A 56,139-nucleotide genomic window follows, 5' to 3' on the forward strand; every position below is an offset into this window, starting at 1 on the left:
GCCAGTCGTCCATGATCTGGAATGCGGTACCGATCCGGCGGCCGTATTCGGCGGCGGCGGCCTCGGTCGGCGCATCGGCGCCCGCGAGCACCGCGCCCAGGCGGGCCGACGCCTCGAACAGCTTGGCCGTCTTGTAGCGGATCACCTGCATGTAGCGCGTTTCGTCGACGTCCGCGTCGTGCATGTTGAGGAGCTGCAGCACCTCGCCTTCCGAGATGATCGTCGTGGCTTCGGACAGGATCTCCATCACGCGCATCTTGCCGACGCCGACCATCATCTCGAACGAGCGCGAATAGAGGTAGTCGCCTACCAGCACGCTCGCGGCGTTGCCGAACAGCGCATTGGCGGTCTGGCGGCCGCGGCGCAGCTCGGATTCGTCGACGACGTCGTCATGCAGCAGCGTGGCCGTGTGGATGAATTCGACGACGGCGGCCAGCACGTGCCGCTGGTGCGACGTCTCGCCGAGCGCACCGGCGACGAGCAGCAGCAACGCCGGACGCAGCCGCTTGCCGCCCGCGCCGATGATGTACTCGGCGATCTGGTTGATCAGCAACACGTCGGACGCGAGGCTTTGCCGGATAACGCGATTCACCTGCTCCATGTCACTGGTGATCGGAGCGAGCAGGTGGGCGGCGCTGAGGGTGGGGGAGGCGGTGGACGACGACATGATGATGGAATTGGGTGATGCGGCGGATTATAAGGCGAATCCGAGATATCCCGGTCTGTGACACGTGCCGCAGCCGCGAATTTGGCCATTCGGCCGAGGCCGGCGCACGGCAATCGTCAATGGGTTTTGACTTCGGTGCTAAGCCCATGTATAATCACGTGTTTTCCGCGCGTGGTGTGCGGAAAATTTGGATCCAGAGTGAGGTTCTCAATGTACGCGGTCATAAAAACCGGCGGCAAGCAGTACAAGGTTGCCGTTGGCGAAAAACTCAAAGTAGAACAGATACCGGCTGACATTGACGCTGAAATCACGCTCGACCAGGTTCTCGCAGTGGGCGAAGGCGAATCGATTAAGTTCGGTACGCCGCTGGTCAGTGGGGCTTCCGTCAAGGCCACCGTTGTGTCGCACGGTCGTCATGCCAAGGTCACCATCTTCAAGATGCGTCGCCGGAAGCACTACCAAAAGCACGGCGGCCACCGCCAGAACTACACTGAGCTGCGCATCGACGCGATCAACGCGTAAGCGCCTCGGTAAAGGAGCAATCAGATGGCACACAAAAAGGCAGGCGGCTCTTCCCGGAACGGCCGCGACTCCGAGTCGAAACGTCTCGGCGTGAAAGTGTACGGCGGCCAGGCAATCAATGCCGGCGGCATCATCGTGCGTCAGCGCGGTACGCGCATGCACGCAGGCGAGAACGTCGGCATGGGCAAGGATCACACCCTGTTCGCGCTGGTCGACGGTCACGTCAAGTTCGCGACGAAGGGCGCGGACAAGAAGCATCTGGTCATCGTTGTCCCGGCGGCTGCCTAAGTTCAGGCACCCAAGGGCTTCGTAGCCGAAAGGCCCCGCAGTCTTCGCGGGGCCTTTTTTTATTTGGCCGCCGGGCGCGTGTGCGTTCGGGCGGCCATTGCGCAACCGGCGTACGATCGGCCGAACGGCAGATTGTTCAAGCGTGCCGGCGCGCGGCACAATAGCGGAAATACTGGGCGGAGTGACGAATGAAGTTCATTGACGAAGCACGAATCGAAGTCATCGCCGGAGACGGAGGCGATGGCAGCGCGTCGATGCGCCGCGAGAAATTCGTCCCGTTCGGCGGGCCGGACGGCGGCGACGGCGGCCGGGGCGGTAGCGTGTACGCGATTGCCGACCGCAACATCAACACGCTGATCGACTACCGTTACGCGAAGAAGCATCTGGCGCGCAACGGCGAAAACGGGCGCGGCTCGGATTGCTACGGCAAGGGTGGCGACGACGTCACGCTGCGCATGCCGGTCGGCACGATCATCAGTGACATGGATACCGGCGAGCTGATCGCCGACCTGACCGAGCACGACCAGCAGGTGATGCTGGCGCAGGGCGGGTCCGGCGGGCTCGGCAACCTGCATTTCAAGTCGAGCACGAACCGCGCGCCGCGCCAGAAGACGGACGGCAAGCCCGGCGAGCGTCGCATGCTGAAGCTCGAGCTGAAGGTGCTCGCCGATGTCGGTCTGCTTGGCATGCCGAATGCGGGCAAGTCGACGTTCATCTCGTCGGTGTCGAACGCAAGGCCGAAGATTGCCGACTACCCGTTCACGACGCTTGCGCCGAATCTCGGCGTGGTGCGTGTCGGCCCGAGCAAGAGCTTCGTGATCGCCGACATCCCGGGGCTGATCGAGGGTGCCGCCGAAGGCGCGGGCCTCGGCCATCAGTTCCTGCGCCACCTGCAGCGCACCGGCGTGCTGCTGCATCTCGTCGATCTCGCGCCGTTCGACGAAAGCGTCGATCCGGTTGCGGAAGCGACGGCGATCGTCGGCGAGCTGCGCAAGTACGACGAAGCGCTCTACGAGAAGCCGCGCTGGCTCGTGCTGAACAAGCTCGACATGGTGCCGGAAGACGAGCGCAAGGCGCGCGTCGCGGATTTCCTCGAGCGCTTCGAGTGGGACGGCCCCGTGTTCGAGATCTCGGCACTGACGGGCCAGGGCTGTGAAGCGCTGTGCTACGCGATCTACGACTACCTCTCCGAACATTCGGACGCGCATCGCGCGGCGGAGGCGGAAGATCTCGCGGCGGACGTGCGCTTCCGCGACGCGCCGCCTGCCAAGGGCGATGTAACGCCGGGCGACGACGCCTGAGTTGTTCCGGAACGCGCCGGGCGTGCCGCCCGGCGTCGGCGTTCAATCGCGTCCGGCCGGGCAGGCATCAGATACAGGAGACAGTGCAGGATGCGTTCGATCATCGCGGATTCGAAGCGATTGGTGGTGAAGGTGGGTTCCAGCCTCGTGACCAACGACGGCAAGGGGCTCGATCATGCAGCAATCGGCCGCTGGGCGGCTCAGATCGCCGCGCTGCGCGCGCAGGGCAAGGAAGTCGTGCTCGTCAGTTCGGGCGCGATTGCCGAAGGGATGCAGCGGCTCGGCTGGAGCAAGCGGCCGCGGGAAATCGACGAGTTGCAGGCTGCCGCCGCAGTCGGCCAGATGGGGCTCGCGCAGGTCTATGAGAGCCGCTTCACCGAGCACGACATCCGCACCGCGCAGATCCTGCTCACGCATGCCGACCTGGCAGACCGCGAGCGTTACCTGAATGCGCGTTCGACGCTGCTGACGCTGTTGCGGCTGGGCGTCGTGCCGATCATCAACGAGAACGACACGGTCGTTACCGACGAAATCAAGTTCGGCGACAACGACACGCTCGGCGCGCTCGTTGCAAACCTGATCGAAGGCGATGCACTGATCATCCTGACCGACCAGTCGGGGCTGTTCACGGCCGATCCGCGCAAGGATCCGAAGGCGACGCTCGTTGCGGAAGCCAGCGCGGGCGCGCCGGAACTCGAGGCGATGGCGGGCGGTGCAGGCTCGAGCCTTGGCCGCGGCGGGATGCTGACGAAGATCCTCGCGGCGAAACGTGCGGCGCACAGCGGCGCGAATACCGTGATCGCGAGCGGCCGGGAGACTGACGTGCTCGTGCGTCTGGCGGCCGGCGAGGCGATCGGCACGCAACTGATCGCACGTACCGCGCGGATGGCGGCGCGCAAGCAGTGGATGGCCGACCATCTTCAGGTGCGCGGCCATGTCGTGATCGACGCGGGCGCGGTCGAGAAGCTGACGGCCGGTGGCAAGAGCCTGCTGCCGATCGGCGTGGTCGGCGTGCAGGGCGCGTTCGCGCGTGGTGAAGTCATCGCGTGTGTCGATCCTGCCGGGCGCGAAGTGGCGCGTGGGCTCACGAACTACAGCAGTGCGGAGACGAAGCTGATTCACCGCAAGCCGAGCGGCGAGATCGAATCCGTGCTCGGCTACATGCTGGAGCCCGAATTGATCCATCGCGACAACCTGGTGCTGGTGTGACCATTCGCGTCTTCGGTTCCGGCCTTCAAATGAAAAAGCCCGCGTGATGCGGGCTTTTTTCATGTGGCGGACAGGCGGCACGGCGGGCGCCGCGCGCCGTCAGCGCAACTGGCTCATCGCGGTGCGGTGAAACCGGATGTTCTCCAGGATCTGCTGGGTCGTGCCCTGCGGCATCTTGTTCGAGCAGAAGTAGTCCTGATAGAGCGCCGAGTGGTAGGCATTCAGCTCGCCGTTCTCGATGCGCCGCCAGTCGTTCTCGACGGTGCGATCCCAGCCGTCGTGTTCCGAATTCAGGCCGGCATACTGGCGCCATTCGTAGGTGTCGCAGCGGATACCTTCGTAGTTCACGTTGCGCGCACCGGCCGGGCTCGTGATGACGACTGCGAAGCGCACGACGCCATCAGTGCCGACCGCGAGCGACTTCGCATCGACGAAGAACTTGAGCGGCGTGTTCTGCGATACGTTGAACGGCAGCAGGTCACCCGCCTGCGGCAGCGGCGGCAGCGAATCGACCGCGTTTTCCTTCCAGGTTCCCTGGCGGTCCAGCAGATACACGAACTCGCTGTCGTCCTTGTTGGTCGGCGTCTTCGAATTCGCGCAACCTGCCAGCGTGGCCGCCGCGGCAATCGATGCGAGCGCGAGAGCAATCGCTTTCAATATGCATTCCTCGTAAAAAAAGGGCGCGACACCAAGGTCGCGCCCGGTCATGCAGTTCGATTCGTCATTTGCCGACGATCACGTGGGGCGGCATCTCGTCGAGCGTGCTCGCTTCCACTTCGATCTCCGAACAGACTACCGATGTGTCGACAATCGTCAGCGTCTGCTGGGCCTGCACGCCAATGACGCGCGGATAGCGCGACAGACGCGGCCCGCGCGGCTTCTCGGCTCGCTGCGCCGGGCGGCGCAGGAAGCGCGACAGTTCCGTCAGCGCCAACTGATAGACATCCCGCTTGAACTCGATCACCGCATCGAGCGGCACCCAGTACTCGTTCCAGCGCCACGCATCGAACTCCGGGTGGTCGGTCGCGCGCAAGCAAATGTCGCAATCGCGTCCAACCATCCGTAGCAGGAACCAGATCTGCTTCTGGCCGCGGTAATGACCGCGTACTTCGCGTTTAATGAACTTGTCAGGCACCTCATAACGCAACCAGTCGCGGGTGCGGCCGATTATCTTGACGTGTTCCGGATGCAGGCCCGTTTCCTCGTGCAGTTCCCGGTACATCGCCTGCATGGGGGTCTCGCCGTACTTGATCCCACCTTGAGGAAACTGCCAGGAATGCTCGCGGAGCCGCTTGCCCCAAAACACCTCGTTGCGCGCGTTCAAGAGGATGATGCCGACGTTCGGGCGAAAGCCTTCACGATCCAGCATACAACCACCTTCGAATCCTTTAAAATTGCTTTGATTATAAACAGATAACGGGCGCTGCGCACCGTGACGGAGCGAATCCGCACGGGGCGTGCCGGTTGAATTGTCCCTGATTAGTCTGCTACGTCGTCTGCGCCATCGTCGTCCATCGTTGTTCGCCGCGCGCAGCTCTTTCACCTTGAAACTTTTTCGGGCGCCCCGCCTGGGGGCGCCGTTTTTGGAACCGTCCGCATGAAAGCTTCCCGTTTCTTTATCGGCACCCTGAAAGAAGCACCCGCCGACGCAGAGATCGTCAGCCACAAGCTGATGGTGCGCGCCGGCATGATCCGTCGTGTCGCCGGCGGCATCTATAACTACCTGCCGGTCGGCCTGCGTTCGATTCGCAAGGTCGAGGCGATCGTGCGTGAGGAAATGAACCGGGCGGGCGCCATCGAGCTGCTGATGCCGGCCGTGCAACCAGCCGAACTGTGGCAGGAATCGGGCCGCTGGGAACAGTACGGCCCCGAGCTGCTGCGCTTCAAGGACCGCAAGGACAATGACTTCGTGATCGGGCCGACGCACGAGGAAGTCATCACCGACATCGCGCGCAACCAGATCAAGAGCTACCGGCAGATGCCGGTGAACTTCTACCAGATCCAGACGAAGTTCCGCGACGAGATCCGCCCGCGCTTCGGCGTGATGCGCGGCCGCGAATTCATCATGAAGGACGCGTACTCGTTCGACAAGGATGCGGCCGGCCTGAACGAGTCGTATCGCAAGATGTACGACGCGTACGTGCGCATCTTCACGCGCCTCGGCCTCGAGTTCCGTGCGGTCGCGGCCGACAGCGGCTCGATCGGCGGCAACTTCTCGCACGAATTCCACGTGATCGCCGACACCGGTGAAGACGCGATCGCCTACTGCCCGACGTCCGAATTCGCGGCGAACATCGAGGCGGCCGAAGCACTGCCGCTGATTGCCGAACGCGCGGCGCCGGCCGAAGCGATGGAGAAGGTCGCGACGCCCGGCAAGGCGAAGTGCGAAGCCGTCGCCGAACTGCTGGCCATCCCGCTCGAGCGCACGATCAAGTCGATCGTGCTCGCGACCGACAACGAAGGCGCCGAGCCGACCATCTGGCTCGTGATGCTGCGTGGCGATCACGATCTGAACGAGATCAAGGTGTCGAAGCTGCCGGGCCTGAAGAACCACCGCTTCGCGACCGAACAGGAAATCGTCGAGTGGTTCGGCACGCCGCCGGGTTATCTCGGCCCGGTCGGCACGAAGAAGCCGGTGAAGGTGATTGCCGATCGCACGGTCGCGAACATGAGCGACTTCGTCGTCGGCGCGAACGAGGTCGACTATCACATCGCGGGCGTGAACTGGGGCCGCGACCTGCCGGAGCCGGACGTCGCCGACGTGCGCAACGTGAAGAAGGGCGATCCGTCACCGGACGGCAAGGGCGTGATCGACATCTGCCGCGGCATCGAGGTCGGCCACGTGTTCCAGCTCGGCACCAAGTATTCGGAAGCGATGGGTGCGACGTTCCTCGACGAATCGGGCAAGCCGCAGCCGATGCTGATGGGCTGCTACGGCGTCGGCGTCACGCGTATTCTCGGCGCGGCGATCGAGCAGAACTTCGACGACAAGGGCATCATCTGGCCGGAATCGATCGCGCCGTTCGAAGTCGTGCTGTGCCCGATGGGCTATGACCGCAGCGACATGGTGCGCGAGACCGCCGACAAGCTGTACGCGGAACTCGTCGCAGCCGGCATCGACGTGATCCTCGACGACCGCGGCGAGCGCCCGGGCGTGATGTTCGCCGACTGGGAGCTGATCGGCGTGCCGCATCGCCTCGTGATCGGCGAGCGCGGGCTGAAGGAAGGCAAGATCGAGTATCAGGGCCGCCGCGACGCCGAAGCGACGCTGCTGCCGGCGGAATCGGCCGCGGCCACGGCCGTGGAGAAGATCCGCGCCGCGCTCGCGCGCTAAGCGCACCGACCGGGGAACGCGGTGGAATACACCTTCATGTCGGCCACCGTGCTCCTGGTGCTGATCACCGATCCGCTCGGTAACATCCCGCTGTTCATTTCGGCCATGCGGGATGTGCCGCGCGAGCGGCGCGTGAAGCTGATCCTGCGTGAAGTGGGGATCGCGTTCGTGATCCTGCTGTTCTTCATGCTGGTCGGCGACCGCTTCCTGCGGATGATGAGTCTCACCGACCTGTCGCTGCGGCTCGGCGGCGGGATCGTACTGTTCCTGATCGCGCTGCGGATGATCTTCCCGCATCCGGACGGTGCGCTCGGCAGCGATCCGCGTGCGGGCGGCGAGCCGTTCATCGTCCCGCTCGCGATTCCGGCACTCGCTGGGCCGTCCGCGCTCGCGACGGTGATGCTGCTGACGTCGCAGGGGCCCGGCAAGATGCTCGAGTGGGTCGGCGCGCTGACGGTCACGATGATCGTCTGCGCGGTGACGCTGGTGCTGGCCGAGCGGATCCAGCAATGGATCGGCGAGCGCACCGTCGCGGCGTTCGAGCGGCTGATGGGCCTCGTGCTCGTCGCGATTTCGGTCGAGATGATGCTGGGCGGTATCCGCGCGTTCGTGCACCAGTTGTAGGGCGAGGCGGCGCGCACCCAAGACGCCCACAAAAAAGCGGCGCTCCGGGAAACCGGAGCGCCGCTTTCTATTGATAGCGCGCGGAGCGGGGCGCTCAGACGTTCGTGGTCAGCGCACGGATCGTCGGCAGGTTGCGCCAGTAGCCCTTTGCATCCATCCCGCAGCCGAACACGTAGCGGTCCGGCACCGCGAAACCGCAGAAGTCGGGGTGCAGCGGCTTGGCCTTCGCGAGCGTCTTCTCGCACAGCACGGCCGACATGAAGCGCTTGGCGCCCATGTCGAGGATGCGGTCGCGGATCGCGGCCATCGTCTCGCCTTCGTCGAGGATGTCGTCGAGCACGAGCACGATCCGGTCCTTCACCGATTCGCGCGGCGCGACGCGCCAGTGCATTTCCGGGCTGCCCTGCGTCGTATTGCGGTAGCGGGTCAGGTGGATGTAGTCGAATTCGAGCGGGAAATCGAGATGCGGCAGCAGCATCCCGGTAAACACCGCGGCGCCGCCCATCACCGAGAGAACGAGCGGGAACGCATCGCCGATCTCGGCGCGGATCGCGTCGGCCATCCGGGAGATCGACGCATTGACGGCGTCCACCGAGACGATCTCTTCGGAGTGGTTGAAAATGTGGAGGGCTTCTTCGCGGTTCATGTGTTCTGGCGGGCAGTCGGTATACAAATAAGAATGAAGCAGAACGGCTGGCGCGCGCTACAGCAAAAACCCGCGCGCCGGCCGCCGGGCGGAATCAGCGCATGCCGGGCATCATGCCCTTCAGGCCGCGCATCATCTTCTGCATGTTGCCGCCCTTCAGCTTCTTCATCATCGTACGCATCTGGTCGTACTGGTTCAGCATCCGGTTGACTTCCTGCACCGGCACGCCCGCGCCGGCTGCAATGCGGCGCTTGCGCGTCGCCTTGATGATCTCGGGTTTCGCGCGCTCGGCAGGCGTCATCGAGCTGATGATGCCTTCCATCCGGCGGATCGACTTCTCGGCCTGGCCCATGTCGGCGCCGGCCGCCGCCTGCTGGAACTGCGCAGGCAGCTTGTCCATCAGCGACGACAGGCCACCCATGTTCTTCATCTGCGAGATCTGCGCGCGGAAATCGTTCAGGTCGAAGTCGCCGCCTTTCTTGACCTTGTCGGCGAGCTTCTGTGCGGCCTGCACGTCGACGCCGCGTTGCGCCTCCTCGACGAGCGCGAGGATGTCGCCCATGCCGAGGATCCGGTTCGCCATCCGGTCGGGGTGGAACACCTCGAGGCCGTCGAGCTTTTCGGCGACACCGACGAACTTGATCGGCTTGCCCGTGACGTGACGCACCGACAGCGCGGCGCCGCCGCGCGAATCGCCGTCGAGCTTGGTCAGCACGACGCCGGTGAGCGGCAGCGTGTCGTTGAACGCCTTCGCGGTGTTGACCGCGTCCTGGCCGAGCATCGCGTCGACGACGAACAGCGTTTCGGCCGGCTTCAGCGTGCCGTGCAGCGCGGCGATTTCCTGCATCATCGCCTCGTCGATGCCGAGGCGGCCGGCCGTATCGACGATCAGCACGTCATGGTAGTGGCGCTTCGCCCAGTCGACGGCCGCGACTGCGATGTCGACGGGCTTCTGGTCCGGCGTGGACGGGAAGAAGTCGGCGCCGACCTGTTCGCTCACCGTTTTCAGCTGCATGATGGCGGCCGGGCGATACACGTCGCACGACACGGTCAGCACCTTCTTCTTGTACTTCTCGCGCAGCAGCTTCGCGAGCTTGCCGGCGGTCGTGGTCTTGCCCGCGCCCTGCAGGCCGGCCATCAGGATCACCGCGGGCGGCGTGACCGCGAGGTTCAGCTCGGCGGCCTTGCCTTCGTAGTCGCCGCCGATCACGGCGGTCAGTTCCTTCTGGACCACGCCGACCAGCGCCTGACCCGGCGACAGGCTGCTGATCACTTCTTCGCCGAGCGCCTTTTCCTTGACCTTGGCGATGAATTCGCGGACGACCGGCAGCGAGACGTCGGCCTCCAGCAATGCGAGACGCACCTCGCGGAGCATCTCCTGCGTGTTCGCCTCGGTAAGCCGGGCCTCGCCGCGCAGCGTCTTGACGACGCGCGCCATCCGTTGAGTGAGATTGTCGAGCATGGGGAGCGATGGACAGTGGGGCCCGAAGGCGCGGCGGAACCGAACAAAGGGAGCCGTCGCGGGAAGGGGGCCTAGTGTAAACTTCGAACATGGATATTGTACTGTATGCCCTCACTGCATTCCTGTACGGCGGCCTTGCCGTCGCAGGCTGGCGCACGCACCGCCAGGGCGCGACGCCGCTCGTCGCGAGCGTGCCGGCCGTGCCGGTTCCCGCGTCCGCCGCGTCCGGGATGAGCGGGGCCGGCCGCGCGCTGCTGTTCGCCGCGCTGGTCGCGCATGGCGTACTGCTCCACATGACGATCTTTCCGAACGACTCGATGGTGTTCGGCTTCGCGTTCGCGCTGTCCGCGATGTTCTGGCTCGGCGCCGGCATCTACTGGATCGAGAGCTTCTTCTTCCCGCTCGACAGCCTGCGCCTGCTGGTGCTGCCGCTCGCGTGCGTCGCGTCGTTGCTGCCGCTCGTGTTCGGTGGCGTGCGGGTGCTTCCTTATGCCGCAGCGCCGCTGTTCAAGCTGCATTTCCTGATCGCGAACATCGCATATGGCCTGTTCGCGATCGCGGCGCTGCACGCGATCCTGATGCTGATGGTCGAGCGGCGCCTGCAGTCGCTGAGGAGCGGCGGGCGCGACGGCTCGACGGGCTGGATCGCGAGCTGGCTCGAGACGCTGCCGCCGCTGCTGACGCTCGAGAAGCTGCTGTTCCGCCTGATCGGCGCCGGCTTCGTGCTGCTCACGCTGACGCTCGCGTCGGGCATCCTGTTCAGCGAGCAGGTCGACGCGCGCGCGCTGCGGCTCGACCACAAGACCGTGTTCGCGATCCTGTCGTGGCTGATGTTCGGCGGCCTGCTGGTCGCCCGCAAGACGTCGGGCTGGCGTGGCCGTGGCGCCGCGCGCTGGGTGCTCGTGTCGTTCGCCGCGCTGCTGCTCGCGTATGTCGGCAGCCGGTTCGTTTTCGAGGTGCTGCTGCACCGTTCCGTGGTTTGAACGCAGGTTTCCGATGCGACAGATTCTTCTCCTGATTCTTCTCTTCTTCGCGGGTTCGTGGATTACGCGCAAGCTGCGCCAGGCCCAGGAACAAGCGCAGGCGCGCACCGGCCGTGGCGCCGGCTACGACGGTACGCCCGGCGCCGGCGGCGCGGGTGCGGCGCGCCCGAACGGCGACGTGCGGTCGCTGCCCGAGCCGATGGTGCGCTGCGCCGAATGTGGCGTGCATGCGCCCAAGGGCGACGCCGTCACCGCGGGCGGCGAATACTTCTGCAGCGCCGAGCACGCGCGGCGCCACGCTGCGCGTACGAGCGGTCACGACGCACGATGAGCGACGCGCCGCTGCTGTCGGTCGACGCGAACGGCTGGGTGCGCGAAGCGCGCCATGCGCCGTCGCCGAACTTCGAGGTGCGGCCCGCGGGCGCGGTGCCGACGCTCGTGGTCGTCCACAACATCAGCCTGCCGCCCGGCGAATTCGGCGGCGATGCGATCGAGGCGCTGTTCCTCAATCGCCTCGACTGCGATGCGCACCCTTATTACCAGCGTCACCTGCTCGACGTGCGCGTGTCTGCGCACTTCCTGATTCGCCGCAGCGGCGAGCTCGTGCAGTTCGTGTCGTGCGACGAGCGCGCGTGGCACGCGGGCTCGTCCGAGTTCTTCGGCCGGCCGCGCTGCAACGACTTCTCGATCGGCATCGAGCTCGAAGGCGCGGACGACGTGCCGTTCGACGACGCGCAGTACGCGATGCTCGCCGCGCTCTCCCGAGCGCTCGCCGCACGCTACCCGGTCGACGCATTCGCGGGACACTCGGACGTCGCGCCGGGCCGCAAGACCGACCCGGGCCCGCATTTCGATTGGCAACGCTTCGCGAGCGATGCCGGTTTTTCCGCCGAATACTTTCCTTTCCGTCAGCACTGATCGCGGGGTTTTTTGAGCGGAGAAAGTTTTTTCTCCGACCAATGCCTTGTCGTGTCTGCGCGTGAGCGATGTCAAGACCTCCATCGCAAATTATCCGTTTGGACGTCCTCCGAATGTCCACTATACTTGGTGCCAGTTGAGCAGTTCTGCACTAGATCTAGTGTGTGTCGCAGGGGAAACCCGAGCGGCACCGGCCGGCGGGCAACGCCGGCGGACAGGGTTCTCAGGGCGGCGCGTCAGGCCGGGCGGTCCGGGCGTCGCGATCAGCGCAGCGAACTTCGACGGGGCAGGGTACACATGACGAAGCACACGACCGGATCGGTTGTCGCGCATCGACCGAACCGGCTTCCCCGACGCATCGCTCGCCTCTTACCGCTCGCGCACCGCGTTGCGCAGCGTTCGTTTTAATCCGCGGTTCTCTCCGCACCATCCAACACCAGGAGCTTTGCACATGCAAACCACCGACAACGCGACGTCCCAGTACGAGAGCGCCTCGAGCCGTCCGCTCGGCGGGACCGAACAGGGCGCGAAGGCGCTCGCGCCGCAGGCCACGTTCGCCGACTACAAGGTGATCCGCCGCAACGGCAGCGTCGTGTCGTTCGAACCTTCGAAGATCGCGATCGCGGTGACCAAGGCTTTCCTGGCCGTCAATGGCGGGCAGGGTGCGGCATCGGCGCGCGTGCGCGAGCAGGTCGAGCAACTGACGCACAACGTCGTGCGCGCGCTCGTGCGCAGCCGCCCGAACGGCGGTACGTTCCATATCGAAGACATCCAGGACCAGGTCGAACTCGCGCTGATGCGCGGCGGCGAGCACAACGTCGCGCGTGCGTACGTGCTGTATCGCGAGAAGCGTCACCTCGAGCGCCAGAACGCGGGCGAGGAAGCAGCGGCAGCAGGCGGCGAGGCGAGCACCGGCATCAACGTCGTCGACAACGGCGTCACGCGTCCGCTCGACCTGAACGCGCTGCGCGCACTGATCGTGTCGGCCTGCGATGGCCTCGGCACCGCGGTTAACCCTGACCCGATCGTCGCCGAAACGGTGAAGAACCTGTACGACGGCGTGCCGATGAGCCAGGTCTACGACTCGGCGATCCTGGCCGCGCGCACGATGATCGAAAAGGATCCGGCATACAGCCAGGTCACGTCCCGCATCCTGCTGCACACGATCCGCCGCGAGATCCTCGGCGAGGAAGTGGTCCAGGCCGAGATGTCGACCCGCTACGCGGAATACTTCCCGCAGTTCCTGAAGCGCGGCGTCGACGCCGGCCTGCTCGACGACAAGCTGCTGCAGTTCGACCTGACGCGCCTCGGCGCAGCGCTCGACGCGAACCGCGACCTGCAGTTCGGCTACCTCGGCCTGCAGACGCTGTACGACCGCTACTTCCTGCACGTCGACGGCAGCCGCATCGAAATGCCGCAGGCATTCTTCATGCGCGTCGCGATGGGCCTGTCGCTGAACGAGATCGACCGCGAAACGCGCGCGATCGAGTTCTACAACGTGCTGTCCAGCTTCGACTTCATGAGCTCGACGCCGACGCTGTTCAACTCGGGCACGCACCGCTCGCAGCTGTCGTCGTGCTACCTGACGACGGTCGCGGACGATCTCGACGGCATCTATGAAGCGCTGAAGGAAAACGCGCTGCTGTCGAAGTTCGCCGGCGGCCTGGGCAACGACTGGACGCGCGTGCGTGCACTCGGCTCGCATATCAAGGGCACGAACGGCAAGTCGCAAGGCGTGGTCCCGTTCCTGAAGGTCGTCAACGACACGGCCGTCGCGGTCAACCAGGGCGGCAAGCGCAAGGGCGCGGTTTGCGCATACCTCGAATCGTGGCACCTCGACATCGAGGAGTTCCTCGAGCTGCGCAAGAACACCGGCGACGACCGCCGCCGTACGCACGACATGAACACGGCGAACTGGATTCCCGACCTGTTCATGAAGCGCGTGATGGAAGGTGGCGACTGGACGCTGTTCTCGCCGTCGACCTGCCCGGATCTGCACGACAAGTTCGGCGCGGAATTCGAAGCGGCTTACACGGCTTACGAAGACAAGGTCGCACGCGGCGAGATCAAGCTGTTCAAGAAGATCCCGGCGGCGCAGCTGTGGCGCAAGATGCTCGGCATGCTGTTCGAGACGGGCCACCCGTGGATCACGTTCAAGGATCCGTGCAACATCCGCTCGCCGCAGCAGCACGTCGGCGTCGTCCACTCGTCGAACCTGTGCACGGAAATCACGCTGAACACGAGCGACACCGAAATCGCGGTGTGCAACCTCGGTTCGGTGAACCTCGTCGCTCACCTGGTCAAGCAGGCCGACGGCAGCTACGCGCTCGACCACGACAAGCTGAAGCGCACGATCAGCGTCGCGATGCGCATGCTCGACAACGTGATCGACATCAACTACTACGCGGTGGCGAAGGCGCGTAACTCGAACCTGAAGCACCGCCCGGTCGGCATGGGCATCATGGGCTTCCAGGACTGCCTGCACCTGCTGCGCACGCCGTACGCGTCGGAAGCGGCCGTCGAGTTCGCCGATCGTTCGATGGAAGCGGTCTGCTACTACGCGTACCACGCGTCGACCGAGCTGGCTGAAGAGCGCGGCCGCTACTCGAGCTACCGCGGCTCGCTGTGGGATCGCGGCATCCTCCCGCAGGACACGCTGAAGCTGCTGACGGAAGCGCGCGGCGGCTACGTCGAGGTCGACACGTCCGAATCGCTCGACTGGACGTCGCTGCGTTCGCGGATCGCCTCGCACGGCATGCGCAACTCGAACTGCGTCGCGATCGCACCGACGGCGACGATCTCGAACATCATCGGCGTGTCGGCATGTATCGAGCCGACCTTCCAGAACCTGTACGTGAAGTCGAACCTGTCGGGCGAATTCACGGTGGTGAACGAGTACCTGGTGCGCGACCTGAAGGAACGCGGCCTGTGGGACGAAGTGATGGTCGCCGACCTGAAGTACTTCGACGGCATGCTGTCGCGCATCGACCGCATCCCGGCCGACCTGCGCGCGATCTACGCGACCGCGTTCGAAGTCGACCCGACGTGGCTGGTCGAAGCGGCATCGCGTCGCCAGAAGTGGATCGACCAGGCGCAGTCGCTGAACATCTACATGGGCGGCGCGTCGGGCAAGAAGCTCGACGAGGTCTACAAGCTCGCATGGCTGCGCGGCCTGAAGACGACCTACTACCTCCGCACGATGGCGGCGACGCACGTCGAGAAGTCGACGGTCGCACACGGCGCGCTGAACGCAGTGCCGACGAGCGGCGGTTCGGGCAGCGGCGGCGCGCAAGGCGCGGCCGGCGGCTTCGGTGCGGCAGGCGGCGCAGCATCGTCGTCGGGCGCAGTCGACGCGGCATCGGCACTCGCGCCGGTCGAGGCAGATGGTCCGGTGTGCACGATGCGTCCGGGCGATCCCGGCTTCGACGAATGCGAAGCGTGCCAGTAACGCAGTGCGCCTGACCTGAGCAGAAGGTCAGCGCGGCGCACACGGCAACCGATCGAGGTTGAAGTGTGCGCCGCTCTCAACTAAAAAAATGATAAGGAATCTGTAACGCGGCACCTGCGTTGCAGGCAGTGACAAGCGATCGAAACATCCCCGACGACGTCGCGTTTCGATCAGCGTTCGATGCGTCGAGCGCACCTCGCGAACCATGCTTGACTCACATCGCGCGCTGCATGAACGACGATGCGTGGCTCAAAGTGTTGTATCGAGGTCGCAACGCGAATCGAAAAAAGGATTTTTCGTGAGCGAACCCTTTTATCGCTCAGGAAAAGATGGTACAAACCGTTCTAAATTGATGGTGAGAATTTATGCTCAACTGGGATGAAGAGAAGACCGCCGTAACTCCCGCGAGCGGAGCGCAGCAAAACGCGATGCGCCCCTCCGCAGGAACGGCTGTCGGACTGCAGGCTGCAACGCCTGCCGCCCATCAGGTCCGCGACATTTTCGAAGGCGATCTTGCGGTGCCGCCGCAAGCATCGGCTGTTCCCGCCGGCGGTTCGGAAGCGCGGGTCAATGTCGCCGACAAGCGCATCATCAACGGCCAGACTGACGTCAATCAGCTGGTGCCGTTCAAGTACAAGTGGGCGTGGGAAAAGTATCTGGCCGGTTGCGCGAACCACTGGATGCCGCAGGAAATCAACATGTCCCGCGACATCGCTCTGTGGAAGGACCCGAACGGTCTGACCGAGGACGAGCGCCGCATCGTGAAGCGCAACCTCGGCTTCTTCGTGACGGCCGATTCGCTCGCGGCGAACAACATCGTGCTCGGCACGTACCGCCACATCACGGCGCCCGAGTGCCGGCAGTTCCTGCTGCGCCAGGCGTTCGAAGAGGCGATCCACACGCACGCGTACCAATACATTGTCGAATCGCTCGGTCTCGATGAAGGCGAGATCTTCAACGCGTACCACGAGGTCACGTCGATCCGCGCGAAGGACGAATTCCTGATCCCGTTCATCCACACGCTGACGGATCCGGCCTTCAAGACCGGCACGCTCGAAGCGGATCAGAAGCTGCTGAAGTCGCTGATCGTGTTCGCCTGCATCATGGAAGGCCTGTTCTTCTATGTCGGGTTCACGCAGATCCTCGCACTCGGCCGCCAGAACAAGATGACGGGTGCTGCAGAGCAATATCAGTACATCCTGCGCGACGAGTCGATGCACTGCAACTTCGGCATCGACCTGATCAACCAGATCAAGCTCGAGAATCCTCATCTCTGGACCGCCGAATTCCGCGCCGAGATCCGCGAGCTGTTCAAGCAGGCTGTCGAACTCGAATACCGCTACGCCGAGGACACGATGCCGCGCGGCGTGCTGGGTTTGAACGCGTCGATGTTCAAGAGCTATCTGCGCTTCATCAGCAACCGCCGTTGCCAGCAGATCGGCCTCGACCCGCTGTACCCGAACGAGGAAAACCCGTTCCCGTGGATGAGCGAGATGATCGACCTGAAGAAGGAACGCAACTTCTTCGAGACGCGTGTGATCGAGTATCAGACGGGCGGTGCGCTGTCCTGGGAATAACCCGCAGCAGCGAACCCGTCACATGATGTGAGCAGCCGGCGGCCTCTCGGCCCCGGCCCAAGGTTTAGGAGCAAGAACGCCTGATGCAAAGCATGCCCGGTGCCTTAACGGCCCAACGACACGACAGGCACTTTGCGAACCCTTCAGTGGGATGGGCAAACTTCCCTCCGGAAAAAGCGGACAGCCGTGTGGCGGTCCGCTTGATCAAGCGATTAGGGGTAGCGGCGCGAGGCGCGCCGGCTACCGACTTGATTTGGCGCGCGAGGCCGGGTGGTCACGCGCGCCATACCGTATTCATTAGCGTAAGCGCGTGGTATCCGCGTACGCCGATGAATAGCCCGCTTCGAAGCGCACGTCCTGAACAGCGTCCGCGGGAAGCGGGTTTTGACGAAGGGTGTAGTTTGAACTGACTCTCATCTGAACCTGAAGGAGAACAACATGGCTACCGCCAAGAAGAAACCGGCTGCTAAGAAGGTTGCTGCCAAGAAGACCGTTGCGAAGAAGGCTGCTGCGCCGGCGAAGAAGGCCGCTGCAGTGAAGAAGGTTGCTGCGAAGAAGGTCGCGGTGAAGAAGGTTGCCGCGAAGAAGGCAGCACCGGCCAAGAAGGCCGCAGTGAAGAAGGTTGCTGCGAAGAAGGCAGCACCGGCGAAGAAGGCCGCAGTGAAGAAGGTTGCAGCCAAGAAGGTCGCAGTGAAGAAGGTTGCTGCGAAGAAGGCAGCACCGGCGAAGAAGGCCGCAGTGAAGAAGGTTGCTGCGAAGAAAGTCGCAGTGAAGAAGGTCGCTGCGAAGAAGGCCGCACCGGCGAAGAAGGCTGCTGCGAAGAAGGCCGCACCGGCGAAGAAGGCTGCTGCCAAGAAGGCTGCGCCTGCTGCGAAGAAGGCTGCCGCGAAGAAGGCTGCGCCTGCTGCGAAGAAGGCTGCCCCTGCGAAGAAGGCCGCTGCTCCGGCGAAGACGGCTGCTGCTGCTCCGGCTCCGGCCAAGAAGGCTGCTGCTCCGAAGAAGGCTGCTGCGCCGAAGAAGGCCGTCGTGAAGAAGGCTGCACCGGCAACGACCGCGTCGACCGCATCGGTTGCGCCGGCATCGGGCGTGAAGACCGCGCTCAACCCGGCAGCGGCATGGCCGTTCCCGACCGGCAGCCGTCCGTAATCGAGGCTGACCCGGACACTCACGCGGTGTCCGTGGGTTGAGTAGCGCTACTCAATCAGTCCCGCCATCTGGCTCAGGTGGCGGGATTTTTTTCGTCCGTCTTTGCCGATGTGTCGAGGGCCGTACGCCGGGGGCCCGTATGCCGAGTGCCCGTATGCCGGCCCACGGCGAGTACGGACGAAAAAAAACGCATGTGCAGCTTCGCACATGCGTTCGACCGCGGCTTGCGCCGCGTGCTGAGGTACCCGGTTAGTGCGTGACGCGCGTGACGCCGCCGCTCGACAGCAGTCGCACGCGCTCGCCGGCGCGGAACGCTTCGCCGCTTGCCGCTTGCGTGATCGAGCGCAGATCGCCGTTGTCGAGGCGCACGGTGATTTCGACACCGTTCGCCGTGCTGAGGTTTTCGCCGACCGCGTTGCCTGCGACCGCGCCGACGAGGCCGCCGGCGATCGCGGTCAGGATCGATCCCTTGCCGCCGCCGATCGCGCTGCCTGCGACCGCGCCGAGTGCGCCGCCGCCGAGCGTGCCGATTGCGCTGCCGCCGCCGTCGGATTGGATGCGCACCGCACGGACGCTTTCCACCGTGCCCATGCGGACCGTCTGTTCGCGCTGCGCCTGGCCGACGCTATAGACATCCGCCGAGCCCGGTGCGGTGAAGCAGCCGGTGAGCGTCAGCGAGGCCGTCAGCATGGCCGCGAGCGTGAGGGTCTTTTTCGTCAACATCTTTGCTCTCCCACAATATTCATTTGAGACTGTAACCGAATGCAGCCTCGAAGCGCGCGTCGATCTCGGCGCGCGTCAGTACGTAAGTCTGGGGCCCCTGGTGGGCGATCTTGATCGAGCCCATCAGGCTCGCGAGGCGGCCCGTGGTTGCCCAGTCGAGGCCATGTTCGATGCCGTACAGCAGGCCACCCCGGAAGGCATCGCCACAGCCGGTCGGATCGGCGATCCGCTCGGCCGGCACGACAGGAATCTGCTCCGTGCCCTGCTTGTGGCGGATGGTCGCGCCGTGCTCGCCACGCGTAATGACGAGGGCGTCGACCCGGCTGGCGATTTCATCTTCGGACCATCCCGTCTTGTCGCTCACCAGCTTGGCCTCGTAGTCGTTGACCGCTACATAGGTCGCAAGTTCAATGCTGCGGCGCAGCGTCGCACCGTCGAACAGCGGCAGGCCCTGGCCCGGATCGAACACGAACGGCACACCGGCCTTGGCGAGCTCTTCCACGTGCTGCACCATCCCGTCGAAGCCGTCCGGGCCGACGATCGCGAGCTTGATGCCCGGCGCGTCGCCTGCGTGGTTCAGGTGCGACTGCATCATCGCGCCCGGGTGGAACGCCGTGATCTGGTTGTTGTCGAGATCGGTCGTGATCATCGCCTGCGCCGTATACGTGTCGGGCAGCACGCGAACGTGGTCGCGGCGCAGGCCGAGCTGGTCGAGCCGGTCGAGATACGGCTGCGCGTCGAGCCCGCCTATCGTCCCCATGATGCGCGCATCGCCGCCGAGCAGGTGCAGCGCGTACGCGATGTTGCCCGCGCAGCCGCCGAATTCGCGGCGCATCGTCGGCACGAGGAAGCTCAGGTTGATGAGGTGCACCTGGTCGGGCAGGATGTGCTCGCGGAACCGCCCTTCGAAAGTCATGATGGAATCGTAGGCGATCGAGCCGCAAATCAACGTAGCCAAGGTGTGCGTTCCTGTAGAAATGAGGGACCCTGCGCGACAGCGCCGCGCGAAAGGCGCGGCGCGGCAGGGAAAAGCGAAAGAAAGCTTACTTCAGTGCGGCGAGCGCTGCATCGTAGTTCGGCTCGTCCTTGATTTCGCCGACGAGTTCCGCGTGGATCACCTTGTCCTGCGCGTCGAGCACGACGACCGCACGTGCGGTCAGGCCGTTCAGCGGGCCGCTCGTCACGTCGACGCCGTACGCGTTCGCGAACGCGCGGCCGGTGCGGAACGTCGAAGCCGTCACGACGTTCTCGAGGCCTTCGGTCGTGCAGAAGCGCGTGGCGGCGAACGGCAGGTCGGCGGACACGACGACGACCACCGTGTTGTCGAGCGACGATGCGGCTTCGTTGAACTTGCGGGTCGACGTCGCGCAGGTCGGCGTGTCGAGGCTCGGGACGATGTTCAGCACCTTGCGCTTGCCGGCGAAGCTGGCGAGCGACACGTCGGCGAGATCCTTGCCGACCAGCTTGAAATCGGCGCCTTGTGCGCCGACGGCCGGGAACGTGCCGGCGAGATCGATCGGGTTGCCACCCAGCGTAACTTTGCTCATGTTCGTGCTCCGAAATAGCGCGCCGCTCGGGCGCGCGGGTTGAGACGGGCGCGCATGTGCGCGCCGCGGCGCGTCACGGATAGAAGATCTGGACGCGGAAATTCGAGGCGGGCGTGCCGTTCGTTTCGAGGCGGACGACCATCGTCTGCGTCGTGCCGGGCGGCAGCCCGGCGTCGATCGGCGTACCCGGGCGCACATAGTCGCGCGGCGCGAGCACGCGGCGCACGGTGACGTGGTTGGTATCGTCGAGCAGCGTCAGCTCGAGCGACGGGTACGCGAGTGCGACGCGGTAGCGGTTCGTCAGCGGCACTTTCAGCTCGAGCTCGCGCGGGCCGTCGAGCTGGCGCAGGTCGGTCGCGTCGAGCCGCAGGCCGTCGATCGCGCGCGGCGGTGCGACCGTGCAGCCGAGCGGCGCGCAGGCCTGCCGGAACCAGCCCTGCGTGACGGGCCAGTAGATCATCAGCGTTTCGCGCTGCCACCACGCGAGTTGCGCGACGAGCAGCACGGTCAGTGCAGCGGCGACGAGGCCGCCGAAAAAACCGCCGAGCATGCTGCGCCGCTGCGGTGCGCGCGTCTCACGCGTGACGGCGAAGTGCGGACGATCGTCGTCGGTCAGCGCAGCGGGGAACGGTGCGGCCGGTGCGCTGGTGGCAGCGACTGGCGGCTCGTCGAGTCGTTTGGTGTCAGCGCCGGTGTCGGGCTCGGATCCGGCTTCGGTGACGGCCGGCGCCGGTGTGAACGCAAAACGCGGTTCGCGCGGCGCGTGTTCGTCGTCCGGCACGGCGAAGTGCGCGGTACCGACGGGCTCTGCGGCATCGCGAGCGGTATCGGTGTCCGACGGACGGTGGGCGACGAAGCGGGGCTCTCGCGGGTCGCGTTCGACGGGCGCGGCGGATGGTTCGGTATCCTGCGGCGTTTGCGTTTGCGCCGGCTGCGATTCGGCCGGTTGCGCGACGGCAGTGGCGGTGTCCAGTTCGGCCGGGGAGGGCGCGAACGGCGCAGGCGTACCCGACAGGTGAACGACGCCGGCTTCGATGGACGGAAGTGCGAGCGGGATCAGCGGTTCGGTGCGCACGGTCTGCACGCTGTGCTGCAGCGACGGGTCGACGCCGGCATCGAGCCACGGCGCCCACATGTCCCAGCCTTCCGGCTTGTAATCGGTGTCGGAAGGCGACCCGGCCGGCGCATCGGCTGCGAACAGCCGGGCAGGCGGGGCCGGATGGGGCGCGTCGCCGTTATCCGGCGCGGCAGCCGGTTCGGTCAGGACCGGCCCGGTCTGCTGCGCATGCTCGGGAACGAGCGACTCGGATGCGTTGAAGACTTCGTGGCAATGCCCGCAGCGCACGAGCCCTTGATGCAGCGAGAGCTGTTCCTGCTGCAGCCGGAAGACGGTTTCGCAATGAGGGCAGCGCGTCGCAAGAAGCATGTCGAGCCGGGCGGCCTGCTGGCCAGAGTGAAGGACAGCGCTATTCTAATGGCTTTCGCGCCGGGTTCCGGCGAGGCATACCCAACCTTCGTGTTCACGCCAGACCGAGATGTCGACGTAGCGTGCATAGACGGCCGCGACTTCGTCCGCCTGGCGCGCGAGCACGCCCGACAGCGCGATGCGCCCGCCCGGCTTGACCTTCGATGCGAGCATCGACGCCATCAGCTTCAGCGGATTCGACAGGATGTTCGCGACGACGATGTCGAATTCGCCGTCCGGGCATGCATCGGGCAGCCCGTACGTGACGTCCGCACGGTTGCGTTCGCTGTTCTGCCGCGCCGATTCGACTGCCTGCGGATCGATGTCGATGCCGATCACGGGGTTCGCCCCGCATTTCTTCGCGAGGATCGCGAGAATGCCCGAGCCGCAGCCGTAGTCGAGCACCGACTGGCCGGGCTTCACCGACTGCTCGAGCCACTCCATGCACAGGCGCGTGGTCGGGTGGCTGCCGGTGCCGAACGCGAGGCCGGGGTCGAGCTCGAGGACGAGCGCATCGGGATCGGGCGCATCGTGCCACGACGGCACGACCCAGATCCGCTCGCCGATCGGGATCGGCTCGAACTGCGATTGCGTGAGCCGCACCCAGTCCTGTTCCTCGACTTCGCGGACGGTGAACGCCGGCGTCTCGGCGACGCCGATCTCGTTCGCGGCCGCCGCGAGCAGCACGGCCGGCTCATGGTCGGCCGACAGCAGCGCGACCACGCGCGAGTGCTGCCACGCGGTGCGGTCGGGCACGAGGCCCGGCTCGCCGAAGAGCGGCTGTTCGTCGGGCGTGTCGGCGTCGGCGTCTTCGACGGACACCGACAGCGCGCCGAGTTCGAGCAGCGCGTCGGACAGCGCCTCCGCATGCTCACGGGCCAGTTCGACGACGAGTTCGCGGTAGCTCATGCTTACGCTTCTTCCGGTGCGACCTGCTGCTTCTGGGCGAGCCGGTTTTCGAGGTAGTGGATGCTGGTGCCGCCTTCGACGAACTTCGAATCGATCATCAGCTCGCGGTGCAGCGGGATGTTGGTCTGGATGCCTTCGACCACCATTTCGGACAGCGCGATGCGCATCCGGCTGATCGCCTGCTCGCGCGTCGCGCCGTAGGTGATCAGCTTGCCGATCATCGAATCATAGTTCGGCGGCACGAAATAGCCATTGTAGGCGTGCGAATCGACGCGCACGCCAGGACCGCCCGGCGTATGCCACGACGTGATCCGGCCCGGCGACGGCGTGAACTTGAACGGATCTTCTGCGTTGATCCGGCATTCGATCGCATGTCCGCGGAACTGGATGTCGCGCTGGCGCAGCGTGAGCTTTTCGCCGGCCGCGATGCGGATCTGTTCCTGCACGATGTCGACGCCCGTGATCAGTTCCGATACCGGGTGCTCGACCTGCACGCGCGTGTTCATCTCGATGAAGTAGAACTCGTTGTTCTCGTACAGGAATTCGAACGTGCCCGCGCCGAGGTAGCCCATCTTCTTGCACGCGTCCGCGCAGCGGTCGCCGATGCGGTCGATCAGGCGGCGCGGAATGCCGGGTGCCGGCGCTTCCTCGATCACCTTCTGGTGGCGGCGCTGCATCGAGCAATCGCGCTCGCCGAGCCAGATCGCGTTCTTGTACGCGTCCGACAGCACCTGGATTTCGATGTGGCGCGGGTTCTCGAGGAACTTCTCCATGTACACCTGCGGGTTGCCGAACGCACGGCCGGCTTCCTCGCGGGTCATGTTGACCGCGTTGACGAGCGCGGCCTCGGTGTGCACGACGCGCATCCCGCGTCCGCCACCGCCGCCTGCCGCCTTGATGATGACCGGATAGCCGATCGCGCGCGCAATCTTGACGATCTCCTTCGGATCGTCCGGCAACGCGCCTTCCGAGCCCGGCACGCACGGCACGCCGGTCTTGATCATCGTCTGCTTCGCGGTGACCTTGTCACCCATCATGCGGATCGTTTCCGGGCGCGGGCCGATGAACGTGAAGCCCGATTGCTCGACGCGTTCAGCGAAGTCGGCGTTCTCCGACAGGAAGCCGTAGCCGGGGTGGATCGCCTCGGCGTCGGTGACTTCCGCGGCGCTGATCAGCGCCGGCATGTTCAGGTAGCTCAGGTTCGACGGGGCCGGGCCGATACAGACGGCTTCGTCCGCGAGGCGCACGTACTTGGCTTCCTTGTCGGCTTCCGAGTAGACGACCACCGTCTTGACGCGGAGCTCGCGGCACGCACGCTGGATGCGCAGCGCGATTTCACCGCGGTTGGCAATGAGGATTTTTTCAAACATAGCGAGTATTCGTCTCTTCGAGGGGCGCGCGAACGGCGCCTGGCGGGCATCGGCGGCGCGCGGCCCGCAGGCCGCGCGGCGGACTTAGCCGATCACGAAAAGCGGCTGGCCGTATTCGACGGCCTGGCCGTTCTCGACGAGGATTTCCTTGATCACGCCGGCCTTGTCCGACTCGATCTCGTTGAGCAGCTTCATCGCTTCGATGATGCAGATCGTCTGGCCTTCCTTGACCGTGTCGCCCACCTGGACGAACGGGTCCGCGCCCGGCGACGGTGCGCGATAGAACGTGCCGACCATCGGCGACGTCACGACGTGGCCCTGCGGGACCGCCGGTGCGGCAGCGCCTGCGGCCGGCGCGGCAGCGCCTTCGGTCGGCAGCGCGACCGGAGCGGGCGCGCTGACTTGCGGGGCATACCCAGCCGTCGGCTGCACGTAGACCGGCGGCGCGTTCTTGACGATGCGCACCTTGCCTTCGCCTTCCGTGACTTCCAGCTCGGAGATGCCGGATTCGGAAACGAGGTCGATCAGAGTTTTCAGCTTACGAAGATCCATCGGGAATTCCCCTTTCAATACGTGAAAGCGCCGGTTAGGAGCCGGCGCTGAATCTAGATCGCGAAATCAGCCGCGCGACGTGCCTTGCAGCTTGTCCAGCGCGTACTCGAGCGCGTACAGATAACCTTTCCAGCCGAGCCCGCAGATCACGCCTTCGGCCTGGTCGGAAAAGTAGGAGTGGTGCCTGAACGCTTCGCGGCGGTGCACGTTCGACAGATGAACCTCGACGAACGGGATGCCAACGCCGGCGATCGCGTCCCGGATCGCGACGCTCGTGTGCGTATACGCGGCCGGATTGATCAGGATGAAATCGGTCTGTTCCTCCCGCGCGGCCTGGATGCGGTCGACCAGCGCACCTTCATGGTTGCTCTGGAACGACGACAGCTCGGCGCCGGCTTCCCGGGCGCGCGCGGCAAGCGCCTGATCGATCTGTGCGAGCGTGACGCGGCCGTACACCTCCGGTTCCCGGGTGCCGAGAAGGTTCAGGTTGGGGCCGTGCAGCACCAGCAATCGTGTCATGGTCGCTTCTATTTCTGCGGAATTGCGCGAACTTTAGCGCTATTTAGAGAAATTTGTCTAGTTTTGCCGAACGGCCGAGCGCGCCGGACCCGCAAGAATTACCGGCACGCAAGCAAAGTATCGGCGAATTCACGCGAAATTGCGGCGATCGACGGGCAAATCGCCGTCAACGTGCGGGCCGCCGTTCGGGCAGGTTACAGCGCGTCGAGCGTCTTTTTCAACTCGGCCGGTTGGATTTGTCCTAATTTTGTCTCGCGAATTTTGCCGGTTTCGTCGATGACAACCGTAAACGGCAACGCGCCGGCGGTATTCCCGAAATTACGGGCCAGATCGGCGCCCGCATATCCGCTGACGAAGACCGGATAGTCGACCTTCACCTTCTGCAGAAAGTTCTTCACGTTCTGTTCGGAATCGACGCCGATCCCGATGAAACGGATGCCCTTCTGTTTGTACTGGTGCGACAGCGCGACGAGCTCCGGCATCTCCTCGACGCACGGGCCGCACCACGACGCCCAGAAATTGATGACGACCTTCTGCCCCTTGAAGGCGGACAGCGTGGCCGGCTTGCCGTCGGTGCCCGTCAGCGACGCCGCCCACAACTGTTCGACCGGGCTGCCGTGTGCGGCGGGCGCGGCGACGGCGACGCCGTCATCGGCGGTGCCGCGGAACCAATGGCCGGCGGTGAGCCCGCCGGCAACGGCGGCGGCCGCGACGACCGCGAGCGCCAACATGCGTTTCATCATCATCGTTGAATCATTCCGGTTCGGAAGGGGCCTTGCCTGCTTCGACGAGCGCGCGCAGCGCGGCGGCATCCGCACGGGCGACCCGGCCGCGCGCGTCGGCCTTGACCGCGCCGCGCAGGTCGTCGCTCGCATAGAGCGCGAGGTGGATGCCGATTGCATCGACGTCGCGTCGCGGGCGCCACAGGAAACTGAGCGTCTCGACATCGGCGCGGCCCGCGAAGTGCCGCGTCTCGGAGACGTCGTACTGGACGTTCTGGTTCAGCAGGTAGATCGCAACGTCCTTCGGGTTGTCGGTGAATGCCTGCAAATGAATATCCGAATGTGCGTTCGCGGTGCCGTTCAGCACGGCACCCGTCACATAAGGATGGAACTCGGCGAGCCGGCGCATCCAGTCGAGCGCGACTTCGCGCAGGCGGCGCAGTTCGTCCGGCTGCGTGTCGCTCTGGAACAGGGCGAGGTACTCGCGCAGTTCTTCCTCGATCTGGTCGTTATCCGGCAGCCATTCGCCGGCAACGCGCGTGTCGCCCAGCAACTGGCGCGCGGCCTTGCGTTTCGCACCGGCATAGTCCAGGCCGTCCTCCGCGATCAGGCGGGCGGCGGATTGGGCGATTTCCTCGCGGACGCGCCGCGGGTCGAGAAGGGTTTTGCGAGACATGATCCGGCAATCATACTCGATCGCCGCAGGGCCCGAGCGCGGGTGCGGCGGCCTGCCGCCCGGCGTGCCGGCGCCGTTCGCGCGCAGCGTTCGGGCCGCCGGGCACGGCAGGCCGTCAGTTACAATAGTGTTCTTTGTGTCGCGGCAAAGGCCGTTGGCCGGGCGCCGGCCGCACGGCCCGTCCGGTGCGCCGCACACACATCCTTTCCGAATCGACGGCGCCCGGCGGCGCGAAAGCATTCATCTATGCACATCCACATTCTTGGCATCTGCGGCACCTTCATGGGCGGTCTCGCCGTACTCGCGCGCGAGGCGGGCCACACGGTGACGGGTTGCGACGCGGGCGTCTATCCGCCGATGAGCACGCAGCTCGAGGCGCAGGGCATCACGCTGATCGAGGGCTACGGCGCCGAGCAGATCGACCTGAAACCGGACCTGTTCGTGATCGGCAACGTCGTCACGCGCGGCAATCCGCTGATGGAGGCGATCCTCGATCGCGGCCTGCCGTACGTGTCGGGCCCGCAGTGGCTCGGCGAGCACGTGCTCGCCGGCAAGTGGGTGCTCGCGGTCGCGGGCACCCACGGCAAGACGACCACGTCGTCGATGCTCGCGTGGCTGCTGGAAGACTCCGGCCTGAACCCGGGCTTCCTGATCGGCGGCGTGCCGCTGAACTTCGGCGTGTCGGCGCGGCTCACCGATTCGAGCTTCTTCGTGATCGAGGCCGACGAATACGATACGGCGTTCTTCGACAAGCGCTCGAAGTTCGTCCATTACCGGCCGCGCACCGCGGTGCTGAACAACCTTGAATTCGATCACGCCGACATCTTCCCGGATCTCGCCGCGATCGAGACGCAATTCCATCATCTCGTGCGTACCGTGCCCGGTGTCGGCCGGATCGTCACGAACGGCCGCTCGGACGCGCTCGAGCGCGTGCTGGCGCGCGGCTGCTGGAGCGAGGTCGAGCGCTTCGGCGTCGACGGCGGCTGGCAGGCGCTGCCGGCCGAGGACGGCGTGCCGGTCGACGAGCGTTTCGCGGTGTATTCGCACGCGGAACGCGTCGGCGAAGTCGCGTGGCAGGTGCAGGGCGATCACAACCGGATGAACGCGCTCGCGGCGATCGCGGCCGCGCGCCATGTCGGCGTGCCGCCCGCGCAGGCCGCCGCCTCCCTCGCATCGTTCCGCAACGTGAAGCGCCGCATGGAAGTGCGCGGCAGCGTGGACGGCGTGACCGTCTACGACGACTTCGCGCACCATCCGACCGCGATCGACACCACGATCGCCGGCCTTCGTGCACGCATCGGCCGCCAGAATGCCCGCATCCTCGCCGTGCTCGAGCCGCGCTCGAACACGATGAAGCTCGGCGTGATGAAGTCGCAACTGCCGGCGAGCCTGGCCGACGCCGATCTCGTGTTCGGCTACGGCGCGCCGACCGGGCGCGACGCGCTCGGCTGGAACCTGGCCGAGGCGCTGGCGCCGCTCGGCGACAAGGCGCGCGCGTTCGACGATCTGCACCTGCTGGTGAAGTCCGTCGTCGCAGCCGCCCGCCCGGGCGACCACGTGCTCGTGATGAGCAACGGCGGCTTCGGCGGCGTGCACCAGAAGCTGCTCGATGCGCTCGGGAGCCGCACGTGATCCTGTATCTGCACGGCTTCCGGTCGTCGCCGGAATCGCAGAAGTCGCGCCAGCTCGCCGCGCGCATGGCCGAGCTCGGCCGCACCGACGAGTGGCGGTGCCCGTTGCTGTCGGTGTCGCCGCTCGAAGCGATCGCGGTCGCGGAAGCCGAGGTGGCCGGCGCGCGCGACGTGACCGTCGTCGGCAGCTCGCTCGGCGGCTATTACGCCACCTGGCTGGCCGAAAAGCACGGCTGGAAGGCCGTGCTGCTGAATCCGGCCATCGTGCCGCAGCGCGATCTCGAACAGCATCTGGGCGAACAGCCGCTGTACCACGGCGGCGGCACGATCGTCGTCGAGCGTCGTCATCTGCATGAGCTCGATGCGCTGCGCGTGCCGGCGATCACGCGTGCCGAACGCTACTATCTGTTCGCGGCGACCGGTGACGAAGTGCTCGATTACCGCGAGATGCTCGCGCATTACCCGGGCGCGAAGACGCGCGTGATCGAAGGCAGCGATCACGGGATCAGCGAATTTGCCGACTATGTCGACGACGTTCTCGCTTTTTGCGACGGAAAGACGTCTTAAACCGGCCACGTGCCGATCGAATTCCCATCATCATGCGGCGCCGCCGACGCGGCGCCCGGCAGTCTGAACGAGAGTACTGAGTGAACGTTTTCTTCGAGGAATCGGGCAGTTTCAAGGCGGGCAGCGTGCTGTCGCGCCAGGGCGACGCGTTTCAGGTCGAGTTGCCCGGCGGGCGACGTGCGAAGGTGCGCGCAAAAGACGTGCTGATCGAATTCGACAAGCCGGCCGCAAGTGAACTGATGCAGGAGGCCGACACGGCCGCGCAGCAGATCGATCTGGATTTCCTGTGGGAATGCGCGCCGGCCGACGAGTTCGCGTACACGGCGCTGGCCGCCGAATACTTCGGCGCGACGTACGGCCCGGTGGAGCGGGCGGCGCTGGTGCTGCGACTGCACGGTTCGCCCGTCTACTTCCGCCGCAAGGGGCGCGGCCAGTACCAGCGCGCGCCGGAAGAGCAGCTCAAGATGGCGCTCGCGTCGCTCGAGCGCAAGCGCCAGCAGGCGCTCGTCCAGGTGCAGTACGAAGAGGAACTGAAGGCCGGCAAGCTGCCGGACGCGTTCGTGGGCAAGGTGCTCGGGCTGCTGACGCGGCCGGACAAGAACGCGATCGAATACAAGGCGATGGAAGCGGCGGCCGGTGCGCGCGGCGTGTCGCCGGCGCGGCTGATGCTCGACTGCGGCGGCATCGCGTCGCCGCGTGCGCTGCACGAGGCGCGCTTCCTCGCGGAGTTCTTCCCGCACGGCACGGGCTTCCCGGCCGTCACGGTCGGCGCGCTGCCGGACGACCTGCCGCGCGCGGACGTGCAGGCGTTCTCGATCGACGACATCACGACGACCGAAATCGACGACGCGTTCTCGGTCGAGCACCTGTCCGACGGCCGTGTGCGGATCGGCGTGCACATCGCGGCGCCGGCGCTCGGCATCGTGCGTGGCGATGCGGTCGATGCGATCGCGCGCACGCGCCTGTCGACCGTCTACATGCCGGGCGACAAGATCACGATGCTGCCGGACGACGTCGTCGACGTGTTCACGCTGAAAGAGGGCGATTACCGCCCGGCGCTGTCGCTGTACATCATCGTCAACCGCGAAACCCAGGAGATCGTCGCGAACGAGACGCGCGCCGAGCTCGTGTTCGTGAAGAACAACCTGCGGCACAACCACCTCGACGAGCTCGTCAACGAAGAGACGCTCGCGGCCGGCACCGGCGACTATCCGCACAAGAACGACATCGCCGTGCTGTGGCCGCTCGCGCAGGCGCTGTTCGAGAAGCGCCAGGTCGCGCGCGCGGGCTACGGCCTGAAGCGCGAGGTGCAGCGCAACACCGACTACAACTTCTATGTCGAAGGCGAGCACGTGTCGATCACGCCGCGCCGTCGCGGGTCGCCGCTCGACCTGATCGTGTCGGAGCTCGCGATTCTCGCGAACTCGACCTGGGGCGCGTTCCTGCACGACCACACGGTGCCGGGCATCTACCGCTCGCAGCGCGGCTTCGGCGCGCCGGGCCCGAAGCGCACGCGGATGCAGACGACGGCCGCGCCGCACGAAGGCCTCGGGGTGGCGCAGTACGCGTGGAGCACGTCGCCGCTGCGCCGCTACGTCGACCTCGTGAACCAGTGGCAACTGCTCGCGTGCGTTCAGCACGGCGTCACCGCGAAGCTCGCCGCGCCGTTCAAGCCGAAGGACGCCGACCTGTACGCTGTCGTGCAGGGCTTCGACGACACCTATACGGCCTACGCCGACTACCAGCGCCGGATGGAGTATTTCTGGTGCCTGCGCTGGCTCGCGCAGGAGCAGAAGAAGCACGTCGTCGCGAGCGTCGTGAAGGGCGATCTCGTGCGCCTCGAGGAAATTCCGCTGCTGCTGCACGTGCCGGGGCTCGGCGTGCATGCGCGCGGCACGCGCGTGCTGCTCGACGTGATGTCGCTCGACGAGCTGACGATCGAGGCATCGGTGCGGCTACTGAACGTGCTCGACGCGCCGACCGTGACGAGCGGCGACGCAGCCGAGGAAGAGGATGACGCCGAAGGCGGCGACGACACGCTGATCGACGCCGAAGACGCGACGGCCGAAACCGAGGCGGAAGCGCTGGCGGAAGCGGACGGCGCGGCGGCCGGTGAAGGCGGCGAAGCCGCGGGCGGCAACGCCAGCGAAGAGGGGCGCGCATCATGACCGCGACTGCGTCGACGAGCGGCGCCGACCGCTATGTCGTATTCGGCAACCCGGTGGCGCACAGCAAGTCGCCGTTCATCCACGCGCAATTCGCCGCGCAGACGGGCGAGCCGGTCGAATACGCGCACCGGCTCGCGCCGGTCGACGGTTTCGAGGCGGCCGTGCGGGCATTCGTCGCCGAAGGCGGGCGCGGCGCGAACGTGACGGTGCCGTTCAAGCTCGAAGCGCATGCACTCGCCGACACGCTGTCGCCGCGTGCGGCAGCGGCGGGCGCGGTGAATACGCTGCGCATCGACGCCGACGGCCGCATCCACGGTGACAACACCGACGGCGTCGGCCTCGTGCGCGACATCGAAGCGAATCTCGGCGTGTCGCTGGCAGGCGCACGCATCCTGCTGCTCGGCGCGGGCGGCGCGGCACGCGGTGTCGTGCTGCCGCTGCTCGACCGTGCGCCGCTGTCGATCACGATCGTGAACCGTACCGCGAGCAAGGCCGAGGCGCTCGTCGGCCAGTTCATGCAGGCGGCGCACGATGCGGGCTGCACGCTCGCGGGCGGCGGCCCCGACGTGGTGCGCGCGGAGCCGTACGACGTGGTGATCAACGCGACGGCCGGCAGCCTTGATGCCGCCCTGCCGGCGTGCGACGCGGCCGCATTCGGTGCGGGCACGCTCGCGTACGACATGATGTACGGCGCGCAGCCGACGGTGTTCATGCAGCATGCGGCGTCGCTCGGCGCACGCACGGCTGACGGGCTCGGGATGCTCGTCGAGCAGGCGGCCGAATCGTTCTTCATCTGGCGCGGTGTGCGGCCGGACGGCGCACCGGTGCTGGCCGCGCTGCGCCAGGCGCTCGCGGCGAGCTGAACGGAGCGCGGCACGTGGTAGCGGTGAGCGACACGCAGCACACGCGGACGGTGAGCCCGGCCCGCTGGATCGTCTATGCGGGATCGGTGTTCGCGGGTGCATGGCTCGCGACGCAACTGTTCTATCTCGCGCAGATCGCGTTGTGGTCGTTCGTGAACCCGGGCTCGACCGCGTTCATGCGTACCGACGCGTGGTGGCTGTCGCGCGACAAGCCACCCGCACAGATCCAGCATCAATGGGTGCCGTACGACCAGATCTCGCGCAACCTGAAGCGCGCACTGATCGCGTCGGAAGACTCGACCTTCGCGACCAACAACGGCTACGACGTCGACGCGATCCTGCAGGCGTGGGAGAAGAACAAGGCGCGCGGCCGGATCGTCGCGGGCGGCTCGACGATCACGCAGCAGCTCGCGCGCAACCTGTTCCTGTCGCGCGAGAAGAGCTACATCCGCAAGGGGCAGGAGCTCATCATCACCTGGATGCTCGAAACGGTGCTCGACAAGGAGCGGATCTTCGAGATCTACCTGAATTCCGTCGAGTGGGGCCGCGGCGTATACGGCGCCGAAGCGGCCGCCCGCTATTACTACAAGATCCCCGCGAGCCGGCTCGGCGCGTGGCAGTCGGCGCGCCTCGCGGTGATGCTGCCGAAGCCGCGCTGGTTCGACGCGCACCGCGGCTCGGCGTACCAGGCGCAGCGCGCGGCAGTCATTGCCCGCCGGATGGGCGCGGCCGCGCTGCCGCAATCGGAGTGAACGGCGCGCTCGCGCCGTCGCATTGACCGTTTCGCCGCCCGTGCGCCGCGCGTGGGTCGTTGGTGCGCTGCAGCGCAATCGTGTCGCGCGCATTTCGGGTCACATCCTTTAGACGAATTCGTCTATTTCGTTTTGCTGAGCAATCTCGGATGCCATGCGATTTTGTTGGTCGATATGGCACGAAATTCAGGAATTTTTAGTCTTCCAGGCTAAACGCGAAAGCCCGTGAAAGGTGTATGAAATGCAACGTTTCGCGAACCGAAGTAATCCTGAAAGGTGTGCGCCGCACCGGTCGTCCGCCAAATATTTCAAAATTTTTCAAAGCTGACGGGCTCGCGTATATTGGCCAGCGCCTCGGCTTATCGGCCGCATTCGAGGCGGGGGGCGGCTTATCCGGCTGCTCGACACAAAAAACATCCGAGAGAAGGAACGCAACGATGCCAGCGAGCAAAGCGAAGCTGTTGTTGGGAGTGGTGTTTTCTTCGCTGATTCTGACGGCCTGCAACGACGACGTGACCTCGTCCGCTGCTGCCAGCGCCGACAATTCAGCCGATCCCGCCAGTCAGGTGGACAGGGCGTACAACGATCCGAACAGTTATTCGTCGAGCGCGAACGCGTCGCTCGACGCCTCCGCCGCGGTTGAAAAGGCCGCCGTCACGCATCACCAGATCACACTCAACGGCAAGACGATCCGCTACACGGCCACGGCCGGCCACCTCGTCGCGCGCAATCCGCAGACCGGCGCGCCCGAAGCATCGTTCTTCTACGTCGCCTATACGGCCGACAACCAGCCCGCGGCGAAGCGGCCCGTCACGTTCCTGTACAACGGCGGCCCCGGCTCGGCATCGGTGTGGCTGCATCTCGGCTCGTTCGGCCCGCGCCGGATCCAGACGGGCGACCCGAACGCGAACACGTCGACATTCCCGTTCGTCGACAACCAGGAAAGCCTGCTCGACACGACCGACCTCGTGTTCGTCGATGCGATCGGCACCGGCTTCTCCGAAGCGGTCGCGCCGAACACGAACCAGACGTTCTGGGGCGTCGACCAGGACGGCGGCGCGTTCCGCGATTTCGTGACGCGCTACATCGCCGTGAACCAGCGCAACGATTCGCCGAAATACCTGTTCGGCGAGTCGTACGGCACGCCGCGCACCGACGTGCTCGCGAACCTGCTCGAGACGGCCGGCGTGAAGCTCGACGGCATCGTGCTGCAGTCGTCGATCCTGAACTACAACGTGAACTGCGACATGGCGAGCGACTACATCGGCAACTCGAACAACGGGTCGAGTCCGGTGAGTTGCGCGGGCTTCGTGCCGTCGTATGGCACCGTCGGCGCGTACTACCAGCTCGACAACCCGAACCCGTCGAGCCTGCCGTCGTATGCGGACCAGATGCGCCTGCTGACGGCCGGCAGCTATGCGCCTGCCGTGAACGCGTACCTGGCGAGCCATACGCCGCCGCCGCCGACCCTCGTCACGACGATGGTGAATTCGACCGGCGTGAAGCAGTCGCGGTGGAATGCGGACTTCAACGTGATCCCGACCTTCTTCGACAACAGCTTCCAGCTGTCGCTGATTCCGGGCACGCTGATCGGCCGCTACGACGCGCGCGTGAACGTGCCGGTGTCGAGCCCGCTCGCGTCCGGCGGCGACCCGTCGAGCACGTACATCACGCAGCCGTTCACCGACACGATCGGCAAGTACCTGCCGAACGAGCTGAAGTACACCGCGCAGTCGGCGTATTCGTTGAGCAGCAACGCGATCAACACGTGGGACTGGACGCACGACGGCCTCGCGATGCCTGACACGATCCCCGATCTCGCCGCGGCGCTGTCGCTGAATCCGCAGCTGAAGGTGCTGTCGCTGAACGGGTACCACGACATCGCGACGCCGTTCTACCAGACCGAGCTCGACCTCGCGCGGCTCGGGTCGCAACCGAACCTGACGATCAAGGACTATCAGGGCGGACACATGGTCTATCTCGACGACACGTCGCGTCCGCAGGAGAAAGCCGACCTCGTGACCTTCTACAACGCGGCCGCGCACTGATGCGATGCGCAGGGCAGGCGACGCGCGCCCGCCGTGGCGCCGCGCCTGCCATCGACGACCTCATTCCAGACTGGAGCCTGATATGAAGAATCGTTTCATCGTCGTTGCCGTGGCGCTCGCCTGTGTGGGCGCCGCAGCATCCGTATCCGCGTTCGCGCAGGCGAGCGACGCCGCCGCACCGGTGCGTGCGCGCCAGGCGCAGCTCGGCGATCCGTACGTGCCGCCGGCCGCGCGCAAGCCGACCGCCGGCACGCAGACGACGGGCGCCGCGCTGCATGCGCAGGTGGTGCGCAAGCTCGCGCGGCAGTTCAGCGCGGCCGACACGCAGAACACGGGTTCGATCACCGAGTCGGAGGCACGCGCGGCCGGCCTCGGCTATGTCGCGAACCACTTCCGCCAGATCGACTCGGGCGGCAACGGCCGCGTGTCGTTCGCGGACGTCCAGCGCTACATGCAGGCACGCAGCACGAGCCAGCAGTAAGCGCGGCGCGCGGTGAACAAACGGGGGCGGAACCTGCGGCACGGCGGGTTCCGCCCCCGTGCACATGGCGCCTCCGTTACGTCGTGTACATGGCGGATTCGCGCCGAATTCTCATTATCTGGGCAACGCATTCAAATATTGGAGACGAGTGCGTGCGCTCCTACAATCCGAAGCACATCGACAGCTTCGGACCCACGCATCGCGCGGCGCCCGTCGCACACGGAGACACCTTCCATGAAGTTCGCCGGGCGCTTTACTCGGTGCATCGACCGCCGCCTCGTCGCGATGCCGGACGCCGTTCCGGCATCGTACGAACGGCTTCACCGGTTCCGTTGAAGAAGCCCGCCCCCCATGACCAAGATGCCTGACTCACTTGCCCTCGACGCCCGGCGCGCGCCGCCGGACGATGCGTCGCTGACCGACAGCATCGGCGCGACCAGCACGCCGCTCGATCTCGCTGCCCAGCAGGCCGGTACGCAGACGCTGCTGCGCGGTCTTGCGATCCTCGAGGCGATTGCGAACGGCGCGCGCGACATGCGCGCGATCGGCGCTGCGCTCGGCACGACGCGCAGCACCACGCACCGCCTCGTCAGCAGCCTCGTGCAGGCGCGCTACCTGCGCCAGGTGCAGGGCGGCTACCTGCTCGGCCCGAAGCTGATCGAGCTCGGCACGATCGCGCTCGAGCAGATGCCGCTCACCGCGGTCGCGCGCCCGCACCTCGAAGCGCTCGCGGAAGCCACGCTCGACACGATCCATCTCGGCGTGCGCGACGGCGACGACGTGCTGTACATCGACAAGATTCCCGGCACGCGCGGCCTCGAGATGCGTTCGCGCGTCGGCCACCGGATGCCGCTCGCGTCGACCGGCATCGGCAAGGCGATGATGCTCGACACCGATCCCGACACGTGGCGCTCGCTGTTCGAAGCCGCCCGGCGAGCACTCGCCGGCGTCAATTTCAAGCCGGACAACCGGCCCGAGACGAGCGCGTTCCTGCAGCGCATGGCGCATTACGCGGCCGGTGGCTATACGTTCGACCTCGAGGAGAACGAGGCGTCGATCCGCTGCGTGGCCGCACCGATCCGCGACGCATCGGGCGCGATCGTCGCGGCCGTGTCGGTGGCGAGCACGATTCCGTACATGCCGCACGACCGGATGGACGAACTGATTCCGCTCGTGCAGCGCGAAGCGCGAGCCATTTCCGCGGAACTGGGCTGGAGCCCGCCGCAGGGTACCCGCAGGATCAAACGATGACGACTTCGACCCGGCCCGTTCCGGATGCCAGCTCCGCCACCCCGTCGCTGATCGCGCTCGACTGGGGTACGACGTCGCTGCGAGCTTACCTGTACGACGCGCACGGCGCGCTCATCGACACGCGCAGCCGCGCGGCGGGCGTGATGCATGTGCCTGGCGGCGGCGCGCGCGCGTTCGACGCGGTGTTCGAGGAAGCGTGCGGCGACTGGCTCGATCGCACCCCCGGCCTGCCGGTGCTCGCCGCCGGGATGGTCGGCAGCGCGCAGGGCTGGCGCGAGGCGCCGTACGTCGCGGTGCCGGCCGGCGCCGACGCGCTCGTCGCGGGCCTCATCACGGTGACGACGGCGCGCGGCACGACGATCTCGATCGTGCCGGGCGTCATCGCCACGGGCGACTTGCCCGACGTGATGCGCGGCGAAGAAACGCAGATATTCGGTGCACTCGCGAGCGATCCCATGCTTGGCACCGATCGTTCAGGGGTACTGATCGGCTTGCCGGGCACCCACGCGAAATGGGCGTGGGTGAGGGACGGGCTGATCGAGCGCTTCCAGACTTTCATGACCGGCGAGCTGTTCGCGGTGCTGCGCGACCACACGATCCTCGGCCGCACGATGCGCGCCGGTGCGTCGCCCGATCGCGCCGCATTCGTGCGCGGCGTCTCGGTCGCGCGCGGCGCGCGGCACACCGGGCTGCTCGCGACGATCTTCAGCACGCGCACGCTCGGCCTGACCGACCGGCTCGCGCCCGATGCGCAGGGCGACTACCTGTCCGGCCTGCTGATCGGCCATGAGCTTAACGCGCTCGACGCGATGCTCGCGGAGCGCGGCGTCGCGCTCGCGGACCAGCCGCTGCTGCTGATCGGCGACGACGGTCTGTGTGCGCGCTACGTCGATGCGCTCCAGGAATTCGGCCACCCGCACGCACGCGTCGTCGCGCATGCGACCGAGCGTGGCCTGTGGCGGATCGCGTCGCGCGCCGGGCTCGTGCGCGCGGATGGCGAGCCCGTCTGCGCTGACCAATGAACCGTTTGCAGAGGAACCTTCGATGCCGTCCGACCTGACCTTGCCCGCGCCTTACGCACCCCACACCGCGCTGATGCGCGCGTTCGACGCGTGCCCGCTGATCGCGATCATGCGCGGGATCACGCCCGCCGAAGCGGCCGACCACGGCCATGCGCTCTACGAAGCCGGCTTCCGGATCGTCGAGGTGCCGCTCAACTCGCCGGATCCGTTCGACAGCATCGCGGCGCTGCGCCGTGCGTTGCCCGACGACGCGATCGTCGGCGCGGGTACCGTGCTGCGCGCCGAGTATGTCGACCGCGTGCAGGACGCGGGCGGCGCGCTGATCGTGATGCCGCACAGCGACGCGGCCGTGATCCGCCGTGCACGCGAGCGCGGCCTCGCGAGCGCCCCGGGCGTCGCGACGCCGACCGAAGCGTTTGCAGCGCTCGCGAACGGCGCCGACGTGCTGAAGATGTTCCCGGCCGAGCAACTCGGCGTGCCGGTCGTGAAGGCATGGCGCGCGGTGATCGACCGCGCGGTGCCGCTGATTCCGGTCGGCGGCATCTCGCCCGACAACATGGAGCCGTTCCTCAGCGCCGGCGCGAACGGTTTCGGGCTCGGCTCGGCCCTGTACCGCCCCGGCCAGTCCGCCGACGCGACCGCGGCGAATGCGCGCGCGTTCCAGGCCGGGTTGCGCGTCGCGCGCGGCGGAGCCGCATGATGGACCGCCTCGCGGGCAAGGTCGCGATGGTGACGGGCGCGGGCCGGGGTATCGGCGCCGCGATCGCCCGCGCGTTCGTTCGCGAGGGCGCGGCCGTCGCGCTCGTCGATCTCGACTTCCCGCAGGCGCAGCGCACGGCGGCCGGGATTGCGCACGACATTGCCGGCGCGCGCGTGCTGCCGCTGCTGGCGGACGTCGCGCGGCAGGATGCGGTACGCGATGCGCTGGCGCAGACCGAGGCGGCGTTCGGCCCGCTCGACGTGCTGGTGAACAACGCGGGCATCAACGTGTTCGCCGATCCGCTGACGATGACCGACGACGACTGGCGCCGCTGCTTCGCGGTCGACCTCGACGGTGTGTGGCACGGCTGCCGCGCGGCGCTGGAGGGGATGGTCGAACGCGGTCGCGGCAGCATCGTGAACATCGCGTCGACGCATGCGTTCAGGATCATCCCGGGCTGCTTTCCGTACCCGGTCGCGAAGCACGGCGTGCTGGGCCTCACGCGTGCGCTCGGCATCGAATACGCGGCGCGCAACGTGCGCGTGAACGCGATCGCACCGGGCTACATCGAGACGCAGCTCACGCGCGACTGGTGGGACGCGCAGCCCGATCCGGCCGCTGCGCGCGCAGAAACGCTCGCGCTGCAGCCGATGAAGCGGATCGGCCGGCCGGAGGAGGTCGCGATGACGGCCGTGTTCCTGGCGTCCGACGAGGCGCCGTTCATCAATGCCGCGTGCATCACCGTCGATGGCGGGCGCGCGGCGCTGTATCACGACTGACGCAACGATTCGAAAGACCGCACGTGCGACGGCCGCGCGCACGCTGCGTCGAAACCAACAAGCGGCTGCATCCTGTTCGATGAAGACAAGGAGACACTGGAGATGAAACGCAGAACGTTCGTAACGCTGGCTGCCGCGGCCGCCGTGGTGATCGGGAGCCCCGTCGTGCACGCGGCCGATCCGGTCAAGATCGGTTTCCTCGTGAAGCAGCCGGAAGAGCCGTGGTTCCAGGACGAGTGGAAGTTCGCCGAGATGGCGGCGAAGGACAAGGGCTTCACGCTCGTGAAGATCGGCGCGCCGTCCGGCGAAAAGGTGATGAGCGCGATCGACAACCTGTCCGCGCAGAAGGCGCAGGGCTTCATCATCTGCACGCCGGACGTGAAGCTCGGGCCGGGCATCGTCGCGAAGGCGAAGTCGCACAACCTGAAGATGATGACGGTCGACGATCGTCTCGTCGACGGCGCGGGCAAGCCGATCGAGTCGGTCCCGCACATGGGGATCTCCGCGTACAACATCGGCAAGCAGGTCGGTGACGGCATCGCGGCCGAGATCAAGAAACGCGGCTGGGACATGAAGGACGTCGGCGCGATCGACATCACCTACGAGCAGTTGCCGACCGCGCACGACCGCACGAGCGGCGCGACCGACGCGCTGGTGGCCGCCGGCTTCCCGAAGGCGAACGTGATCGCGGCGCCGCAGGCGAAGACCGACACGGAAAACGCGTTCAACGCGGCGAACATCGCACTCACGAAGAACCCGCAGTTCAAGCACTGGGTCGCCTACGGCCTGAACGACGAGGCCGTGCTCGGCGCGGTGCGCGCGGCCGAAGGGCGCGGCTTCAAGGCGGACAACATGATCGGCATCGGCATCGGCGGTTCCGATTCGGCGCTGAACGAGTTCAAGAAGCCGCAGCCGACGGGCTTCTACGGCACCGTGATCATCAGCCCGAAGCGCCACGGCGAGGAAACCTCGGACCTGATGTACACGTGGATCACGCAGGGCAAGGCACCGCCGGCGCTGACGCTGACGACGGGCATGCTCGCGACGCGCGACAACGTGTCGAAGGTGCGCGAGGAGATGGGGCTCGCGTCGAAGTAAGCGGCCCGCCGGCTGCCGCGGCGATGCGGCAGCTGGCGGTCGATCGATCCGGAAGTGGGGAGACGACGTGTCAGCGGCACTGCGTTTTGACAATATCGGCAAGGTGTTTCCCGGCGTGCGCGCACTCGACGGCATCTCGTTCGACGTGCATGCGGGCGAGGTGCATGGCCTGATGGGCGAGAACGGCGCGGGCAAGTCGACGCTGCTGAAGATTCTCGGCGGCGAATACCAGCCCGATGCGGGCAGCGTGCTGGTCGACGGCCAGCCCGTGCAGTTCGCGAATGCGGCCGCGTCGATCGCGGCCGGCATCGCGGTGATTCACCAGGAGCTGCAGTACGTGCCCGACCTGACGGTCGCGGAAAACCTGCTGCTCGGCCGCCTGCCGAATGCGTTCGGCTGGGTGAGGAAGCGCGAGGCGAAGCGCTACGTGCGTGAGCGGCTCGCCGCGATGGGCGTCGACCTCGATCCCGACGCGAAACTCGGGCGGCTGTCGATCGCGCAGCGGCAGATGGTCGAGATCTGCAAGGCGCTGATGCGCAATGCGCGCGTGATTGCGCTCGACGAGCCGACCAGCTCGCTGTCGCATCGCGAGACCGAGGTGCTGTTCAAGCTCGTCGACGACCTGCGCGCGCAGGGCCGCGCGCTGATCTACATATCGCACCGGATGGACGAGATCTACCGGCTGTGCGATGCATGCACGATCTTCCGCGACGGGCGCAAGATCGCGTCGCACGAATCGCTGGCCGACGTGCCGCGCGAACGGCTCGTCGCCGAGATGGTCGGGCGCGAGATTTCGGATATCTATCATTACGCGCCGCGCACGCTCGGTGACGTGCGGTTCTCCGCCGAAGGTGTCGACGGCCATGCACTGCGCGAACCTGCGAGCTTCTCGGTGCGCGCGGGCGAGATCGTCGGCTTCTTCGGGCTCGTCGGTGCGGGCCGCAGCGAGCTGATGCGGCTCGTGTACGGCGCGGATCACCGGCGCGCGGGCGTGCTGACGCTCGACGGTGCGCGCATCGACGTGAAGCGCACCGGCGACGCGATCCGCCATGGCATCGTGCTGTGCCCCGAGGATCGCAAGGAAGAAGGGATCATCGCGATCGCGTCGGTCGCGGAGAACATCAACATCAGCTGCCGCCGCCATTCGCTGCGCGCGGGGCTCTTCATCAACCGCAAGGCCGAAAGCGAAACGGCCGACCGCTTCATCCAGCGGCTGAAAATCAAGACGCCGAACCGGCGCCAGAAGATCCGCTTCCTGTCGGGCGGCAACCAGCAGAAGGCGATCCTGTCGCGCTGGCTCGCGGAGCCCGACCTGAAGGTCGTGATCCTCGACGAGCCGACGCGCGGCATCGACGTCGGCGCGAAGCACGAGATCTACGACGTGATCTACCGGCTCGCGGAACGCGGCTGCGCGATCGTGATGGTGTCGTCGGAGTTGCCGGAAGTGCTCGGCGTGTCCGACCGCATCGTCGTGATGCGCGAAGGTCGGATCGCGGGCGAGCTGCCGCGCGACCAGGCGAACGAGCACGCGGTGCTGAGCCTGGCGCTGCCGCAGACGAGCGCCGTCGAGGCGGCCTGACACGGAACACGACAATCGAATCGGACACGCGCGGCGCGGGCCGTGCGATGCAGGAGCAGGAGACACCATCATGCAAGTCAACGAAAACCTTGGCAGCGCCGCCGTGAAGCCGTCGGCCGACGCGCTGGTGCCGCAGCAGAGCGACCGCCAGAAGTGGTGGCAGCATCTGACCGAATACAGCCTGATCGCGATCTTCGCGGTGATGTTCATCACGATGTCGCTGACCGTCGATCACTTCTTCTCGATCGACAACATGCTCGGCCTCGCGCTGTCGATCTCGCAGATCGGGATGGTCGCGTGCACGATGATGTTCTGTCTCGCATCGCGCGACTTCGACCTGTCGATCGGCTCGACCGTCGCGTTCTCCGGCGTGCTGTGCGCGATGGTGCTGAACGCGACCGACAACACGTTCGTCGCGATCGTCGCGGCGGTCGCGGCCGGCGCCGCGATCGGCTTCGTGAACGGCGCGGTGATCGCGTACCTGCGCATCAATGCGCTGATCACGACGCTCGCGACGATGGAAATCGTGCGCGGGCTCGGCTTCATCGTGTCGAAGGGGCAGGCGGTCGGCGTGTCGTCGGATACGTTCATCGCGCTCGGCGGGCTGTCGCTGTTCGGCGTGTCGCTGCCGATCTGGGTCACGCTGCTGTGCTTCATCGCGTTCGGCGTGCTGCTGAACCAGACGGTATACGGCCGCAACACGCTCGCGATCGGCGGCAACCCCGAGGCGTCGCGGCTCGCGGGGATCAACGTCGAACGCACGCGCGTGTACATCTTCCTGATCCAGGGCGCGGTGACGGCGCTCGCCGGCGTGATCCTCGCGTCGCGCATCACGTCGGGCCAGCCGAACGCCGCGCAGGGCTTCGAGCTGAACGTGATTTCCGCGTGCGTGCTCGGCGGCGTGTCGCTGATGGGCGGCCGCGCGACGATCTCGGGCGTCGTGATCGGCGTGCTGATCATGGGCACCGTCGAGAACGTGATGAACCTGCTGAACATCGACGCGTTCTACCAGTACCTCGTGCGCGGCGCGATCCTGCTCGCGGCCGTGCTGCTCGACCAGCTGAAGAACCGCGGCGTCCGCGACTGACCGCTTTCACGGAGACGATTCGCATGACACTCGACACTTCCGCGCAGGACCCGAACCACGCGCGCCATGCGCGCTATCCGAGCCTCGAGGATCGCGCGGTGCTGATCACGGGCGGCGCGACCGGCATCGGTGCGTCGTTCGTCGAACACTTCGCCGGGCAGGGCGCGCGCGTCGCGTTCGTCGATCTCGACGCGGCGGCCGGTGCCGCGCTGGCGGAACGCCTCGCGCACGTGCCGAACGTGCGTCATGCGCCGCTGTTCATCCAGTGCGACCTGACCGACATCGACGCGCTGCGCCATGCGATCGACGCGATCCGCGCGCGCATCGGCGCGATCGCGGTGCTCGTGAACAACGCGGCGAACGACGCGCGCCATGCGATCGGCGACGTGACGCCCGAGTCGTTCGACGCGGGCATCGCGGTGAACCTGCGCCACCAGTTCTTCGCCGCGCAGGCGGTGATCGACGACATGAAGCAGCAGGGGGGCGGCGCGATCGTCAATCTCGGCTCGATCAGCTGGATGCTGAAGAACGGCGGCTATCCCGTGTACACGATGGCGAAGGCCGCCGTGCAGGGGCTCACGCGCGGGCTCGCACGCGACCTCGGCCCGTTCGGCATCCGCGTGAATTCGCTGGTGCCCGGCTGGGTGATGACCGACAAGCAGCGCCGGTTGTGGCTCGACGACGCGGGCCGCGCGGCGATCAAGGCCGGCCAGTGCCTCGATGCCGAGCTGTTGCCCGCCGATCTCGCGCGGATGGCGCTGTTCCTCGCGGCCGACGACAGCCGGATGATCACCGCACAGGACGTGATCGTCGACGGCGGCTGGGCCTGACCGTTCGCACGACCCGCATCGTTTCTTCGACGAAGGAAAGGAGTTCATCATGACCGCCACGTCCTCGCGCGCATCGTCGTCCACCAGCCAGTCGCGCCGTGCGCGCCTGGCCGCCGCCGCGCAGCCGGTCAGCCCCGGCCCGCAGACAGCAGCCTTTGCGCAGGGCGTCGGCGCCGCGCATGCGGCGGCCGTCACGCTGTCGAATGCGTCGCTGCGGCTCGACGTGCTGCCGCATCTCGGCGGCGGCATCGCGCGCTTCGACTGGCGCGGCGACAACGGTGCGCTGATGCCGGTGTTCCGCCGCTGCGAGCAGCCGGAGGCGGCGACCGATCCGAACGAGCTCGCGTGCTATCCGCTGCTGCCGTACTCGAACCGGATCGGCGGCGCGCGGTTCGAATGCGACGGACGCAGCGTCGCGGTGCCGCGCAACCGGCGCGACGAGCCGCTGCCGATCCACGGCGACGGCTGGCTCGCGCCGTGGCAGGTGGACGATGCGACCGGCACGTCGCTGCAGCTGTCGCTCGATCGAACCGCCGGCGCGCCGTATGCGTTCCGCGCGATCCAGTCGTTCGAGCTCGACGACGCGACGCTGTCGATCGCGCTGACGATCGAGAACGCGGGGCGCGCGCGGCTGCCGTTCGGGCTCGGCGTCCATCCGTTCCTGGTGCGCGATGCCGTGACCGAGCTGGCCGCGGCGGCCGGCGGGCTGTGGCTGTCGGGCGCCGATTTCCTGCCGGTACGGCACGTGAGCGTGCCGCCGGCCTGGCAGTTCGGCGTCGCGTATCCGCTGCCGGGTGCGCTCGTCAATCACGCGTTCACCGGCTGGGGCGGCCACGCGACGGTGAGCTGGCCGCGCCGCGGGCTGTCGTTGACGGTGGCGGCCGACGCCGACGCGTACGTGCTCTATACGCCGCCCGGCGAGGATTTCTTCTGCTTCGAGCCGGTCGATCATCCGATCAATGCGGTGAACCTGCCGGGCGGTGCGGCCGCGCACGGGATGACGCTGCTCGCGCCGGGCGAGCGGCTTACGCGGCGGTTTTCGTTCACCGTCCAGCGCGCCGATGCACGCAGCGACGCCGCTTCGCGCGAAGGGCGACGGCGACGCGGGTAAAATACGCGGTCTACCAACGGTTTGCCGCGAGTATCCGCCATGTCTTCCCCGCTTACTTTCATCGAATCGCTGCGCGCCGCGTGGCAGCGCACCCATTCGCTGCTGTGCGTCGGCCTCGATCCCGAGCCGTCGCGCTTTCCCGTGCAGTTCGACGGCCAGCCCGATGCGATCTTCGAATTCTGCCGGCAGATCGTCGACGCGACCGCGCAATACGCGAGCGCGTTCAAGCCGCAGATCGCCTACTTCGCCGCACATCGCGCGGAAGACCAGCTCGAGCGCCTGATCGCGCACATCCACCTCCAGCACCCGGGCCTGCCCGTGATCCTCGACGCGAAGCGCGGCGACATCGGCAGCACGGCCGAGCAGTACGCGCGCGAAGCGTTCGAGCGCTATCGCGCGGACGCTGTCACGGTGAACCCGTACATGGGCTACGACTCGGTCGAGCCGTACTTCGAGCACGAAGGCAAGGGCGTGATCGTGCTGTGCCGCACGTCGAACCCGGGCGGTTCCGACCTGCAGTTCCTCGACACGAACGGCCGGCCGCTGTACCAGGTCGTCGCCGACCTCGCGGCGAACAAGTGGAACGCGAAGAACGGCCAGCTCGGCCTCGTGGTCGGCGCGACGTTCCCGAAGGAAATCGAGATCGTGCGCGGGATCGTCGGCGACATGCCGCTCCTGATTCCCGGCATCGGCGCGCAGGGCGGCGACGTGCAGGCGACCGTCAACGCGGGCCGCACGGCCGACGGCACCGGCATGATGATCAACTCGTCGCGCGCGATCCTGTACGCGAGCAACGGCGAGGATTTCGCCGAAGCCGCGGCGCTCGCCGCGCAGAAGACCCGCGACACGATCAACGCGCATCGTTGATGTCGCACCGGCCGCCTTCCCGGGCGGCCGGCTCCGGCGGCCCGCGCGCGCGGGCCCGGGCCGTTTCCCTCGCTGTTCCCGCCTTTCGGCCCGCACGCCCCGCACTGACGCACGCGGACAACTTCCCGTCGCTTCCGCACCGCATCCCCGCGCGCCAATCGCGCGATGCTCCCGCTTGTCATCGATCCGTAACCAAAATGTCAAGAAAGGAGCGACGCCATGCCCAAGCTGTCCCGACGTCTTCTGAGCGCGCTTGCCGCATCGTTGTGCATGAGCTTCGCCCATGCGGCGGATCTCTCGCACTGGCCGGCCGATAGTGCAAAGGCGCTGAACGAGATGATCGCCGCGCACGCGAACCGCGGCGACTACGCGGTGTTCGACGCCGACAACACGACCTACCGCTACGACCTCGAGGAGTCGCTGCTGCCGTACCTCGAGAACCGCGGCGTGCTGACGCGCGACACGCTCGACCCGTCGCTGAAGCTGATCCCGTTCAAGGATTCCGCCGACTACCAGGAATCGCTGACGAGCTATTACTACCGGCTGTGCGAGATCGACGACCTGGTCTGCTACCCGTGGATCGCGCAGGCGTTCGCCGGGCAGTCGCTGGCCGACCTGAAGCGCCACGTCGACGCGATGCTCGCCGACGGCAAGCCGATCCCGATCCGCTACTGGCAGGGCGACAAGGTGGTCGACGGCACGGTGAACCCGCCGCGCTTCTTCCGCGGGATGCAGGAGCTGTACAACGCGCTGCGCGAGAACGGCATCGAGGTCTACGTGATGACGGCCGCGCACGAGGAGCTCGCGCGGCTCGTGCTGTCCGACCCGAAGTACGGCTACAACGTGAAGCCGCAGAACGTGATCGGCGTGACGACGCTGCTGCGCAATCCGGCGACCGGCGCGTTGACCACATCGCGGCTGCAGATCAAGGCCGGCAAGTACGACGAGGCCGCGAACCGCAGCCTGGTGATCACGCCGTTCCTGATGAACCCGATGACCTGGTACGAAGGCAAGCTCGGCTCGATCGTCGGCTGGATCGACCAGTGGAAGAAGCCGGTGCTCGTCGCGGGCGACACGCCGACGTCCGACGGCTACATGCTGCTGAACGCGACCGACATCGCGCGCGGCGGGGTGCGCGTGTGGGTGAACAAGAAGGACAAGCAGATGGCGCAGATCCGCGCGTGGTCGGATGAATCGGCCGCGCAGCAGAAGTCGCTCGGCCTGCCGGTGACGGCGGACAAGAACTGGATCGTCGTGAAGCCCGACGCGATCCAGTAAGCGGCAAGCGACGACGAGGGCGCTGCGGGCGCCCATCGATCGATCAGCCCTCGCGCTCGTCGAGCAGCTTCAGCAGCCCGCGCAGCGCATGCGCGGCCGCCTGCGTGCGGATCTGTTCGCGGTCGCCCTTGAACACGAGCGTCTCGACGTCGGTATGCAGCCGGTTGCTCCAGCCGAACGACACGGTGCCGACCGGCTTCTTCTCGCTGCCGCCGGCCGGGCCCGCGATGCCGGTGACGGACAGCGCGACCTGCGCGCGGCTGTTGCGCAGCGCGCCTTCGGCCATCGCGCGCGCGACGGGCTCGCTGACGGCGCCGTGCTTGTCGATCAGGTCGGGCGGCACGCCGATCATCTCGATCTTGGCCTGGTTCGAGTACGTGACGAAGCCGCGCTCGAACCATTGGCTGCTGCCGGAGATGTCGGTGATCGCCGCGGCGATCATGCCGCCGGTGCAGGATTCGGCGGTGGCGAGCGTCAGGTGCTCGTCACGCAGCTTGTTGCCTGCGCGGATCGCAAGCTGGTGGACGACGGAATCGGTTGGCATGCGCGTCGGGAAACGGGAGTCGGGAAATCGGTCAGCCGACGACGGAGCGCCACAGGGCGATCACGAGCAGCGTCATGAACGCGGCAACCAGGTCGTCGACCATGATGCCGAGCCCGCCTTTCAGGCGGCGGTCGAAATAGCGGATCGGCGGCGGCTTGAGCATGTCGAAGAAGCGGAACGCGACGAACGCCCACAGCTGGCCGACGAAGGTCGCGGGCGTGACGAACAGCATCACGAGCCAGATCGCGACGATCTCGTCCCAGACGACGGCGCCCGGATCGGACGACCCCATCTTCTTCGCGGTGAAACCGGTGAGCCATGTGCCGGCCACGAAGCCGACCGCGATCAGCGCCCACCATTCGGGCACCGTCAGATAGCGGTTGAGCACGACGAACGTGAGCCAGCCGAACAGCGAGCCGAACGTGCCGGGCATCAGCGGCGCGAGCCCGCTGCCGAAGCCGAGCGACACGATATGCGCCGGATGCGACAGCATGAAGCGCGCGGTCGGGCGCGGCGCGGCGCCGGGCTCGGTCGCCTGCGGTGCGGGCGTCGGGTCAGTCTGCATGGAAGTGGTCGAAACCGTGCAACGTGAGAGCCAGGGGCGCGCCGGCGGCGTCGCGCCACGCGATCGCGGGCCGCTCCGACGGCGCGGACAAGCCGCGTATTGTACCGATTCGCGTGACCGCCACACCGGCCTTCGCGCCGGCCGCCTCGACCGCTGCGCGGGCCGCGGCGGGCGCGGTAAAGCACAGCTCGTAGTCGTCGCCGCCGGCGAGCGTGCAGCGTCGCTGTACGTCGGGCGGCAGCGTCGCGAGCGCGGCCGAGCGCGGCACCGCGTCGGCGTCGATCTCGGCACGCACGTTCGAGCGCGTCAGGATGTGCTGCAGGTCGCCGGCGAGGCCGTCCGAGATGTCGAGCGCCGCGTGCGCGACGCCCGCGAGCGCGAGGCCGAGCGCGATGCGCGGTTCCGGGCGCTCGAGCGCCTGCCGGAATGCGGCCGCTTCGTTCGCGCCGGCCGTCCATTCGCCGCGGGCGACGCCGAGCCCCGCGCGCGCATCGCCGAGCGTGCCGGACACCCAGACGTCGTCGCCATCGCGCGCGGCGTCGCGACGCAGCGCCGCATCGGGCGCGACTTCTCCGAATACGGTCACGCACAGGTTCAGCGGGCCGCTCGTCGTGTCGCCGCCGATCAGCTCGCAGCCGTACCGCTCGGCGAGCGCGAACAGCCCGTTGCTGAACGCTTCCAGCCACGCCGCGTCGGCACGCGGCAGTGCGCACGCGAGCGTGAAGGCACGCGGTTCGGCGCCCATGGCGGCGAGGTCGGACAGGTTGACCGCGAGCGTCTTGTGGCCGAGCGCGTCGGGCGCGACGTCGGGGAAGAAGTGGCGGCCTTCCACCAGCATGTCCGTCGAAATGGCCAGCAATTTCCCGGATCGGGGCGTGATCAATGCGCAATCGTCGCCGATGCCGAGCGTCGACGCACGTGCGCCCTGCGCGGCGCGGCGCGTGAAGAAGCGTTCGATCAGCGAAAACTCGGAGAGGGCGGCTGGCACGGCGGGCGGATCCGAAACGATTGAAGGAACGGCATTGTACGAGGCGAACGGCGGCGTTCCTGCACCGTTCTGCCCATTTTTGTCGCGGCTGTTGCACCCGAATCGCCGGTTTGGCGGCCGATGATTGGCGCTACAATGCCGTCGAAGAGTCATTCTAATCCGCCCGCCAAGAGACACATGTCTACCCAAGCCTCCTCCAAAGCCAAGCTCCGCGAAGCCGCGCTCGACTATCACGAATTCCCGACCCCCGGGAAAATCGCGATCGCCCCGACCAAGCAGATGATCAACCAGCGCGATCTCGCGCTCGCGTACTCGCCGGGTGTGGCGTACGCGTGCGAGGAGATCGTCGAGAATCCGCTGAACGCGGCACGCTTCACCGCGCGCAGCAACCTGGTCGGCGTCGTCACGAACGGCACGGCGGTGCTCGGTCTCGGCAACATCGGGCCGCTCGCGTCGAAGCCGGTGATGGAAGGCAAGGCCGTGCTGTTCAAGAAGTTCGCGGGCATCGACGTGTTCGACATCGAGCTGAACGAGTCGGACCCGCACAAGCTCGTCGACGTGATCGCCGCGCTGGAGCCGACCTTCGGCGGGATCAACCTGGAAGACATCAAGGCGCCTGACTGCTTCATCGTCGAGCGCGAAGCGCGCAAGCGGATGAAGATCCCGGTGTTCCACGACGACCAGCACGGCACCGCGATCGTCGTGGCCGCGGCCGTCACGAACGGGCTGAAGGTCGTCAACAAGGACATCAAGAAGGTCAAGCTCGTCGCGTCCGGCGCAGGGGCGGCCGCGCTCGCGTGTCTCGACCTGCTGGTCGACATCGGCCTGCCGCTCGAGAACATCACGGTGACCGACCTGGCCGGCGTGGTCTACAAGGGCCGCACCGAGCTGATGGATCCGGACAAGGAGCGCTTCGCCCGCGAAACCGACGCGCGGACGCTGGCCGAAGTGATCGACGGCGCGGACATTTTCCTCGGCCTGTCGGCCGCCGGCGTGCTGAAGCAGGAGATGGTGAAGGGCATGGCGGAGCGCCCGCTGATCCTCGCGCTCGCGAACCCGACGCCGGAAATCCTGCCGGAACTCGCGCTCGAAGTGCGTCCGGACGCGGTGCTGGCCACGGGCCGTACCGATTACCCGAACCAGGTCAACAACGTCCTGTGCTTCCCGTTCATCTTCCGCGGCGCGCTCGACGTCGGCGCGACGACGATCACGCGTGAAATGGAGATCGCGGCCGTCAACGCGATCGCCGAACTCGCGCAGCACGAGCAGAGCGACATCGTCGCGACCGCGTACGGCATCCAGGACCTGTCGTTCGGGCCCGAATACCTGATTCCGAAGCCGTTCGATCCGCGCCTGATCGTGAAGATCGCACCGGCCGTCGCGCAGGCCGCGATGGACGGCGGCGTCGCGACGCGCGCGATCGAGGACATGGAGGCATATCGCGTCCATCTGCAGCAGTTCGTGTATCACAGCGGCACGACGATGAAGCCGATCTTCCAGATCGCGCGCGCCGCGCCGGAAGAGAAGAAGCGCGTTGTGTTCGCGGAAGGCGAAGAAGAGCGCGTGTTGCGCGCCGTTCAGATCATCGTCGACGAAAAACTCGCGAAGCCGATCCTGATCGGCCGCCCGTCGGTGATCGAGCACCGTATCCAGCGCTACGGCCTGCGCCTGACGCCGGGCACGGATTTCACGGTCGTCAACACCGAGCACGACGAGCGCTACCGCGACTTCTGGCAGACGTACTACAAGATGATGGCGCGCAAGGGCATCAGCGAGCAGCTCGCGCGCGTCGAGATGCGCCGCCGCACGACGCTGATCGGCTCGATGCTGGTGAAGAAGGGCGAAGCGGACGGGATGATCTGCGGCACGATCAGCACCACGCACCGTCACCTGCACTTCATCGACCAGGTGATCGGCAAGCGCCCGGGCTGCAGCGTGTACGCGGCGATGAACGGCCTCGTGCTGCCGGGCCGCCAGATTTTCCTGGTCGACACGCACGTGAACGTCGATCCGACCCCGGAAGAGCTGGCCGAGATCACGATCATGGCCGCGGAAGAAGTGCGCCGCTTCGGCATCGAGCCGAAGGTCGCGCTGCTGTCGCACTCGAATTTCGGCACGAGCAACGCACCTTCGGCGAAGAAGATGCGCGATACGCTCGCGATCCTGCAGGAACGTGCACCGGAGCTGAAGGTCGACGGCGAGATGCACGGCGACGTCGCGCTCGACGCGGCGCTGCGCAAGGAAATCCTGCCCGAGTCGACGCTGGAAGGCGAAGCGAACCTGCTGATCCTGCCGAACATCGACGCCGCGAACATCGCGTACAACCTGCTGAAGACGGCCGCGGGCAACAACATCGCGATCGGGCCGATCCTGCTGGGCGCGGCGCAGCCGGTGCACGTGCTGACCGAATCGGCGACCGTTCGCCGCATCGTCAACATGGCGGCGCTGCTGGTCGCCGACGTGAACGCCACGCGCTGAGCCAAAACGAACGCGCCAGGCCGGTCGAGCCGGCGTGGCGCGTCGGGCGAAATTGTAAACAAAAGCAAAAAAGAGGCGTGCCCGCAATGGGCACGCCGCGGGTAGGGCGCAAACGCGCTTCCCTCAAGCAACATCAGCACCTCTCTCCACTCAACGTAGCAGGCGCGGCAAGGAGGCAGAGTCTCGCCACGCCAGAGATGCCGGTCGCATTTTATCCTATGTAAGATAAATGTAGTGTGATTTCGGTAAAAAATGCGCAATTCTGGGTATCACGACGCTTTCGATTCCCAAACGGACATTGATTCGCGCGGCCAATAACGCTACGCTAACGCCTTTGTTGGTCGTCAACTACTTGATTTAACAGCGGGAACCCTGGTTCATGGCACGCAAGTGGCTCCGCAACGGCGCGCTCGCGTCCGTCTTCGCGATGTTCGCGATGGGTATCGTCGGCACGCCGACGGGCAGTCTGGTTTCCGCCGCTTACGCACGGCAGGCCGTACCGGCCGATGTGGTGGCGAGCGGGCTCGATACGATTCCGACCGCCAGTCTTCCGCGCGAGGCCGTGACCACGCTGGGCCTGATCGGCGCCGGCGGCCCCTATCCGTACGAGAAAGACGGCGTCGTGTTTGGCAACCGCGAGCGGATCCTGCCAAAAGCGAAGCGCGGCTACTACCATGAGTACACGGTACCGACGCCGCGTGCCCGCAATCGCGGCGCGCGCCGGATCGTCTGTGGCGGGCCATTGCGTCGGATCGACAACTGTTATTACACGGGCGACCACTACAACAGTTTTAAACGTATTGTTGAATGACTTCGGGACGAATGGCATGAGCGACTCCATCTACGCGCACGAAACGGCGGCGGCGGAACTGTTCGCAGCCGGCGACGGCAATCTGTTTCAGCGCGTGATCCAACTGCACGCGGCGGCGCAGGCTGGCGGCACGCCGGAGCAACAGGAAGCCGAGCCCGGGCTTTCATCGAACGAGGAGCCTATGAGCCTTTTCACGACCGTGCGACCCAATCTCGTGCAGTCGATCCGCGCGTTCCGCGTGCAGGATCTCGCCGACGAAGCCGGCCGGCTCGGCCAGCATTTCCTGTATGCGTATTGCGGCGCCGCGCAGTCGAAGCAGGAAGTGATGGAAACGATCGCGACGTCGTTCCTGTTCCCGAAGCATTTCGGGAAGAACTACGACGCGCTGTACGACTCCCTGACCGACCTCGTCGCGAAGGCTGGCACGCAGCCCGGTTTCGTGATCGTTCTCGAGGGGCTGCCGATCGCCCAGAAGTTCGACAAGGAAGGGCGCGAGACGCTGCTCGACGTGTTCCGCGAGGCGGCCGAATTCTGGGCCGAGCGCAAGGTCGCGTTCCGCGTGTTCTACTCGTTCGCGTAAGCGCGCGTCGGCCAGCGGCCGATCCGGCGCAACCCCGTCAAAAAACGAGCCCGCTTCGAGCGGGCTTTTTTGCGTCCGCGCGTGTCGCGCGCACGGCATCTGGCCCGACAAAAACCTTTCATCGCACACCTTTTTCCGCGACAATCGGTCAGCCCGGCCGCGGCCACCGCGCCGGGCGTACAACACCAATCATTCGAGAGAGGGCCGTTTTCCCATGATCGCTACCCGATTCGCGGCGCGCGCGCGCGTGCGCCGCCCGCTCGTGCACGCGCTGGCCGCGTGCGCCCTGTCGCTCGGCATCCCGCTGGCCGCGCAGGCCGCGTCGCTCACCCCCGAACAGACCCTCGACATTTATCTGGGCGCGATCGTCAACAACGACGCGGCCAAGGTCGAGCAATTCAACGCCACGGTAAGCGCGACCGCCGATCCGAAGGATGCCAAGAACATGCTGCTGCCGGCCGACATGTACAGCGAGATGCGCGAACAGATGCTTGGGCAGGTGATGGCGTCGATGTCGGATGCCGGGCGCGAGGCGCTGGCGCCGTCGCTCGACTCGATGCTGGTCGCGTACACCGGCGCGTTGCGGCGCTCGCAGTGCAAGGCCACCGGTGCGAAGCGCACGCCGCGTGCAGGCGGGAAGGGGCAGGAACTCGCCACGGTCAGTTTCGAATGCAAGGTGGCCGACGTCACGCCACCGAGCGACGCGGTCATGACGGCCGGCAAGGACGCGAAGACCGATCAGCAGCGCTTCGCGGCGGCCCGGACGGGGTTCATCAGCGTGGCGCGCGCGTTCAACGACGCACGGGTTACCCGGCGCATCACGGGGCAGGTGGAGATGGTCGGTTCGGACAGCAAGGGCTGGACGACCGACAGCCCCGAAAGCCTGCTGAAGCCCGTCGTCGACGCGCTGTCCGGCCCCGTTGTCGCGGCGGTCGCCGCCAGCCAGCAATGAGGCCGCCACGCCGGCCAGAGCGATTCGAACCCTTCATGACCCGACCGATGAACCTTTCCCTTCATGCGCGCCGCGGCGCGCGTCTTCCGTTGTTCCGTGCCACCCGCGCGGCCGTGCTGTCCATGCTCGTCGTGGCCGGTGCCGCGCATGCGGCGGTGCTGACGCCCGAGCAGACCACCGACCTGTATCTCGGTGCCTTCGTCAACGGCGACGTCGCGAAGGCGGCGCAGTTCAACGATGCGATGCGCACGCGCTTCGACGGCAAGGACGCGCTCGACGTGGCGGCCGTCTCGAAGCTCGGCGACACGATGCACGAGCGCCTGGTCACCGGCTTGCTGGCGAGAATGCCGCCCAAGTCCCGTTCCGCCTTGCGCGGGCCGATCAGCGCGTCGATCACGTCGTATCAGCAGGGGCTGGCCCGTTCCGAATGCAAGGCCACCGGTTCGACGCAGAAGCCCAACGAATACGTCGAGGGTCAGTCGATCGCGACGGTCGATTTTTCGTGCCGCGTCGTGGACGTCGAGCCCGGCGTGAACGCGCTGAAAGAGAAGCTCGGCAATCCGCGCCTGAAAACCAACAAGGCCCTGGCGACCTTCATCACGGCGTATTTCACGGGCATCGCGAAAGTCTATGACGACGCGCCGATGAGCCGCACGGTGACGGGGCAGCTCGACCTCTACGGCACGAACGAAACGGGCTGGCTCACGGGTTCCCCGGGTGACGTGCTGTCGCCGCTGGTCGACGCGTTGCTCGACCCGATCAGCAAATCGGGCGGCGAAGCCGATCAGTAAGCGATGGCATCCCGGCGGTCGGCGCGCGTCGCCGGCGCACCGGGCGTGTGAACGGAGAGCGAACGATGAAGATCTTCACGCGAGGGCTGTTGGTTGCCGCCGCCGTTGTTTCGATTGGCGGTGCGGTTGTTGCGGACGCCGGCGCGACCGAACCGGATTCGATACCGGCGTCGCCGGCGGCGCATGTCGCCGTCGAACGGCTGCTTGCCGATCTGCGCACGCGCTCGACGCCCGGCCAGTATGCAGCGGTGGCCGGCGCGATTCACGCGTCGCCGGCACTGGCGACGCAACTGGACGAACTGGTCGAGGCCGGCCTGTTGACGCGCATCGCGGTCGACAGCGGCGACGCCGCGCTCGGCAGGACGACCGGCGCGTTGCGCAACGGGAGCGTGTGGATCCTGACGCCGGCGTTCGTCGCGAACCAGGCGCCGCGGCGCCTGTTCGACGTGGTGCAGGACGACGACATCCTGCCGGACAACATGGTGTTCGCGCTCGGCTACATGGCATGGCGGGCGAAGCACGATGCCGACGTGAGCCGTGCATCCGAGGCGCTGCAGGCATCGGGCGACGGCGCGGACGCGAAGAAGCAGCGTTGGATCGACCTGAACACGCGGATCGACGCCGGCGGCTTCATCCAGGGCTGGAACGACACGGTGGATGCCGCCACGTTTCAGCATGACGGCCGGCCGATCACCATCGTGCAGACGGCCCAGATGATGATGAACCTGCGCTATCGCGGCCCGCTGATCAAGGCGATCCGGGCGACGCCGCCGGCCCCGAGGCTGCGGTTCTTCGCACCGGCGCTCGCGCTCGACGCGGACAACCTCGATGCGCTGGCGTCGGCGCTCCAGGCTTCTCCCGTCATCGATATCGAGCCGTTGAGCGCGGCGCGCTGAGGGTCGGCGCGGTGCGTCGACGGCATGCCGCGGCGCGTGCCCGGCCGCGCATAGCCATCACCACCCGCCCCAGCGCGCGGCGAGCGCGGCGAGCACGGCCGCACCGGCCGTCTCGGTGCGCAGCACGCGGGGCCCAAGCGACAGCGCGGTGAACCCACGAGCGCGCGCCGCGTTTTCCTCGTCGGGCGACAGCCCGCCTTCCGGCCCGATCAGCAGCGTGACGGTTGCGGCCGGCGGCGCGTCGGGCAGCGACGCGAACGGGATGCTCGCGCGTGGCGACAGCAGCAGCCGCAGCTCGCCGTCGGCCGGTGCGGCCGGCAGCGTATCGAGCCACGCGTGGAAGCCGGCGACCTGCGCGACGTCGGGCACGCGGTTGCGCCCGCATTGCTCGCACGACGCGCGCACGACGCCGTGCCAGTGCGCGACGCGCTTGTCCGCGCGTTCGCCGGTGAGCTTCACGACGCCGCGCGCGGTCGACAGCGGCACGACCGCCGCCACGCCGAGCTCGACGGCCTTCTCGATCACCCAGTCCATCTTGTCGCCGCCGGCGATGCCTTGCGCGAGCGTCACGCGGTAGGGCGGCTCGGCTTCGGCCGGGTCGAACGTGTCGATCTGCGCGAGTGCGCTGCGCTTGTCGATCTCGACGAGCCGCGCGCGGTACTGGCCGCCGGTGCCGTCGAACAGCGCGAGCACGTCGCCGGGCTGCAGGCGCAGCACCTGCGCGTGGCGCGCGACATCGGCCGGCAACGCGAGCGTGGCGTCGGCGCGCAGTGCCGCGTCGACGAAAAAGCGCGGCACGGCCGCGGTGGTGGTG

The 56,139-nt window shown here is 66.7% G+C and carries 56 protein-coding genes (2 of these 56 cut by a window edge); 37 read left to right on the top strand and 19 right to left on the bottom strand.

Annotated elements, in window-relative coordinates; all coding sequences use genetic code 11:
• On the bottom strand, positions 1–667 hold the 5' portion of the coding sequence (locus tag ACN8ZM_RS02740; protein ID WP_011350858.1) for a polyprenyl synthetase family protein. The gene continues 329 nt to the left of window position 1, outside the view; only the first 667 of its 996 coding nucleotides appear in the window; its start codon is at positions 665–667; its stop codon lies off the left edge, out of view.
• A gap of 210 nt (positions 668–877) precedes the next feature.
• Here ACN8ZM_RS02740 and rplU point away from each other — a divergent pair, with 210 nt between their 5' ends.
• The 4 genes from rplU to proB all read left to right on the top strand — a co-directional run bounded on the left by rplU (position 878) and on the right by proB (position 3,987).
• Positions 878–1,189 (top strand): 50S ribosomal protein L21, encoded by a 312-nt coding sequence (rplU, locus tag ACN8ZM_RS02745; RefSeq protein WP_006025184.1) that lies wholly within the window; start codon positions 878–880, stop codon positions 1,187–1,189.
• 24 nt (positions 1,190–1,213) lie between these two features.
• Positions 1,214–1,477 carry a 50S ribosomal protein L27 gene (gene rpmA, locus ACN8ZM_RS02750; protein ID WP_006476999.1) on the top strand — a complete coding sequence of 88 codons (264 nt, stop codon included), beginning with the start codon at positions 1,214–1,216 and terminating at the stop codon, positions 1,475–1,477.
• A gap of 188 nt (positions 1,478–1,665) precedes the next feature.
• The gene (gene obgE, locus ACN8ZM_RS02755; protein ID WP_089449862.1) at positions 1,666–2,778 is read left to right on the top strand and encodes a GTPase ObgE; all 1,113 of its coding nucleotides are present in this window, start codon (positions 1,666–1,668) and stop codon (positions 2,776–2,778) included.
• Positions 2,779–2,868: 90 nt separating this feature from the next.
• Positions 2,869–3,987, top strand: a complete 1,119-nt coding sequence (gene proB, locus ACN8ZM_RS02760; RefSeq protein ID WP_089449863.1) for a glutamate 5-kinase — start codon at positions 2,869–2,871, stop codon at positions 3,985–3,987.
• Between the two features lie 99 nt (positions 3,988–4,086).
• Here proB and ACN8ZM_RS02765 read toward each other — a convergent pair whose 3' ends face one another.
• Together ACN8ZM_RS02765 and ACN8ZM_RS02770 are read right to left on the bottom strand one after the other, a co-directional pair.
• A complete protein-coding gene (locus tag ACN8ZM_RS02765) occupies positions 4,087–4,695 on the bottom strand; it encodes a CNP1-like family protein (protein WP_205822264.1) in 609 nt (202 codons plus the stop codon).
• A 13-nt stretch (positions 4,696–4,708) separates the two neighbouring features.
• Positions 4,709–5,356, bottom strand: coding sequence for an RNA pyrophosphohydrolase (locus tag ACN8ZM_RS02770; RefSeq protein ID WP_011350862.1), 648 nt, complete (start codon positions 5,354–5,356; stop codon positions 4,709–4,711).
• A 228-nt stretch (positions 5,357–5,584) separates the two neighbouring features.
• On the opposite strand from ACN8ZM_RS02770, the gene ACN8ZM_RS02775 reads away from it, so the two are divergent.
• Together ACN8ZM_RS02775 and ACN8ZM_RS02780 are read left to right on the top strand one after the other, a co-directional pair.
• Positions 5,585–7,321, top strand: coding sequence for a proline--tRNA ligase (locus ACN8ZM_RS02775; RefSeq protein WP_043191418.1), 1,737 nt, complete (start codon positions 5,585–5,587; stop codon positions 7,319–7,321).
• 21 nt (positions 7,322–7,342) lie between these two features.
• A complete protein-coding gene (locus ACN8ZM_RS02780; RefSeq protein WP_043191416.1) occupies positions 7,343–7,945 on the top strand; it encodes a MarC family protein in 603 nt (200 codons plus the stop codon).
• A gap of 94 nt (positions 7,946–8,039) precedes the next feature.
• Here the strand turns inward: ACN8ZM_RS02780 and ACN8ZM_RS02785 are convergent, their stop codons facing one another.
• Positions 8,040–8,591 (bottom strand): hypoxanthine-guanine phosphoribosyltransferase, encoded by a 552-nt coding sequence (locus ACN8ZM_RS02785; protein ID WP_043191413.1) that lies wholly within the window; start codon positions 8,589–8,591, stop codon positions 8,040–8,042.
• Between the two features lie 94 nt (positions 8,592–8,685).
• Positions 8,686–10,053 carry a signal recognition particle protein gene (gene ffh, locus ACN8ZM_RS02790; protein WP_021159890.1) on the bottom strand — a complete coding sequence of 456 codons (1,368 nt, stop codon included), beginning with the start codon at positions 10,051–10,053 and terminating at the stop codon, positions 8,686–8,688.
• 89 nt (positions 10,054–10,142) lie between these two features.
• Between ffh and ACN8ZM_RS02795 the strand changes: the two genes are divergently transcribed.
• From ACN8ZM_RS02795 to ACN8ZM_RS02825, 7 genes are all read left to right on the top strand, one after another.
• Positions 10,143–11,036, top strand: a complete 894-nt coding sequence (locus ACN8ZM_RS02795; protein ID WP_043191410.1) for a cytochrome C assembly family protein — start codon at positions 10,143–10,145, stop codon at positions 11,034–11,036.
• A gap of 13 nt (positions 11,037–11,049) precedes the next feature.
• Positions 11,050–11,367: a PP0621 family protein gene (locus ACN8ZM_RS02800; protein ID WP_420210515.1), complete on the top strand. Its 318-nt coding sequence runs from the start codon at positions 11,050–11,052 to the stop codon at positions 11,365–11,367.
• Entirely contained in the window at positions 11,364–11,954 is a 591-nt protein-coding gene (ampD, locus tag ACN8ZM_RS02805) for a 1,6-anhydro-N-acetylmuramyl-L-alanine amidase AmpD (protein WP_175021546.1), read from the top strand. Before ACN8ZM_RS02800 ends, ampD begins: the two co-directional genes overlap by 4 nt.
• 451 nt (positions 11,955–12,405) lie before the next feature.
• The gene (locus ACN8ZM_RS02810) at positions 12,406–15,402 is read left to right on the top strand and encodes a ribonucleoside-diphosphate reductase subunit alpha (RefSeq protein ID WP_420210516.1); all 2,997 of its coding nucleotides are present in this window, start codon (positions 12,406–12,408) and stop codon (positions 15,400–15,402) included.
• 365 nt (positions 15,403–15,767) lie between these two features.
• Positions 15,768–16,979, top strand: coding sequence for a ribonucleotide-diphosphate reductase subunit beta (locus ACN8ZM_RS02815; protein ID WP_043191395.1), 1,212 nt, complete (start codon positions 15,768–15,770; stop codon positions 16,977–16,979).
• An 83-nt stretch (positions 16,980–17,062) separates the two neighbouring features.
• A complete protein-coding gene (locus ACN8ZM_RS02820; RefSeq protein WP_080741834.1) occupies positions 17,063–17,389 on the top strand; it encodes a hypothetical protein in 327 nt (108 codons plus the stop codon).
• Between the two features lie 28 nt (positions 17,390–17,417).
• Positions 17,418–18,125 (top strand): histone H1-like DNA-binding protein, encoded by a 708-nt coding sequence (locus ACN8ZM_RS02825; protein ID WP_420210517.1) that lies wholly within the window; start codon positions 17,418–17,420, stop codon positions 18,123–18,125.
• 249 nt (positions 18,126–18,374) lie between these two features.
• On the opposite strand, the gene ACN8ZM_RS02830 is transcribed toward ACN8ZM_RS02825, so the two are convergent.
• From ACN8ZM_RS02830 to ACN8ZM_RS02875, 10 genes are all read right to left on the bottom strand, one after another.
• Complete coding sequence (locus ACN8ZM_RS02830) at positions 18,375–18,848, bottom strand: glycine zipper 2TM domain-containing protein (protein WP_021161893.1); 474 nt, start codon at positions 18,846–18,848, stop codon at positions 18,375–18,377.
• Between the two features lie 19 nt (positions 18,849–18,867).
• Positions 18,868–19,806: a carbohydrate kinase family protein gene (locus ACN8ZM_RS02835; RefSeq protein WP_043191389.1), complete on the bottom strand. Its 939-nt coding sequence runs from the start codon at positions 19,804–19,806 to the stop codon at positions 18,868–18,870.
• An 85-nt stretch (positions 19,807–19,891) separates the two neighbouring features.
• Positions 19,892–20,395 (bottom strand): thiol peroxidase, encoded by a 504-nt coding sequence (tpx, locus tag ACN8ZM_RS02840; protein WP_043191388.1) that lies wholly within the window; start codon positions 20,393–20,395, stop codon positions 19,892–19,894.
• A gap of 73 nt (positions 20,396–20,468) precedes the next feature.
• Entirely contained in the window at positions 20,469–21,821 is a 1,353-nt protein-coding gene (locus ACN8ZM_RS02845) for a DUF3426 domain-containing protein (RefSeq protein ID WP_420210518.1), read from the bottom strand.
• Positions 21,822–21,866: 45 nt separating this feature from the next.
• On the bottom strand, positions 21,867–22,769 hold the full coding sequence (gene prmA / locus ACN8ZM_RS02850) for a 50S ribosomal protein L11 methyltransferase (protein ID WP_420210519.1): 903 nt from the start codon (positions 22,767–22,769) through the stop codon (positions 21,867–21,869).
• Positions 22,770–22,771: 2 nt separating this feature from the next.
• Complete coding sequence (gene accC, locus ACN8ZM_RS02855) at positions 22,772–24,139, bottom strand: acetyl-CoA carboxylase biotin carboxylase subunit (protein ID WP_420210520.1); 1,368 nt, start codon at positions 24,137–24,139, stop codon at positions 22,772–22,774.
• Between the two features lie 84 nt (positions 24,140–24,223).
• A complete protein-coding gene (gene accB, locus ACN8ZM_RS02860) occupies positions 24,224–24,691 on the bottom strand; it encodes an acetyl-CoA carboxylase biotin carboxyl carrier protein (protein ID WP_205822258.1) in 468 nt (155 codons plus the stop codon).
• A 66-nt stretch (positions 24,692–24,757) separates the two neighbouring features.
• Positions 24,758–25,210, bottom strand: coding sequence for a type II 3-dehydroquinate dehydratase (gene aroQ, locus ACN8ZM_RS02865; protein WP_011350880.1), 453 nt, complete (start codon positions 25,208–25,210; stop codon positions 24,758–24,760).
• 194 nt (positions 25,211–25,404) lie between these two features.
• Positions 25,405–25,956, bottom strand: a complete 552-nt coding sequence (locus tag ACN8ZM_RS02870; RefSeq protein ID WP_043191372.1) for a TlpA family protein disulfide reductase — start codon at positions 25,954–25,956, stop codon at positions 25,405–25,407.
• Between the two features lie 7 nt (positions 25,957–25,963).
• Positions 25,964–26,608 carry a hypothetical protein gene (locus ACN8ZM_RS02875; RefSeq protein WP_043191369.1) on the bottom strand — a complete coding sequence of 215 codons (645 nt, stop codon included), beginning with the start codon at positions 26,606–26,608 and terminating at the stop codon, positions 25,964–25,966.
• A gap of 246 nt (positions 26,609–26,854) precedes the next feature.
• Between ACN8ZM_RS02875 and mpl the strand changes: the two genes are divergently transcribed.
• From mpl to ACN8ZM_RS02965, 18 genes are all read left to right on the top strand, one after another.
• Complete coding sequence (gene mpl / locus ACN8ZM_RS02880) at positions 26,855–28,240, top strand: UDP-N-acetylmuramate:L-alanyl-gamma-D-glutamyl-meso-diaminopimelate ligase (protein ID WP_043191367.1); 1,386 nt, start codon at positions 26,855–26,857, stop codon at positions 28,238–28,240.
• On the top strand, positions 28,237–28,806 hold the full coding sequence (locus ACN8ZM_RS02885; RefSeq protein WP_420210521.1) for a YqiA/YcfP family alpha/beta fold hydrolase: 570 nt from the start codon (positions 28,237–28,239) through the stop codon (positions 28,804–28,806). The genes mpl and ACN8ZM_RS02885 overlap by 4 nt, the downstream gene beginning before the upstream one ends.
• Positions 28,807–28,886: 80 nt before the next feature.
• Entirely contained in the window at positions 28,887–30,974 is a 2,088-nt protein-coding gene (locus ACN8ZM_RS02890) for a ribonuclease catalytic domain-containing protein (RefSeq protein ID WP_420210522.1), read from the top strand.
• Positions 30,971–31,837: a shikimate dehydrogenase gene (aroE, locus tag ACN8ZM_RS02895; protein WP_301769140.1), complete on the top strand. Its 867-nt coding sequence runs from the start codon at positions 30,971–30,973 to the stop codon at positions 31,835–31,837. The genes ACN8ZM_RS02890 and aroE overlap by 4 nt, the downstream gene beginning before the upstream one ends.
• Before the next feature lie 14 nt (positions 31,838–31,851).
• Entirely contained in the window at positions 31,852–32,589 is a 738-nt protein-coding gene (gene mtgA / locus ACN8ZM_RS02900) for a monofunctional biosynthetic peptidoglycan transglycosylase (protein WP_043191360.1), read from the top strand.
• Positions 32,590–33,026: 437 nt separating this feature from the next.
• The gene (locus ACN8ZM_RS02905) at positions 33,027–34,637 is read left to right on the top strand and encodes a S10 family peptidase (protein WP_420210523.1); all 1,611 of its coding nucleotides are present in this window, start codon (positions 33,027–33,029) and stop codon (positions 34,635–34,637) included.
• Positions 34,638–34,719: 82 nt separating this feature from the next.
• Positions 34,720–35,118 (top strand): EF-hand domain-containing protein, encoded by a 399-nt coding sequence (locus tag ACN8ZM_RS02910; RefSeq protein WP_089449874.1) that lies wholly within the window; start codon positions 34,720–34,722, stop codon positions 35,116–35,118.
• 351 nt (positions 35,119–35,469) lie between these two features.
• Entirely contained in the window at positions 35,470–36,369 is a 900-nt protein-coding gene (locus ACN8ZM_RS02915; RefSeq protein WP_175021561.1) for an IclR family transcriptional regulator, read from the top strand.
• The gene (locus ACN8ZM_RS02920) at positions 36,366–37,391 is read left to right on the top strand and encodes a 2-dehydro-3-deoxygalactonokinase (RefSeq protein WP_043191351.1); all 1,026 of its coding nucleotides are present in this window, start codon (positions 36,366–36,368) and stop codon (positions 37,389–37,391) included. Before ACN8ZM_RS02915 ends, ACN8ZM_RS02920 begins: the two co-directional genes overlap by 4 nt.
• A 22-nt stretch (positions 37,392–37,413) precedes the next feature.
• On the top strand, positions 37,414–38,091 hold the full coding sequence (locus tag ACN8ZM_RS02925) for a 2-dehydro-3-deoxy-6-phosphogalactonate aldolase (RefSeq protein WP_420210524.1): 678 nt from the start codon (positions 37,414–37,416) through the stop codon (positions 38,089–38,091).
• Positions 38,091–38,870, top strand: coding sequence for an SDR family oxidoreductase (locus tag ACN8ZM_RS02930; RefSeq protein ID WP_420210972.1), 780 nt, complete (start codon positions 38,091–38,093; stop codon positions 38,868–38,870). The genes ACN8ZM_RS02925 and ACN8ZM_RS02930 overlap by 1 nt, the downstream gene beginning before the upstream one ends.
• Before the next feature lie 102 nt (positions 38,871–38,972).
• The gene (locus ACN8ZM_RS02935; protein ID WP_043191343.1) at positions 38,973–39,968 is read left to right on the top strand and encodes an arabinose ABC transporter substrate-binding protein; all 996 of its coding nucleotides are present in this window, start codon (positions 38,973–38,975) and stop codon (positions 39,966–39,968) included.
• A gap of 67 nt (positions 39,969–40,035) precedes the next feature.
• Positions 40,036–41,547, top strand: a complete 1,512-nt coding sequence (gene araG, locus ACN8ZM_RS02940; protein ID WP_089449879.1) for an L-arabinose ABC transporter ATP-binding protein AraG — start codon at positions 40,036–40,038, stop codon at positions 41,545–41,547.
• 70 nt (positions 41,548–41,617) lie between these two features.
• The gene (gene araH, locus ACN8ZM_RS02945) at positions 41,618–42,634 is read left to right on the top strand and encodes an L-arabinose ABC transporter permease AraH (RefSeq protein WP_043191339.1); all 1,017 of its coding nucleotides are present in this window, start codon (positions 41,618–41,620) and stop codon (positions 42,632–42,634) included.
• A 23-nt stretch (positions 42,635–42,657) separates the two neighbouring features.
• Complete coding sequence (locus ACN8ZM_RS02950; RefSeq protein WP_205824962.1) at positions 42,658–43,464, top strand: SDR family NAD(P)-dependent oxidoreductase; 807 nt, start codon at positions 42,658–42,660, stop codon at positions 43,462–43,464.
• A 49-nt stretch (positions 43,465–43,513) separates the two neighbouring features.
• Positions 43,514–44,575 (top strand): aldose 1-epimerase, encoded by a 1,062-nt coding sequence (locus ACN8ZM_RS02955; RefSeq protein WP_420210525.1) that lies wholly within the window; start codon positions 43,514–43,516, stop codon positions 44,573–44,575.
• Between the two features lie 39 nt (positions 44,576–44,614).
• Positions 44,615–45,442 carry an orotidine-5'-phosphate decarboxylase gene (gene pyrF, locus ACN8ZM_RS02960; RefSeq protein WP_043191335.1) on the top strand — a complete coding sequence of 276 codons (828 nt, stop codon included), beginning with the start codon at positions 44,615–44,617 and terminating at the stop codon, positions 45,440–45,442.
• A gap of 219 nt (positions 45,443–45,661) precedes the next feature.
• Positions 45,662–46,720: a haloacid dehalogenase-like hydrolase gene (locus ACN8ZM_RS02965; RefSeq protein WP_420210526.1), complete on the top strand. Its 1,059-nt coding sequence runs from the start codon at positions 45,662–45,664 to the stop codon at positions 46,718–46,720.
• A 43-nt stretch (positions 46,721–46,763) separates the two neighbouring features.
• Here the strand turns inward: ACN8ZM_RS02965 and ACN8ZM_RS02970 are convergent, their stop codons facing one another.
• From ACN8ZM_RS02970 to thiL, 3 genes are read right to left on the bottom strand one after another with little or no spacing between them, the layout of a single operon-like run.
• Positions 46,764–47,264 carry a CinA family protein gene (locus tag ACN8ZM_RS02970; protein WP_034186407.1) on the bottom strand — a complete coding sequence of 167 codons (501 nt, stop codon included), beginning with the start codon at positions 47,262–47,264 and terminating at the stop codon, positions 46,764–46,766.
• A gap of 31 nt (positions 47,265–47,295) precedes the next feature.
• Positions 47,296–47,829 (bottom strand): phosphatidylglycerophosphatase A, encoded by a 534-nt coding sequence (locus ACN8ZM_RS02975; protein WP_043191323.1) that lies wholly within the window; start codon positions 47,827–47,829, stop codon positions 47,296–47,298.
• The gene (gene thiL / locus ACN8ZM_RS02980; RefSeq protein ID WP_089449883.1) at positions 47,819–48,817 is read right to left on the bottom strand and encodes a thiamine-phosphate kinase; all 999 of its coding nucleotides are present in this window, start codon (positions 48,815–48,817) and stop codon (positions 47,819–47,821) included. Before thiL ends, ACN8ZM_RS02975 begins: the two co-directional genes overlap by 11 nt.
• Before the next feature lie 135 nt (positions 48,818–48,952).
• On the opposite strand from thiL, the gene ACN8ZM_RS02985 reads away from it, so the two are divergent.
• The 6 genes from ACN8ZM_RS02985 to ACN8ZM_RS03010 all read left to right on the top strand — a co-directional run bounded on the left by ACN8ZM_RS02985 (position 48,953) and on the right by ACN8ZM_RS03010 (position 55,325).
• The gene (locus ACN8ZM_RS02985; protein ID WP_280523541.1) at positions 48,953–51,295 is read left to right on the top strand and encodes an NADP-dependent malic enzyme; all 2,343 of its coding nucleotides are present in this window, start codon (positions 48,953–48,955) and stop codon (positions 51,293–51,295) included.
• A gap of 379 nt (positions 51,296–51,674) precedes the next feature.
• Positions 51,675–52,106 (top strand): ribonuclease domain-containing protein, encoded by a 432-nt coding sequence (locus tag ACN8ZM_RS02990; RefSeq protein ID WP_043191316.1) that lies wholly within the window; start codon positions 51,675–51,677, stop codon positions 52,104–52,106.
• A 16-nt stretch (positions 52,107–52,122) separates the two neighbouring features.
• On the top strand, positions 52,123–52,686 hold the full coding sequence (locus tag ACN8ZM_RS02995; RefSeq protein WP_043191315.1) for a barstar family protein: 564 nt from the start codon (positions 52,123–52,125) through the stop codon (positions 52,684–52,686).
• A gap of 214 nt (positions 52,687–52,900) precedes the next feature.
• Positions 52,901–53,638, top strand: a complete 738-nt coding sequence (locus ACN8ZM_RS03000) for a hypothetical protein (RefSeq protein WP_420210527.1) — start codon at positions 52,901–52,903, stop codon at positions 53,636–53,638.
• A gap of 47 nt (positions 53,639–53,685) precedes the next feature.
• Positions 53,686–54,429, top strand: coding sequence for a hypothetical protein (locus ACN8ZM_RS03005; RefSeq protein WP_205824906.1), 744 nt, complete (start codon positions 53,686–53,688; stop codon positions 54,427–54,429).
• Between the two features lie 65 nt (positions 54,430–54,494).
• Complete coding sequence (locus ACN8ZM_RS03010) at positions 54,495–55,325, top strand: hypothetical protein (protein ID WP_420210528.1); 831 nt, start codon at positions 54,495–54,497, stop codon at positions 55,323–55,325.
• A gap of 57 nt (positions 55,326–55,382) precedes the next feature.
• On the opposite strand, the gene ACN8ZM_RS03015 is transcribed toward ACN8ZM_RS03010, so the two are convergent.
• On the bottom strand, positions 55,383–56,139 hold the 3' portion of the coding sequence (locus ACN8ZM_RS03015; RefSeq protein ID WP_420210529.1) for a 16S rRNA (uracil(1498)-N(3))-methyltransferase. Its footprint extends 11 nt past the window's final position; 757 of the gene's 768 nt are visible here — the last part of the coding sequence; its start codon lies beyond the right edge, outside the window; the stop codon is at positions 55,383–55,385.

The organism is Burkholderia aenigmatica (assembly GCF_048627025.1).
GTDB lineage: Bacteria > Pseudomonadota > Gammaproteobacteria > Burkholderiales > Burkholderiaceae > Burkholderia > Burkholderia aenigmatica.

Coding starts and splice junctions, on each gene's coding strand:
- rplU (WP_006025184.1), top strand. CDS start 878: ATGTACGCGGTCATAAAAACCGGCGGCAAGCAGTACAAGGTTGCCGTT.
- rpmA (WP_006476999.1), top strand. CDS start 1,214: ATGGCACACAAAAAGGCAGGCGGCTCTTCCCGGAACGGCCGCGACTCC.
- obgE (WP_089449862.1), top strand. CDS start 1,666: ATGAAGTTCATTGACGAAGCACGAATCGAAGTCATCGCCGGAGACGGA.
- proB (WP_089449863.1), top strand. CDS start 2,869: ATGCGTTCGATCATCGCGGATTCGAAGCGATTGGTGGTGAAGGTGGGT.
- ACN8ZM_RS02765 (WP_205822264.1), bottom strand. CDS start 4,695: ATGACCGGGCGCGACCTTGGTGTCGCGCCCTTTTTTTACGAGGAATGC.
- ACN8ZM_RS02770 (WP_011350862.1), bottom strand. CDS start 5,356: ATGCTGGATCGTGAAGGCTTTCGCCCGAACGTCGGCATCATCCTCTTG.
- ACN8ZM_RS02775 (WP_043191418.1), top strand. CDS start 5,585: ATGAAAGCTTCCCGTTTCTTTATCGGCACCCTGAAAGAAGCACCCGCC.
- ACN8ZM_RS02785 (WP_043191413.1), bottom strand. CDS start 8,591: ATGAACCGCGAAGAAGCCCTCCACATTTTCAACCACTCCGAAGAGATC.
- ffh (WP_021159890.1), bottom strand. CDS start 10,053: ATGCTCGACAATCTCACTCAACGGATGGCGCGCGTCGTCAAGACGCTG.
- ACN8ZM_RS02795 (WP_043191410.1), top strand. CDS start 10,143: ATGGATATTGTACTGTATGCCCTCACTGCATTCCTGTACGGCGGCCTT.
- ACN8ZM_RS02800 (WP_420210515.1), top strand. CDS start 11,050: ATGCGACAGATTCTTCTCCTGATTCTTCTCTTCTTCGCGGGTTCGTGG.
- ampD (WP_175021546.1), top strand. CDS start 11,364: ATGAGCGACGCGCCGCTGCTGTCGGTCGACGCGAACGGCTGGGTGCGC.
- ACN8ZM_RS02810 (WP_420210516.1), top strand. CDS start 12,406: ATGCAAACCACCGACAACGCGACGTCCCAGTACGAGAGCGCCTCGAGC.
- ACN8ZM_RS02815 (WP_043191395.1), top strand. CDS start 15,768: ATGCTCAACTGGGATGAAGAGAAGACCGCCGTAACTCCCGCGAGCGGA.
- ACN8ZM_RS02820 (WP_080741834.1), top strand. CDS start 17,063: ATGCAAAGCATGCCCGGTGCCTTAACGGCCCAACGACACGACAGGCAC.
- ACN8ZM_RS02825 (WP_420210517.1), top strand. CDS start 17,418: ATGGCTACCGCCAAGAAGAAACCGGCTGCTAAGAAGGTTGCTGCCAAG.
- ACN8ZM_RS02830 (WP_021161893.1), bottom strand. CDS start 18,848: ATGTTGACGAAAAAGACCCTCACGCTCGCGGCCATGCTGACGGCCTCG.
- tpx (WP_043191388.1), bottom strand. CDS start 20,395: ATGAGCAAAGTTACGCTGGGTGGCAACCCGATCGATCTCGCCGGCACG.
- ACN8ZM_RS02845 (WP_420210518.1), bottom strand. CDS start 21,821: ATGCTTCTTGCGACGCGCTGCCCTCATTGCGAAACCGTCTTCCGGCTG.
- prmA (WP_420210519.1), bottom strand. CDS start 22,769: ATGAGCTACCGCGAACTCGTCGTCGAACTGGCCCGTGAGCATGCGGAG.
- accC (WP_420210520.1), bottom strand. CDS start 24,139: ATGTTTGAAAAAATCCTCATTGCCAACCGCGGTGAAATCGCGCTGCGC.
- accB (WP_205822258.1), bottom strand. CDS start 24,691: ATGGATCTTCGTAAGCTGAAAACTCTGATCGACCTCGTTTCCGAATCC.
- aroQ (WP_011350880.1), bottom strand. CDS start 25,210: ATGACACGATTGCTGGTGCTGCACGGCCCCAACCTGAACCTTCTCGGC.
- ACN8ZM_RS02870 (WP_043191372.1), bottom strand. CDS start 25,956: ATGATGATGAAACGCATGTTGGCGCTCGCGGTCGTCGCGGCCGCCGCC.
- ACN8ZM_RS02875 (WP_043191369.1), bottom strand. CDS start 26,608: ATGTCTCGCAAAACCCTTCTCGACCCGCGGCGCGTCCGCGAGGAAATC.
- mpl (WP_043191367.1), top strand. CDS start 26,855: ATGCACATCCACATTCTTGGCATCTGCGGCACCTTCATGGGCGGTCTC.
- aroE (WP_301769140.1), top strand. CDS start 30,971: ATGACCGCGACTGCGTCGACGAGCGGCGCCGACCGCTATGTCGTATTC.
- ACN8ZM_RS02905 (WP_420210523.1), top strand. CDS start 33,027: ATGCCAGCGAGCAAAGCGAAGCTGTTGTTGGGAGTGGTGTTTTCTTCG.
- ACN8ZM_RS02910 (WP_089449874.1), top strand. CDS start 34,720: ATGAAGAATCGTTTCATCGTCGTTGCCGTGGCGCTCGCCTGTGTGGGC.
- ACN8ZM_RS02915 (WP_175021561.1), top strand. CDS start 35,470: ATGACCAAGATGCCTGACTCACTTGCCCTCGACGCCCGGCGCGCGCCG.
- ACN8ZM_RS02920 (WP_043191351.1), top strand. CDS start 36,366: ATGACGACTTCGACCCGGCCCGTTCCGGATGCCAGCTCCGCCACCCCG.
- ACN8ZM_RS02925 (WP_420210524.1), top strand. CDS start 37,414: ATGCCGTCCGACCTGACCTTGCCCGCGCCTTACGCACCCCACACCGCG.
- ACN8ZM_RS02930 (WP_420210972.1), top strand. CDS start 38,091: ATGGACCGCCTCGCGGGCAAGGTCGCGATGGTGACGGGCGCGGGCCGG.
- ACN8ZM_RS02935 (WP_043191343.1), top strand. CDS start 38,973: ATGAAACGCAGAACGTTCGTAACGCTGGCTGCCGCGGCCGCCGTGGTG.
- araH (WP_043191339.1), top strand. CDS start 41,618: ATGCAAGTCAACGAAAACCTTGGCAGCGCCGCCGTGAAGCCGTCGGCC.
- ACN8ZM_RS02950 (WP_205824962.1), top strand. CDS start 42,658: ATGACACTCGACACTTCCGCGCAGGACCCGAACCACGCGCGCCATGCG.
- ACN8ZM_RS02955 (WP_420210525.1), top strand. CDS start 43,514: ATGACCGCCACGTCCTCGCGCGCATCGTCGTCCACCAGCCAGTCGCGC.
- pyrF (WP_043191335.1), top strand. CDS start 44,615: ATGTCTTCCCCGCTTACTTTCATCGAATCGCTGCGCGCCGCGTGGCAG.
- ACN8ZM_RS02965 (WP_420210526.1), top strand. CDS start 45,662: ATGCCCAAGCTGTCCCGACGTCTTCTGAGCGCGCTTGCCGCATCGTTG.
- ACN8ZM_RS02970 (WP_034186407.1), bottom strand. CDS start 47,264: ATGCCAACCGATTCCGTCGTCCACCAGCTTGCGATCCGCGCAGGCAAC.
- ACN8ZM_RS02975 (WP_043191323.1), bottom strand. CDS start 47,829: ATGCAGACTGACCCGACGCCCGCACCGCAGGCGACCGAGCCCGGCGCC.
- ACN8ZM_RS02985 (WP_280523541.1), top strand. CDS start 48,953: ATGCCGTCGAAGAGTCATTCTAATCCGCCCGCCAAGAGACACATGTCT.
- ACN8ZM_RS02990 (WP_043191316.1), top strand. CDS start 51,675: ATGGCACGCAAGTGGCTCCGCAACGGCGCGCTCGCGTCCGTCTTCGCG.
- ACN8ZM_RS02995 (WP_043191315.1), top strand. CDS start 52,123: ATGAGCGACTCCATCTACGCGCACGAAACGGCGGCGGCGGAACTGTTC.
- ACN8ZM_RS03000 (WP_420210527.1), top strand. CDS start 52,901: ATGATCGCTACCCGATTCGCGGCGCGCGCGCGCGTGCGCCGCCCGCTC.
- ACN8ZM_RS03005 (WP_205824906.1), top strand. CDS start 53,686: ATGAACCTTTCCCTTCATGCGCGCCGCGGCGCGCGTCTTCCGTTGTTC.
- ACN8ZM_RS03010 (WP_420210528.1), top strand. CDS start 54,495: ATGAAGATCTTCACGCGAGGGCTGTTGGTTGCCGCCGCCGTTGTTTCG.